Source organism: Pelosinus sp. IPA-1 (genome assembly GCF_030269905.1).
In the GTDB taxonomy this organism is placed as follows: Bacteria; Bacillota; Negativicutes; order DSM-13327; family DSM-13327; genus Pelosinus.
The window spans coordinates 749,728-798,162 of record NZ_BSVC01000001.1; the positions used below are offsets into that span (position 1 = coordinate 749,728).

A 48,435-nucleotide genomic window follows, 5' to 3' on the forward strand; every position below is an offset into this window, starting at 1 on the left:
GCTAAGATTGCAAAACAGTTGACGGATCTCATCGGTAATACACCGCTGTTGGAACTTACTAACTATAATAAGGAAAAAGCAATAGGGGCAAAAGTAATTGCTAAATTAGAATATTTTAATCCGTTGAGCAGTGTAAAAGATCGTATTGGTTATGCTATGATTGCGGAAGCGGAAAAACAAGGACTCATTAATAAAGATACTACGATTATTGAACCTACCAGTGGTAATACAGGTATCGCCTTAGCCTTTGTTGCGGCTGCAAAGGGCTACAAATTAGTTTTATGCATGCCTGATACTATGAGTATAGAAAGACGTAATCTACTGAAAGCCTTGGGCGCTGAATTAGTATTAACACCAGGTGTAGAGGGGATGAAAGGGGCTATTGGCAAGGCTGAACAATTGGTTGACGAAAATAGTAATTCGATTATCTTACAACAGTTTAATAATCCTGCTAATCCTGAAATACACAGGCAAACGACAGCTGAAGAAATCTGGAGAGATACAGACGGACAAGTAGATATCTTCGTTGCTGGTGTAGGTACTGGAGGTACCATTACGGGGGTAGCGGAAGTATTAAAAAAACGAAATCCTAATATTAAGATTGTTGCAGTAGAGCCATTTGATTCACCTGTGTTATCCGGTGGAAAGCCTGGTCCTCATAAGATTCAGGGAATCGGAGCCGGATTTGTACCTGCAGTAATTAACTTAGACGTTGTAGATGAAATTTTTGGTGTGCACAATGAAGATGCATTCACAGCAGCTCGAGAATTAGCTAAATCAGAAGGATTGCTCGTAGGTATTTCAAGCGGTGCTGCTACTTTTGCTGCGATTCAGCTTGCAAACCGGCCTGAAAATAAAGGGAAAAATATTGTCGTATTGCTACCTGATTCAGGAGAACGTTATTTGTCCACGGCTCTCTTTCAGCAAGATCTATAAGAAGTGGTACAGATCCAAGGTACTGATTTGTATAAAATAAGTGATGGAAGAAAGTGTCACGCTGAGCGCTGTGACACTTTCTTATTTTTCTAGCAAAAACAAAGATAAGAATGCAACATAAAAGATTTTGTTTTATAATAGAAAGAAGGTTCATTAAAATCAGGGGGGATACAATGCCGAAAATTACTAGTCAGGCTAAAAGGCTACGAATTTATATTGGTGAAACAGATCGCTATAAGGGAAAGCCCCTATACCAAGCGCTGGTGGAAAAAGCAAAAGAATTAGATATGGCAGGAGCTACTGTAGTTCGTGGTTTAATGGGTTATGGTGCGAACAGTCGTATACATACAGCAAAAATTCTAGATCTGTCTAGTGATTTACCTATAGTGGTAGAAATAATAGACAGCGAGGAGTATATGGATAAGTTATTGCCGTTACTTGATGAAATGGTGCAAGAGGGTTTAGTCATTATTGATGAAATTCAAGTAATTAAATATGGAAATAAGCCGCCTAAACGCTAATAACTACAATAGGTGAGGTGATAGTTTTGTTAAACGTGTTGGCGGTAGCGGTTGGGGGAAGTATTGGCGCAACTACTCGTTATTTGGTATCTATCTGGGCAGCTGGACGTTTTGGTACAGGATTTCCTTACGGCACATTGATAGTAAATGTTGTTGGCTGTTTTATCATAGGCGCTTTTATGGCAGCAACAACAGAAAAGTTTATTATAAGTCCTTATTGGCGATTGATTGTTACAGTTGGGTTTGTTGGGGGATTAACCACCTTCTCTTCCTTTAGTTATGAAACCTTTAAATTAATGGAGGACGGCAGTTTGGCGTTGGCAATGTATAATATAATATCAAATTGTATTCTAGGATTTTTTGCTACCTGGCTAGGGATTGGCACTGCGAGACTTTTTTAAATAAAAAAATTAGCACTCATTGTCAGGTTTGATTTGGAATGGTATAATTAAATTACTTAAATAAAGCTCTGCTTAAATATAGCAGAGCTTTATTTAAGTAATTTAATGACTGCGTAGTCCATAGTGCGCAGGAAAAATGTTGTAATAATTAAAAAATTTACATAGATGGTAGAAATTGCTCAAAAATAGTCTATAAAAATGATTTGGAGGCAGAAATGAAGCATTTCCGTGATACAATTGGTTCTCATGATTCGCAAAATAAACGTCAGCATATATTGCAGGCAGCTTATGTAGTTTTTTCTCGTAAAGGGTATCATCGTGCTACTGTTGATGAAATTATTGCTTTAGCTGACACGGGGAAGGGGACTGTATATAACTATTTTGTCAATAAAGAGCAGCTTTTCTATACCTTGATCAAAGAGTGCAGCGCTCCATTTCAGACTATTTTAGAAGATATCGTAAATTCTTCGGAACCTCCTTTTCAAAAAATTGAAACCATGATTAAAGCATTTTTAGAGTTCTACGTAGAAAATGCTGACTTATGGCGAGTGATGATGCATGAAGTGCGGGGGTTTGGAGTTACTGGATCGTCAAATTTTAGTCAAGAGCAACTTGATAAATACCAAACCTGTTTTTGTGAAACCATTGGAATGATCGAAAAAGTACTAGTAGAAGCAAAGGAAAAGGGGGCGATTCGCGCCAGTTGTGATGCGACAAGGGCCGCTCATTGCTTATTTAGCGTTATTGTTACCTTTGTATTTCGTTGTTTTGTTACAGAAGATATTAGCGAAACAGCTCATGCAATTACCGATCTTTTTCTTTATGGTGCAGCCTCTCAATGAAGAAATAATCGAACATGACTATATGGTTATGTTTTATATAGGGATAAATAACTAGTAACGTAAAGAATATATTATCTAGATTTGAGTTTTTCAGTTCTGTTTCTTGAATGTATAAAAAAGCTTGATCTCATTGAGATCAAGCTTTTTACTTTAAATAATATTATAGTGTTGCGGTGCCTTAGCCTTGGTGATTTGCTTCTTTATGAAAAACACAACTGCTAATAAGGGGAAGATTGTCCACAGCAGTAGGTTTCCGCTTTTAATTAAGAGGTACAATAAGCTAACAGCTATTAAGGGAACGACTATCCAGATACAGAAGATGGAAAAGACGTCACTAAGAGTTTCTCTAACCATTGCGAAAACCTCCTGCCGTAGCATTGGGCTCTTCCTGTACAATTAAAGTAATTGTACTATTAAGTGGCATTAGACACTTAAGAAGAGGTAAAAAGTATAACACTTCTTAGCCTCATTTATATGAAATTATGGACTCCATTAGAATGTTCAACGGAATCATCTCCCATATTGTACGTTGGCAAAATATCTAAATTGTTCAATGGAATCACCCCCAGTACAGGATGTGGTTTTATGCTGGAATTTAATTCCTTAACTTGTCTTAAGTATAATACGAAAAAGTACAAAATTCAACATATTTCGATGGAAGTTTTACATGTATACATAAAACATGTTGAGGAAGATTAAAAAGCAACTAGTATGTATGAATTACTAGATTGAGTGAAAAATAGGAAAGTAGAATAAACTGCATAGTAAGCAGGATTTTTTGCATTTTTGTGTAACAACTATAATACAGAAGTAGACGAAGAGGGGTTAGATAGGAGGTAACTGATGTTATTTGATAGTCACATGCATACGTGTTTTTCTACCGATTCAAAAATGAAAATGGATGAAGCTGTGGCACGGGGGCGAGAATTAGATATTGGTATAACGATTACGGAACATATGGACATCGCCTACCCGGAACCTATGTCATTTATTTTTGATGTAGAGAAATATTTTGCTGATTATAATACATTTCGTAGTGACAAAGTCCTTTTAGGCATAGAAATAGGGATGCGTTCGGATTGCTTAGAGGAAAATTGCAAATTGGTAGAAAAATATCCCTTTGATTATGTGATTGGGTCAGTGCATGTCATTGATAATATTGATATTTATGCAGCTGAATTTTATCATGAGAGAGATAAGAAGGATGTATATGAACAATATTTTAAAACAATGAAACAATGTGTAACCTGCTATGATAGTATTCATAGTTTAGGTCACATTGATTACATTGCTAGATACGCTCGTTTTAAAGATCCAGAAGTCTATTATCATGAATTTAAAGATTATATTGATGAGGTTTTACTTATTGTTGCCCAAAAGGGAAAAGCGTTGGAGATTAATACTAGACGGCTGGTCACAAAAGAAGCTGTGGAGATCATTATGCCAATCTACAAACGTTTTTATGAAGTAGGTGGACGTTTAGTAACAATTGGCTCCGATGCGCACCATGTAAAAGATATTGGCAGGGGTTTGGATGTGGGCTTTGAGATTGCAGAACGATCAAAACTTGATGTCGTATACTTTAAAGATGGTAAACCTCAGTATCAAAAATAAATGAAGTTCATCCCCTGATAAGACAAAACCCAAAAACACCAATAGCAGAAAGGTCCCCCTATTGTAGTAGTTTGTGCACTACATTAGGGGGACCTTTTTAATATATTCCGTCTATACCTACCAAGCTGGTATCAGGGTACCTTGATACCGTTCCTTCACAAAATTTTTAACTTCTTCTGAGTGATACGCTTTGATGATTTTCTCTAGATCCTTATCATATGTATCCCTAGTACGAGCCACCAACAACATAACATAGGGTGAGTTATTGTCCTCCAAGGCAAGTGCGTCCTTTACAGGTATTAAGTTTGCCATAGTAACATAGTTCACATTAATAAGAGCAAGGTCAACACTATTAATAACAGTGCTCATTTGCGCTGAATCAATTTCTAGAAAAGTAAGATGCAAAGGATTATCAACAATATCGTTTACTGTTCTTGTGTAACTTTCTATATTACGGCAGGTAATAAGACCTGTTTTTTCTAGTAGTAATAAGGCTCGACTGCCATTCGTTAAATCTTTGGGGATGGCAACTTTGCCGCCACTTGGTACATCGGACAAATTTTTTATTCTTTTTGAGTAGATGCCCATAGGGGATAATATGGTTTTTGCAATAGCAGTCAGTTCGTGATTATAATCTTCTTGTATAGAAGTAAGATAGGGCTGGTGTTGAAAACTGTTCATACGAATCTTTCCGTGATACAAAGAATCATTGAGTTTACTATAATCAGTAAACTCAATGATTTGAACATCGAGGCCATCCTTTGCAACTAGTGTTTTCACTAGGCTCATGATTTCAGATTGAGGGCCAGCTGAAACTCCCACCTTTATTGGTTTGTATACGGAATTCATATGTTGTAGACTATGCCACGACAATAATGCCGCGATTACTACTAGCAATAAGAAAGTCGTGAGGATTTTCAGCCTTTTTCCCACAAAGTTCCCTCCTGGTTTTTAAAATGCTGGTACGACAGCACCTTGGTATTTTTCATTAATAAATTTCTTTACTTCATCAGAAGTCAAAGCTTTTGTTAATTTTTGAATTTCGGGACGATTTTCATCACCTTTACGCACCGTTAGTATATTAACATAAGGTGAATCTTTTTGCTCAATAAATAGAGCATCTTTTGTTGGTACTAATTTTGCTTCTAATGCATAGTTGGTATTAATAACAGCAATCGCTACATCTTCAAGAACACGTGGAAGTTGAGGAGCCTCTAATTCGCTGATTTGAATGTTTTTGGAATTAGTTACAATATCATTTACTGTCGCACTAACACCTACACCGTCTTTTAATTTAATAATGCCTGCTTTTTCAAGAAGTGCAAGAGCACGGCCACCATTAGTGGGGTCATTAGGAATGGCAACTTTAGCGCCAGCAGCAAGTTCGTTTAGATTTTTAATTTTCTTAGAGTAAATACCCATCGGTTCGATATGCACTGCTGCAGTATAGGTTAATGCCAAATTACGTTCTGTAGAAAATTTAGTAAGGTAAGGAATGTGTTGAAAGAAGTTTGCATCTAATTCTTTTTCAGCCACAGCAATATTTGGTTTTACGTAATCAGTAAATTCAACGATTTGCAAATCAATGCCCTCTTTAGCTAAAGTTGGTTTAATTACATTTAAAATTTCTGCATGAGGTACTGCCGTAGCGCCAACTTTTAGTACAGTAGCTTTACTTGCTGGACTTGCAGGAGCCTTTTCTTGGCTGCATCCGCTCACTAATAGACCTAAACTAAGAATTCCAATAAGAACAAGAACCAGTTTTTTCATTATTTATAATCCCCCTGAAATTTTTTTATAGAAAGCACCTAAAAACTCAATTCGTGCTGCTCCTATTTTTTGTTGAGACGATTGGATAGATAATCGCCAGTGGACTGTACGATTTGTACTTGTGCAATTAAGATAATAACAGTGATTAACATGATATCAGCCCGGAAACGTTGGTAGCCATAGCGAATGGCTAAATCTCCTAAACCGCCGCCGCCAATGGCTCCAGCCATGGCCGAGTAGCCAATAAGACTAATAATTGTTAATGTTAATCCAAGTACAATTGCGGGCATAGCTTCTGGAATTAGGACCTTTGTAATGATTTCTCTAGGAGATGCGCCCATGGCTTGTGCTGCTTCAATGACACCATAATCAACTTCCTTGAGAGCTGATTCTACGATACGAGCGACAAAAGGGATGGCGGCAATGCTTAGTGGGACGATGGCCGCATTGGTGCCGATGGAAGTACCAACTAATAATCGAGTGACTGGAATAATAGCTACCATTAAAATAATGAAGGGTGTGGAGCGAGTCGCATTTACAATAGCCCCTAATATTCGATTAAGGGAAGTATTTTCAAGAATATGTCCTTTATTCGTAGTTACTAAAATAATACCTAAAGGTATACCAATGAGAGCTGAGATAAAGCTAGAAACAGCAACCATATAGGTAGTTTCCCATAAGGATTTAACCAGCAACGCGAGCATGTCTTGCGACATAACCAATCACCTCAATTCCTAATTCACGTGTTTTTAAATAACTAAGTGCTTGCTGAAGAGCTGCCTGTTCACCTGATAGTTCTACAATTAATGTACCAAAAGGAGTTGTTTGAATATGATCTATGTTCCCGTATAAAATACTGGCATCAATGTTAAAACGACGAATCATACTAGAAATAACAGGTTCTTCGGTAGAGTGACCAATAAAGGATAAACGCAAAATAAGATTGCTATCAGCAGTAGGTACTGGTGATAAGGTAATATCATTGAAGAAGTCTGGTAAGTTATGATTGATGATAGCACTAATAAATTCCTTAGTAGTATTTGCTTGGGGTTGAGTGAAAATATCAATTACATTGCCCTGCTCAATGATCCTGCCCCCCTCAATGACTGCAACCTGATTACAGATTTCTTTGATAACCTGCATTTCATGAGTAATAAGCACGATCGTGAGTTGGAATTTGCGGTTAATATCTTTTAATAATTCTAAAATAGACTTGGTTGTTTGGGGGTCAAGGGCAGAAGTGGCCTCATCGCACAAGAGTACTTTAGGGTGATTTGCTAATGCCCTTGCAATACCAACCCGTTGTTTCTGCCCGCCGCTTAGCTGAGATGGATATTGATCCTTTTTATCAGTAAGTCCAACTAATGCGAGTAAATGCATAACCTCTGTATCGATCTCTTCTTTACTACGCTTTGCCAGTTCTAAGGGGAAGGCTATATTTTGATAAACCGTCCGAGAAGATAGTAAGTTGAAGTGTTGAAAGATCATGCCTATTTTTTTACGCTGTTCTCGTAATTCTTGTTCGTTTAAAGACGTTAGTTCTTGGTCATCCACTATTACAGTACCTTTAGTAGGACGTTCTAACATATTAATGCAACGGATTAGTGTGCTTTTTCCAGCGCCACTTGTTCCGATAATCCCGAAAATCTCTCCTTGTTCAACAGTTAAATTAACTCCATTTAAAGCGTGAATTGTGCCGTTGTCGCTTTGGTATACTTTTTCTATATTTTCAAGTCTAATCAATGGAATCTTTCCCTCCTTATAATCTTTTGATGCATAAAAAAACCGCTTCACAATAATGAAGCGTGCTATCAATCTGAATTGCGCTTCATCTGCCAGGATTAGATCCTGTGGAATTGGCACCGTTTCACAAAAGTGAATGGTTGCCGCAGCTTCATAGGGCCATTCCCTCAACTGCTCTTGATGAAAAAATATTAACTTGTTGAAACATATATTATCATTTTTGAAAAATGGTGTCAAGAAAAAAATCACTTTGCAAATTAGGAATGGCAATGTTATAATTTCACTAAGTAAAGCTTAAAAGGGATAAAGGATTTATCCTACAGTAGGAGGAAAGAAATATGGCTACGAATCCCAAGTTGAAAGATGAACTGACAGATCAATTATTCCGTTCTATATTACTGCTAGAAAATGAAGAAGAATGTTATCAGTTTTTTGAAGACATTTGTACAGTAAGTGAATTGAAGTCTCTTGCCCAACGGATGGAAGTAGCACGGATGCTAAAGGCTGGTCATACCTATGATGATATTGTCGACAAAACAGGAGCAAGTACTGCAACGATTAGTCGAGTAAAGCGTTGCTTGAATTATGGTGCAGATGGATATAAGTTTATGTTAGAACGAATTGAAAGCCAAAATAAGTAGGGTCAGAAAATATTTCAACTAAGTTAGGAGTGTTTATTTTTATGGGTCAAGATGAATTCGTGCCACAAATTCCCTATGGTACAAGAGATTTTCTGCCGAAAGAAGCTAAGCAGAAACGCGCTGTAGAAGGGGCTTTAGCCCATTTATTTGCTAGTTGGGGCTATGATGAGGTTGTGACTCCGACGATGGAATATTTAGAAACAATGGCTGTAGGAGCTGGCAATGAGCTAGAACAGCATATGTTTAAATTCTTTGATAAGAACAACCGAATCTTAGCGCTTCGCTCAGATATGACGACTCCTATGGCGCGGGTTGCAGCGACTCGTTTTAAGGAAAGTCCCAGTCCAATGAAATTATTTTACTTAACAAATGTATTTCGTTATGAGCAAGCTCAGGCTGGAAGACAATGCGAATTTTATCAAGCTGGTGTGGAAATTATGGGAGTTTCTGAGCCTACCGCTGATGCAGAAGTCATCGCGTTGGCTGTAGAAGCCATGCTTACATCCGGGTTACAAAAGTTTCAAATTGGTTTGGGGCAAGTGGATTTTATTAACGGTATAATGGAACAAAGTGAGCTTTCTCTCTCTCAAAGACAACAGGTAAAACAAGCTATGGTGACAAGAAATTTAGTAGGATTAGATGAAATTCTTGTCAATAGCGGTTTACCAGAAGGAGAACAAAAGTTACTTAAGAATATACCATTACTTCATGGTACAAAAGAAATGCTTAAAGAAGCTTATAGTATGGTAACCAATGAGAAGAGTCGCAAGGCTTTAGATAATTTATCTGCTATCTATAGTTTGTTAGAAAGTTACGGCGTTGCCCAATATGTAGATTTTGATTTAGGAATTATTCGTGATTTTGAATATTACACAGGTATGGTGTTTGAATGTTACACACCAGGACTTGGTTTTCCCATATGTGGTGGCGGCCGGTATGATACTATGTTAAACTCTTTTGGTATGAACTCTGGTGCTACTGGTTTTGCCTTAGGTATAGAACGCGTATTGTTAGCACTAGAACGTCAAGGTATTATTGGTACTCCCAATTGCAAAAGTGTTTATGTTGGTTGGGGAGAAGATAAGTTGGCAGCGGCCATTGGACAAGCAGAATCATTGCGTAAATCAGGTCAATGTGTAGAACTTGCTTTGATTCCTCAGTCAAAAATAGCAGCTGAGACCAGTCAAAGAAGCAAAGGTTATGTCAGTTTGGTTTATGTAGAGTAATAGGTGGATGGATACATGTTTAACCGACTAAAACAAGTAATTGCTGCACTTACTGCAAAGATTACACAAGAAGATAGAAATTTTGTAAGCTTCTATTTAAGCTCCCCTGCCGAGGGATTATTTTGGAATATGAACGTACCTGATCAAAGGCATGCCCTTAATGTAGCCTATACAGCTCTTGACTTAGCAAAAAGCCACCCTAAAATCGACGCTATACTGTTAGTGAAATGTGCTTTACTCCATGATGTAGGGAAAATTAAGAATGATGTTAGTACATTTGATAAGATTATCACTGTAATTGGACACCGTCTGGCTCCGAGTTGGGCAAAAAAATGGGGTAGGCTAGGGCGAGGCAATAAACTAAGTAATCTTCGCCATGCATTTTATGTCTATTTTCATCATGCTGAACGCAGTGCCGCTATGCTAAGGGACATTGGTGAATGTCCTCAAATAATTGAAATTGTTAGGATACATCATAAAACTCCAGCAGAGAATGATCCGCTGGAGTTAGTGATACTTAGAAAGTCTGATAATATGCATTAGGGCTATATAGCTAATTAATAGCCCTTTTTCTTATCAATACAATTTAACATTTCTTTACTTTCAAGGAAGCGGGAGAGATTGTCAGTGAAGAGCTTAATGGCGCGGTCAAGATAATTGGGTGATAAGGCTGCTACATGTGGGGTAATAATCACATTTTCCATGTTCCATAGAGGGGAAGTATCTGGCAAAGGTTCTTCATCGAATACATCTAAGCCAGCGCCTTTTATTAGGCCCTGCTGTAGAGCAGTCGCCAGATCTGCTTGCTGAATGATACCGCCCCGAGCAATATTAATGAGGTAGGCTGACGGTTTCATAGCAGAAAATTCTTTTAGCGTAAATAAATTTCTGGTTTCGTCTACCAAAGGTAGAGCAATTACTACGAAATCGGAAAGGGAAAGTAATTCATGGAGCTTTTCGGGAGGATATAGTTCATCTACGAAGAGCTCTTTTGTCATTGTTTGTTTGCTGGCGAGAACCTGCATACCCATTCCTTTTGCTTTTTTCGCAATTTCTCTGCCAATGCTGCCAAGTCCAACGATACCGATGGTTTTATCGTGGATTTCATCAACAGGAGTACGTTTCCAAAGGCTTTTTCCTTGTTGCCTGATAAAGACGGTGAGTCCTCTTGTAAATGCCAGCATCATAGACAGAACATGCTCTGATACGGGGATGCCATGAATCCCTTTTGAATTGGTTAAGATGGTAGTGGCAAGTTTCATTTCAGGGAAAACCAAACTTTCAACCCCGGCGCTTAAGCTATGCACCCACTTTAGTTTAGGCGCAGCAAGGTAGAGGGAACGAATATCCATGGATCCCCAAGTTAATAAAATATCAGTGTCATGAATGTGATCAGCAGCTTGAGCCAAATCGCAAGTTATGACATTGCTGTTAGGTTCGACATTTTTAATCGCCTCTATATGGTGATTAGCTAAATTGTTAATGACGAGAATATTTAATTTGGGCATAATAGATGCACCCCTTTTTACTATTTTATCAACAAGGAACAGAGAGTAAGGCAAAAATCAGGAACAATCCATTAAGAATGAAAAAAAAATGTAGACTGATAGTTGAAAAAGAATATTTTTAGTTTCTTGCCAAATAATTCTACATATACACGAAAAAGTCCTACATTTTCATTGACGAATATTTTAATAAATGTTAATATATCTATATATTAACGCTTTAAATAACTAAAGGATTCAAGGAGGTTCTTCATGACATCGAGCGACATGGATTATCTTACAATAGCTTTGCCTAAAGGCAAATTATTTGCCCCTTCGGCAGATATGTTAGCAAAGGTAGGATGTACTGCAGAAGATTTGAGTGAAAACTCTCGTAAGTTGGTTATAACCAACGAAAAAGAGAAGTTACGATTTATTATAACCAAAACAGCAGATTTACCTACATATGTTGAATATGGGGCTGCTGATATCGGCATTATTGGTAAAGATGTACTGCTGGAAGAAAATAAAGATGTATACGAATTGCTAGACTTAAAGTTTGGTTTATGTCGAATGATGGTGGCTGTACCAGAAGCCTTGCAACAAGAAAAATTAAGCGATTATGCTCATATGCGGGTTGCAACGAAATTTCCAGCAATTGCAGAACGCTTTTTTCATAGCATGGGTATTCAAATGGAATTTATCAAATTAAATGGTTCTATTGAATTAGCACCAATGGTTGGCTTAGCGGAAATTATTGTAGATATTGTAGAAACAGGTCGTACCTTAAAGGCAAACAAATTAATCGAAGTTGCTACGATTCAACCGGTCACAGCACGTTTTATTGCGAATCGAGTTAGCTTTAAAATGAAGTTTGATCGGATTCATCGAATTACAGAAGGATTAAAGGCCTTGTTGGAAAGCGAGGTAGGCAAATGAGAGTTGTAGATACAAAAGATATTAGCCAAGAAGCCTTAGCAGAACTTTTGAGAAAACCTTCTTTTGATCAGGTGGTATTAGGAGAGGGAGCAAAAGCTAGTATCAAAAAAGTTTTTGGTAGCGAACTTACAGCTTCTCAAGTCGTAGATAAAATTGTTCAGGATGTGCGTCTTCAAGGAGACGAAGCAGTTCTTAAGTATACAAAAGAAATTGATGGTGTAAGATTAACGACTGAGAGCTTGGAAGTAACCGTAGGGGAATTTGAGGAAGCCTTGAAAAAGGTAGATCAAGAGGTATTAGTTGCAATACGTAAAGCCATTGCTAACGTAAAATCTTTTCACCAAGAACAACTTCCCAAGACCTGGCTTACCTATAGAGAGCATGGAGCCATGTTAGGACAAAACGTTACACCGTTAGAAAGAGTCGGAATCTACGTGCCTGGCGGCACTGCTATGTATCCTTCTTCCGTTATTATGAATGCAGTACCAGCTGTAGTTGCTGGAGTCAAGGAAATCATCATGGTAGTACCACCGGGTAAAGATGGCAGCGTCAATCCTAATGTACTTACAGCAGCCCGTGAAGCAGGTGTGACGAGAGTGTTTAAAGTTGGCGGAGCACAAGCTATTGCCGCTTTGGCTTTTGGCACGAAGCTAATTCCCCAAGTGGATAAAATTACTGGGCCAGGTAATATATTTGTTACCTTGGCTAAAAAAGCAGTGTACGGACATTGTGACATTGATATGTTAGCTGGACCTAGCGAAATTCTGATTGTTGCAGATGAAACTGCCAATCCCGCTTATATTGCTGCAGATATGTTGAGTCAGGCTGAACATGATGTATTGGCTTCTAGTATTTTGATTACCGATAGCAGTGACCTTGTTGGTAAAGTAGAGTTAGAAGTAAAACGTCAATTGTCAGAACTGCCTCGTAGAGAAATTGCACAAGAAGCATTAACAAGAAATGGTTTAATCATTGTGGCAAAGGATAGCATGCAAGCTATGGAATTGGCGAATTTATCGGCTCCAGAACACTTAGAGATACTAACTGCTGAGCCTTTTTCCATGCTTCCTCATGTACGTAATGCAGGTGCTGTATTTTTAGGACCTTATTCGCCAGAACCTTTGGGTGATTATTTTGCAGGACCCAATCATGTATTACCGACAGGGGGAACCGCACGGTTTTATTCTGTTTTAAATGTAGAGACCTTTATGAAAAAGACCAGTATTATTGCCTATACGAAAGAGGCACTTAATCAAGTTTCGGAGCAAGTAATTACATTGGCAAAAGCAGAAGGCTTACAGGCTCATGCAAATGCCATTCGAGTGAGGGGAAAATAATGATGTTTGATTATAGACCAGGATTAGATAAAATAAAACCTTATTCCGTAGAAGAAAAAGAGTGGGATAGTAAGCTAGATGCCAATGAGAGTCCTAGCAATCTGCCACCCTTAGTACATGAAAGGGTAATGAACCAGCTGGAATATATGGCATTTAACCGTTATCCTGATTTAGGAACCCGAGATTTTAGATCTCAAATCGCAGAAAATTTTAATACTACGGTGCAAAATACCCTAATTGGCAATGGTTCAAGTGAAATTCTGCTGGCTTTGTGTCAGACTTTCGGTGGGCCAGGTAGAAGTATTGTTTTTCCAGTGCCATCTTTTTCTATGTATGGTATTTACGCTCAGTTGACGGAGAGTAAGGCTATACCAGTAGAACTAAATGAAGAGTATGCTTTATCAAGAGATCAGGTAATCCAAGCAGCTCAACAGGCAGATGCTAAGTTAGTTATTTTATGTAACCCCAATAATCCTACCGGTTCTATCATTCCTAAAGGGGACATTGAGTATATTGTTAGTAATTTGAAGTGCCCAGTGGTTGTTGACGAAGCCTATTATGAATTCTATGGAGAGTCAGCCGTAGACCTAATGAGACAATATGATAATTTGATTATCGCTCGGACCTTATCAAAAGCCTACGGCCTAGCAGCTGCTCGTGTAGGGTATATGCTTGCCAATGCGGAAATCGTTTCCATGGTGGAACGAGTTATGATGCCTTATCATATGAATGCATTATCTCTTGTTACAGCAGAAGTCGTATATCAAATGCGTGATGAATTTCTGCCAATCATCGGGCAGATTATTGCAGAGCGTGAGCGTTTGATTACTTTGCTAACCGCATTACCAGATATTACAGTCTATCCATCAGAAACTAACTTTATCTTATTAAGAACAAAAAAAGCGAAAGAATTAAGCGCCTATTTATCCGATAAAAATATTGGTATCCGAGATTTTAGCTCGGCTCCTTATCTAACGAATTGTATTCGAATTACAGTGGGGACGCCGTTGGAAAACGATAACTTATCTAAGGCAATAGAAGTTTTCTTGAAAGAAGGTTCTTTATGATGCGTAGAGGAGCAGTATCAAGAGAGACAGCTGAAACGAAGATCGCAGTGGACTTAACCATTGATGGCACAGGAAAAAGCGAAATTGCTACAGGGATTGGTTTTTTTGACCATATGCTAATACTCCTAACGAAACATGGTTTTTTTGATTTACAGCTTACTACGAATGGTGATTTGCATGTAGATGGACATCATACCGTCGAAGATACAGGAATTGCTTTAGGGCAAGCTTTAACTAAGAGTTTGGGAGATAAAAGCGGCATTAAACGCTACGGTACTGCTTTTGTCCCGATGGATGAGGTTTTGGCTACGGTGTCCTTAGATATTAGTGGTCGTCCTTATCTGGTTTTTGATGCTGCAATTCCAGCACAAAAAATAGGTGATTTTGATAGCGAATTAGTAGAAGAATTTTTACGGGCTTTGTCGGTGCATGCTGGTTTAACTTTGCATGTACGTGTATTATCAGGGAAAAATTCTCACCATATTGTGGAAGCTATCTTTAAGGCATTGGGCCGAGCTTTGGATGAAGCAACATCTAAAGATGAACGAATTGTTGGAGTCATGTCTACTAAGGGGATGTTATAGGAGGGGTGACCATGATTGCCATTATTGATTATGGTATGGGTAATTTATTTAGTGTCGAAAAGGCATTCGTTAAATTAGGAGCAGAGGTTGTTGTTACAAGTAATCCAGAGGTTGTTGTAGCAGCGGATAAAGTCGTATTACCAGGTGTCGGTGCTTTTGGCGATTGTATGGAAAACCTTAGGGCTTATCAAATGATTGATGCAATTGCTGAAGTAGTTGCTAAGGGAACACCTTTTCTCTCTATTTGCCTAGGATTACAAGTTTTATTTGAAGGCAGCGAAGAAGATCCAGAGGTTAAAGGACTTGGGATTTTTCCTGGCATGGTGCGTAAGATAGAGGCTCCAAAACTTAAAATTCCTCATATGAGTTGGAATAGCTTGACCTTTTCTGGTAATAGTCCTTTGTTTGCTAATTTGCCTCAAGAATCTTTCGTATATTTTGTACATAGTTATCATGCAGTACCGGAGGACCCTAGTCTGATTACTGCAGTTACAGATTACGGTGGTCCAGTCACTGCTGCGGTTGGGCGGGGAAATGTGCAGGCAGTACAATTTCATCCGGAAAAATCTAGCAGCGTAGGTTTGGCAATGCTGGCTAATTTTAAGGAGATGAAGCTATGATTATTTTTCCTGCTATTGATATTAGAGGTGGAAAGTGTGTACGTTTGACAGAGGGACGTTTTGACCAAGAAACAATATTTGCGGACCATCCGATGGAGATGGCGCTTCGTTGGGAAAAAGAGGGCGCAGAATATCTGCATTTGGTAGATTTAGATGGTGCACTTGCTGGTAAACCAGTTAATCTGAAGGTAATTGGTGAGATTGCCAACACTGTAAAAATTCCCGTCCAATTAGGTGGTGGTATTCGGACGTTAGATACCATTGAGCAAGTGCTAAAAGCGGGAGTGCAGCGGGTAATTTTGGGATCAGTTGCCGTACGTCAGCCTGAGTTGGTAAAAGAAGCTTGTAGGCAGTATGGGGATCGAATTGTTGTAGGGATTGATGCTCGTGATGGCATTGCTGCTGTCGAAGGATGGGGCGTCGCAGGTGGTATTCGTGCAGAAGAACTGGGACAAAAGATGGCTGAGGTAGGTGTGGCTCGTATTATCTACACAGATATTTCCCGGGATGGAACTTTATCTGGAGTGAACGTTGCCGCTACAGCAGCTTTGGCGAAGGCTTCAAATATTCCCGTGATTGCTTCCGGTGGCGTTCGTGATTTGGCAGATATTAAAGCCATTAAAGAGGCAGTAAGTGAAGGTATTGAAGGTGTGATTGTCGGTAAGGCCATTTATACAGGCAGTTTATGCCTCGCCGATGCATTACAGTTGCTACAAGGAGAGTGAGACGATGTATACGAAACGGATTATTCCTTGTTTGGATGTGAAAGATGGGAGAGTTGTAAAAGGAACAAATTTTGTTGGACTTAGGGATGCTGGTGATCCAGTAGAATTAGCATCTATTTATGATAAAGAGCTTGCTGATGAGTTAATCTTTCTAGACATTACCGCTTCTTGTGAAGAAAGAAATACTATGGTGCAAATGGTAGAGCAAACCGCATCTCAGGTGTTTATTCCTTTTACCGTAGGGGGAGGAATTCGTACGGTAGATGATATTCGCAAGATGTTAAAGGCTGGGGCTGATAAAGTCTCTCTCAACACAGCGGCTATTAAAAATCCAGAATTACTTTCTGAAGGCGCAAAACGCTTTGGCTCTCAGTGTATTGTTTTGGCCGTTGATGCCAGACAGGCTGGAGAAGATAAATGGGAAGTATATATTAATGGCGGACGTACGCCGACCGGTCTTGATGTAATTGAGTGGGTGAAAAAAGCGACGGAGCTTGGCGCTGGAGAAATTTTGCTGACTAGCATGGATAAAGATGGTACCAAAGATGGTTACGACATTAAACTCACTAGAGCAGTTTCTGAAGCAGTAGGTGTTCCTGTGATTGCCTCTGGTGGTGCGGGAGAAATGGTACATTTTTATGATGTACTTACAGCAGGCAAGGCGGATGCTGTGTTAGCCGCCTCGGTATTTCATTTTGGACAATTTACCGTTGGTCAAGTCAAGCAGTATTTAAAATCGAGAGGGGTAGATGTAAGACTATGATCAATTTAGAAGGGATAAAATTTGATGAAAAGGGTTTAATTCCAGCTATTATTCAAGAAGAAGAAACAGGTAAGATTCTTATGCTGGCTTATATGAATGAAGAATCTTTAAGAAAAACAGTAGAAACTAAGATCACTTGGTTTTATAGCCGCAGTCGTCAAAGCTTATGGCAAAAGGGTGAAACATCGGGTCATGTGCAGCATGTGAGGGAGATCCGTTATGACTGTGATGGTGACACTCTTTTACTTCAAGTAAAGCAAATTGGTGTAGCTTGTCATGAAGGAACAGTATCTTGTTTTAGTCGTACCCTAGGGGATACTAACATGCAAGATGAAAAGCTGGTAGATACTAGTAAAATCTATGGGCAATCCGTAGCTACAGTACTAAATGAGTTATTCCATGTAATTAATGATCGTAAACGTAACCCAATAGCAGGATCTTATACTACTTATCTCTTTGAAAAGGGCCAGGATAAAATTCTGAAAAAAGTAGGAGAAGAAGCTGCAGAAACTATTATTGGTTCTAAAAATAATAGTAAAGAAGAACTACTTTATGAAATGGCAGATCTTTGGTACCACTGCTTAGTACTATTAGTACAGCATGATGTGAGCCTTACTGAGCTATTAGAAGAATTACAAAAAAGAAGAAAATAATAAATAGTTAATTGGAAGAAAGCAAAACAACCAATCTTTTATATGATTGGCGGTTTTGTTTTTTTTGGAGAAGAAGGGATTTTTTTGTAGAGTGGTGAAAGAATAAGAATATTATAGTATTTAGTGTATCAATTTTATAGAAGTTAGAGGTGTTACGATGTCAAAATCAATTGGTCATGAATTTATGCTGAAAACTCGGTATGAGAATATGGAACCAGCAGATCAGAATAATAAAATAGCACAACCACCTTTAGAAGCAAGTTATGATATCACAAAGACTGTGATTGATTTACCGATGCCCGAGGAAATTCCCCCCTTTATGATCGATTTTATGGCAGTGGTAGAGCTTCGAACCAGTGTACGTGATTATCAAAATATGCCGCTAAGTTTATTAGAACTCTCTTACTTACTGTGGTGTACGCAAGGAGTAAAACAAGTATTAGGCAATAAAGCAACTTTAAGGACGGTGCCTTCTGCAGGCGCGCGACATGCTCTAGAAACTTATTTACTAATTCATAATGTAGAAGGGGTAAAACCGGGGTTATATCGCTTTTTAGCCCTTGAACACAAACTAATAGAAGTAAACTTGGCAAAGGATATTTCCAAGGAGATAATCAAAGGCTGTTTAGCTCAAGGTTTTATCACCAAAAGTGGGGTGACATTTCTTTGGTCGGCAGAGGTTGAGCGCATGAAATGGCGGTATGGGGAAAGAGGGTACCGATACTTACATTTAGATGCCGGACATGTTTGTCAAAATTTATATTTAGCTGCGCAAGTAGTTGGTTGTGGTGTATGTGCCATTGCAGCGTTTGATGATGAATATATTAACTCTGTAATTGGCCTAGATGGTGAAGAAGAATTTATTATCTACGTGGCGACTGTTGGAAAAAGGTAAGAGTTAGTTAGAAATGCCTGAATAGAGAATACGTCTCGTCAGGTATTTTATTTTTATTGTCTTTTATGACTTTGGTTTCTATAATGAATATATATGTAAAGTAATATCAAGGTGGTGTGTGCTTGTTACTAACCAGAAATTTAAAACTGCAGACAAAAATAATGATTTTGGTATTTGCTGTAGTGGTTGTGGCATTATTGGTTACAAATTGGTTAACTTCTCGCAGTGTTGAGATAGAAATACAAAAGGGTACTGGAAGACAGGCAATTAGTATAGCACAGCTTGTTGCTCGTTCGCCTATTATCGTAGAGGGATTGACTGGAGAAAAGCAAATAAGTGAACTGCAAAGGTATGCGATGGAGAGTGCTGACGCAACCGATGTTCAATTTGTTGTTGTTTTGGATATGCAAGGCATTCGTAAGGCGCATCCTGATCCCGCAAAAGTAGGTGAAAAATTTGTCGGTGGTGATGAGGCAGAGGCGTTAGCTGGTAAAGAGTATATTTCCGTGGCAAAGGGAACCTTAGGAGATTCTTTGCGAGCTTTTGTCCCTGTATTTACTGCTAACGGGCAGCAGGTTGGTGTAGTCGTTGTTGGAATATTGCTTGAAGAAATTAAAATATTAGAGAAAGACACCCACAAGGCACTCCTTTTGGCTATTCTAATTGGTATGTTAATTGGGATTATCGGGGCATATTTATTATCACAGAATGTAAAAAAAACATTATTTGGACTTGAGCCGGGAGCGATTGCCAAACGACTTGAAGAAAGAAATGCTATGCTTGAATCTGTGCATGAAGGGATTATCGCAGTTGACAGACAAGGAATTATTTCTTTAGTGAATGATGAAGCTCTTAAAATGTTGGGTGTGGAGGATAGTCCAGTAGGAAAAAAATTCGAAGATTTTGTGCCAAATACAAATTTGATGGCAGTGATGGAAGCTAGAGTAGCAGAATTGGATCAAGATCAGGATTTTCAGGGAACATCTGTGATTGGAAATTGCTTACCAATGATAGTAAATGGAGAAGTTGTTGGTGCTATATCAACTTTTCGTGATAAGACGGAGGTAAAAGGGTTAGCAGAGGAATTAACAGGTGTTCGCAGCTACGTGGATGCTCTTAGAGCACAAGCTCATGAGTTTATGAATCAATTGCATGTTATACTAGGATTAGTAAAGCTTAAGAGTTATCAACAATTAGCGGTTTATATTAATCAAATCACTTCTGAACATGAAGAAGAAATAAATCTTGTTGCAAAACGAATTGAAGAACCTATACTTGCAGGTTTCGTCTTAAGTAAATTAAGTTTGGCTAGAGAAAAAAAAGTTGTTATGCATTTGGCAGAGGAAAGCTATGTACCTGCTCCTTGTGATCATGGAATTGTCCATGAAATGGTGACTATAATTGGTAATTTAGTAGAAAATGCTTTTGATGCTGTACGTTGTACCGATTATAAAGAGGTAGAACTGCATATGTATTATGATGAAGGAAGTTTATATATTATTGTAAGTGATACAGGAGAAGGGATTCTACCGGAAATAAGTAATACACTCTTTACAAAAGGTGTATCTAGTAAGGATGGTAATCGAGGTTTTGGGTTACATTTGGTTGAACGTAGTGTAAAATACTTAGCGGGAGAAATTGATTTTGAATCGCGACCAGGGGAGGGGACCGTATTTACGGTAAAAATTCCTTATAAAATAAAGGGGAATCAAAATGATTAAGGTATTAGTAGTAGAAGATGATCCTATGGTAGCAGAGTTAAATCGACGTTATATTGAAAGGATCCAAGATTTTACATTCTGCGGTATCGTTAAAAATGGTGAGGAAGCCTTAGCTGTTCTAAAAGAAAAGAATATTGATTTAGTATTGTTAGATATTTTTATGCCCAATATGAACGGGCTTGAGTTATTAGCTAAGATCCGTCAGCAGAACGTTAGTGTCGATGTCATCGTAGTATCTGCTGCACGAGAAAATCAAAGTATTCAAACGGCTCTTCGAAATGGAGCAGTAGATTATTTGATTAAACCTTTTGAGTTTGAAAGATTTCAAGCTGCTTTAATCGCTTTCAAAAAAAGATTGAAAGCGATAAGAGGGGAAACTGGCTTATCTCAAAATGATTTGGATCAGCAAATTTTTGCGAAAATACCACACAAAGACATTGAATTGCCTAAGGGGTTAGACCGAAATACGATTAAGCGAGTATGGGGGCACATTTTAGATAGGCAAGAAGAGTTTACGGCAGAAGAGATGGCTCAGTATGTAGGACTTTCTCCCGTTTCAATCCGTAAATATCTTAAGTATTTTCAAAGCATGGATTTACTACATGTAGAAATAAGTTATGGATCCGTAGGCAGGCCAGTATATCGTTATCGTTGCAACCGAGAAAAATAATAGTAGGAATAATCTCAATTTAAAAAAATAAAGTGTGATAGTGATACTTTAATAAAAGGAGATGTTTATGGCAACAGGAAAGAGAAAAGGAAAAACAAAAATTTGGTTATTTGTCATTTCGGTTATATTAATTGCTATTTTCTATGCCAAGGTTAGTCAAGACTCCAACCAACAGATTCCTCCAAAGCACACTATAGAGAAGACTGGTTCAGGAGCTGTAGTTGATTTCACAGAAACAACAAAAAAAATTCATACCGCTGTTGATGCTGCCTTGCAAAAAAGTCAATTTCCTGTAAGGGATACCAAAGAAATAACAAAAGAAATACCGCGTCAAAAAGTGGAAGGTACCATTCGTTGGCATACAAGGCAAGTGCTTGTGACTGTGCCAGCTGATGTATCTGCTGAAACAATGAAGCAACGAATGAATTCCGCAATTCAAAGTGCTGGGGGTCAAGTGCTATCTACTCAGCCTGATACGTATCAAGGATTAGCAGTGGTGCGCCTTGATATTGGCTTAAGGGATAAACTAGAGCAAGAAGATCTTACAATCATTAGTGATAGGGTATATCTTACTAAAGAAAAAGGTGCTGCCCCTGAGCCAACTAATGTGCCCGAAACAAAAGGAGAGGGAAAAGTTCGTGGAAAAATGGCACTTGTCATTGATGATTTTGGCTATAATCAAGAAACTATTAGTGCCTACGCAGCCATTAACCGTCCCCTTACCTTTGCTGTAATACCTTATCGACCTTTTAGTAATGAGGCTGCGTCTAGGGGATTAAGTTCAGGGCATCAAGTTATCTTACATTTACCTATGGAACCATTAGACCAAGGTGCTCAGTCAGAAGCACTGACGGTTACCGTCGCTATGAGTGATAAAGAGATACAGACAATGGTGCAGAAAGCGATTGATACAGTGCCTGGGCTAATTGGGGTTAATAATCACCAAGGGTCAAGGGCCACTGCAGACAAGCGGGTTATGAAAGATGTACTAAGTGTTTTAAAAGCTAATAACTTGTTTTTTGTTGATAGTCGTACCAATGGTCAATCCGTCGCTGCTGAAACTGCGAGGCAAATGGGTATACAAGCTGGGGAAAATGAATTGTTTATTGATAATACAAACGAAGTCAGTGCAGTAAAAGCAAAATTACGTACCGCACAAGAGATGGCAATAAAACATGGTTCCGTAACTGTTATCGGTCATGCTCGCATGACAACAGCTACAGCGGTAAGTGAAATGATACCCGAATTAGAGGCAGCAGGTATACAATTGGTTTTTGTTTCCCAACTTTTGAGGTGAAGAAATTAGATACTTCAGAAAATTGCGATATACAAATAGTAGGGTCTTATAATATAATAAAGAGAGCATGAAATAAAAAGACTTGAACTTTTCTTAGGCAGCAGCTTAGGGCATAGGACAAGTCTTTTTTTTAGATATAAGTATATGGTTACATTATCCAATCGGTCTAGACGTAAGGTTAGGGTAAAAAAAGGAGATGAAAATATGCCGAATGAGTTAGATTCCTCACGTATTCTAGCGATTGTTGAGGAAAAGGGGAAATCAAAGGAACATTTATTATCAATCCTTTTGGCAATTCAAAATGCATCAGGTAAAAATTATGTACAGGAAGAGTGGGCTAAAATTGTTGCTGCTGAACTAAACTTATCTCTTAGCATGGTTTATGATGTTTTAACTTTTTATTCTATGTTTTCGACAAAACCTCGAGGTAGGCATGTGATTGAGATTTGTAAGAGTACTCCTTGTTATATTAGTAAATCGGATGTAATAGCAAAAATTTTTGAGAAACATTTAGGTATCAAAGTTGGAGAAACAACGCAGGATCAACAATTTACTTTGCAGTATACTGCCTGTGTTGGGGCCTGTGATATAGGGCCAGTCGCAAAGATTGGTGAGGAAATATATGGGAATTTAACCGAAGATAAGATTAACAGCATAATTATAAAGTATCAGGGGGAATAGGTTATGGAAAAAATAGTTAAGTTAATTTCTCAAAGATGTAATAAAATAACCCCTGCATCTGTGGAGGAATATTGTAAAGCTAATGGATTTAATGGCCTTAAAAAAGCTTTTACAATGAAACCTGCTGATATTGTTGCTGAAATTAAAAAAGCGAGGCTGCTTGGGCGAGGTGGTGCAGCGTATCCTGCAGGGGCCAAATGGGAGCATTTACTGGAGATACCTGAGTTTCCTAAGTATATTGTTTGTAACGCAGATGAGGGGGAACCCGGCACATTTAAAGATAAATTATTATTAAGCCAAGATCCTTTGGGAATCATTGAAGGGATGACCATTGCTGGTTATGTTTTTAATTCTAATGATGGCTATATTTATATTCGTGGTGAATACGCAGCCATTCAACGGAATTTTCAAGAAGCCATTAATCATGCCATAGCGAGGGGATATTTAGGGAATAATATTTTAGATACAGGTTTTAGTTTTCATATTCATATTGTGACAGGAGCAGGCGCCTATGTATGCGGGGAGAATTCAGCCCTTTTAAATTCTATAGAAGGAAAGGCTGGACGGCCTAGAATCAAACCGCCTCATTTGGCAGAAGTAGGACTGTTTTCGCTGCCAACCTTAGTGAATAATGTAGAAAGTTTTGCTAACATTCCAGTGATTGTTCAATTGGGTGGTGAAAAATACCTTAGCTATGGGACAAAAGATAGTGGTGGGACAAAATTAGTATGTTTGTCAGGTCACGTAGCAAAACGAGGAGTATATGAGGTTCCTTTTGGTGTAACACTTCGTGATATTATTTATGATAAAGAAATTGGCGGTGGTACAACACAGGGGCAAAAACTCAAGTTCTTTCATTTAGGTGGGCAATCAGGTCCTTGTGGGATCCCTGATCAGTTAGATACTATATATTGCTATAAAGCGCTACGTTCTGCTGGACTAAGTGTCGGTTCTGGTGCAGTTGTTGTGATGGATGAATCGGTGTGTGTTGTTGATTATCTAAAGAAAGTTACTGAATTCTTTATTCATGAATCCTGCGGGAAATGTACGCCTTGTCGTGAAGGAAATTGGCAATTGTTTAAAATTCTATGCAAGTTTCAAGAAGGTTTGGCGGTGGAAGAAGACTTTGCAGTAATGAAACGCTTAGCGGATGCAATGACCAATGCATCATTTTGTGGGTTAGGACAATCTGCTGCAGTAGCTCTTACGAGTTGCTTGAAATATTTTAAGGATGAGTTTAAAGCCCATAGTAAGAAACAATGTCCTGCTGGCCATTGTTTTATCGATGAGAGGGGTGAATAATATGCAGCATGTAGAAAGTGGAAGAAATGAAGTGACATTGATGATTGATGGGCTTTCCGTGACAGTACCAGAGGGAACTCTAATTATTGATGCCGCTAAGAAGGTTGGAGTTCAGATTCCTGTACTTTGCTATCACCCAGACCTTGCAGTACGAGCCACTTGTCGAGTTTGCTTAGTAGAAATAAAAGGGCAAAAGAAACTAAAAACTGCTTGCAGTAATGAAGTATGGGAAGGCGCTGAAATTATTACAAACAGTAAGATAGTAAGAGATACTAGAAAAACTGTATTAGAACTTATTTTAGCATCTCATCCACAAGACTGTCTGCATTGTATTCGTAGTGGTAATTGCGAGCTGCAGCAATTAGCAACAACTTTTGGCATTGGTAAACCAGTGTTTGAGCCGGTGATTAATGGCGAAAATAAACTGCCAATTGATAAAGGAAATCCTTCAATTGTGCGTGATGCAAATAAGTGTATAAAGTGTGGCCGTTGTGTTGCTGTTTGTCAAGAGATACAAGGTGTTGGGGCAATTAATATAGCCAATCGTTCTAGAAAATACGAGATTAGTACTGCTTATGACAAAAAACTAGAGGAGAGTCCTTGTGTTTTTTGTGGACAATGCATTGCAGTATGCCCTGTTGGCGCACTTTATGAAAAGAATAATACAGATGAGGTGTGGGAAGCTCTTGATGATGAAGAAAAACATGTAATCGTACAGGTTGCACCTGCCGTAAGAGTAGCCTTAGGGGAAGAGTTTGGTATGGAACGTGGCAGTATCAGCACAGGTAAAATGGTAACTGCCCTGCGTCGTTTAGGCTTTGACAAGGTTTTTGATACCAATTTTGCTGCAGATGTTACGATTATGGAGGAAGGCAACGAACTCTTAGAACGAATACAGCATCATGGTGTTTTGCCTCTCATTACCTCTTGTAGTCCTGGATGGGTAAATTTTGTCGAAACTTTTTATCCCGAATTATTGCCTCATGTTTCCACCTGTAAATCGCCACAGCAAATTTTTGGTGCATTGGCAAAAACTTATTATGCGCAAAAAACAGGTATTTCACCGGATAAGATTTTTGTGGTTTCTATTATGCCTTGTACCGCTAAAAAATATGAGAGTTCCCGACCTGAAATGAATGGCAGTGGCTATCGTGATGTGGATATAGTAGTAACAACTCGTGAACTTGCTAGGATGATAAAAGAAGCCGGCATTGAATTTAGGGCCCTAGAGGATGAGAATTTTGATGATCCTATGGGGATTTCTACAGGTGCAGGAGCCATTTTTGGCACAACAGGGGGCGTAATGGAAGCGGCTTTGCGGACCGTATACGAAATGGTCACTGGGCAAGAATTGAAGCAACTCGATTTTAAAATGGTACGGGGCCTTACAGGAATTAAGGAAGCTGAAATTGATCTTAATGGTTTAAAAGTAAAAGTAGCAGTTGCTAACGGTTTGAAAAATGCAAGATTGCTAATGGAGAAAATTAAAACGGGTGAGTGTAACTATACCTTTATTGAAATTATGGGGTGTCTCGGTGGCTGCATTGGGGGCGGGGGCCAACCAATAACGAGTCAGACGGGGGCGAAGGGGAACCGCATGGAAGGTTTATATCAAATTGATCGTGATTCGGTGATTAGGCAGTCTCATAAAAATCCTGCAGTGATTACGTTATATGAAGATTTTTTAGGAAAGCCTCTAAGCCCTAAATCTCACTCATTACTGCATACTCATTACCTAGCAAGAAAAAAATAAAAATTTTGTTTTCTTCATAAGATCTTCATATTGTTTTGGTATTGTCTTGGGTTTTTATTTCCTAGGGATCTTTTTACAAATGGGAATCTCCGTTGTTCCACATATTGAGTGGCGAGGGATTGCGGATATCATTGCCGTAGGCTCTTATCTCAGTGGAGTAATTCCTCTGTTTGGAATCGCATTATTAGAGTTAGGGGTAATTGGTCGTGGAAAATCAGAGTCAGAAAAGATGAAACTTCATTTTATTTTATTGACAGTATTTTTGATTGTAGCCCATATTGCGATGATATTTGGTATGGTGGATCCTGCAATACTAAGCTGGAATCCAAATAATCAAGTAATGCCAATGCACCATCATAATTAATAAAAAAATCAAATCGGTGCTTGCTATTTTTATATTTCCATGTTATTATTTAGTCAAGCACCATCCTTACAAGTGACTTAAGTAACTGCCAAGAGTGTTGGAATCCAGTTTCCAGTCTTAGCAACTAGTTAGTCGGTTATAGGTAGAGTGTTTTTTGTTTTAAAATTTCCTAGTAGGTAAAAGCCTAAATCCTCTTCTCCCTATGAATGGTGAATTGAAGATTGCTCAAGTGACCATGGTGAAGTAGTTAGTTAGTTAATAAGTTTCGTCCTGAAAGGTTGATGTTGAGATTTGTCTCAGGTAAACAGAATGTAAGGATGGTTGCTTTTTGAGAGAAGGTTAAATGCCTTCTCTCTTTATTTTGTCTATAAGAGTTAAAGAGCAATAGGGTTATCATGTATACAAGGAATAAGGCAAAAACTCAAGAGAAGGGCTTGACAGTTTAGGCTAAATTCAGTTATTATATAGATAATATGATAATGAGAATTGGTATCAGGCAAGTGAAAGGAGAAATGTAGAATGGCTAAAGTACTTAGTGATTTACTCCCTGGAGAAAAAGGAGTAGTCAAAAAGGTAGCTGGCAATAGCATGATAAAGCGACGCATCATCGATATGGGTGTTGTGGCGGGTACGATAATTGAAGTTCAAAAATTTGCGCCTTTAGGTGATCCTATGGAAATAAAAGTAAAAGGCTTTAATCTCTCGTTACGGAAAAATGAAGCCGAGATGATTGAACTTGAAATGGCCTAAGGAATAGGGGGTATTGCTATGCCACTAGTATTTGCGAGAATTGGACAAAAGTGCATAATAAAAGATTTTGCCTGTTCTTGTGCGATGCGTATGCGCATGGTAAATATGGGCCTTGTTCCTGGATGCTCTGTAGAAGTTATGAATAGTGTCAACGGTACTTTATTGGTGAAGGTTGGTCAGTCTAGAATAATGTTAGAAAACTGTCTAGCACATCAAATTCATGTACATTAAAAAAAATACAACATGACTGAGAATGATAATTGGTTTCATAAAAATGTCTTGATAAAGGGGAATGATGATGGTAGGCAAAAAGGTAACAGTAGCACTGGTTGGTAACCCGAATTCCGGTAAAACCACCATTTTTAATAATTTAACAGGGGGACGTCAACATGTAGGAAATTATCCTGGCGTTACTGTTGAGAAAAAAGAAGGATATCGAAATCTAGGTGAGAATGAGTTTTCCATTATTGATTTGCCTGGTACTTATAGTTTAACAGCATACTCTCAAGAAGAAGTAGTAACTCGCAATTTTATTGTAAATGATAAACCAGATGTGGTCATTGATATTTTAGATACATCAAATTTGGAACGTAATTTATATTTAACCGTGCAATTATTAGAATTAGGTCATCCCCTAATACTAGCGTTAAACATGGTGGATGTAGCGGAAGCTGCAGGGTTAAAAATTAATGATGCAAGGTTATCACAATGTTTAAATGGTATTCCCGTTGTACGTACGATTGGTGTACGTAAAGAAGGTATGGAATCTATCTTGCATAATGCAATGCAGGCAAGTGGCAGTAAGTTAGCTAGTGGTTTTAAATTAGATTATGGTGTTCATGTCGAAGAAGCATTGCAAAAATTAGAATCTTTATTGCTGCCATTACATAAGGAAATTAACTTTTCTGAGAGATGGCTAGCATTAAAATTACTTGAGAATGACTCCAATATTATTGAATCTCTTAGAAAACTGCCGAATTCCAATGAAATTATGGCATCTTGTAGGACAATTAGAGAAGAATTGGTAAAAGAATTAGGCGAGGATATTGAAGTTTTTATTGCAGGGCAGCGTTATCAGTTCGTTGGCAAAGTTTTTCAACAAGTTGCTGATACTAGAAGTTTAACGACGATGACTACATCAGATAAAATCGATAAGGTTTTGACTAATCGAATGTTCGGTTTGCCTATATTTTTTGCATTGATGTGGTTAGTGTTTAACTTAGTATTCACAATTGGAGATATTCCTTCTGGTTGGATTGAAACGGGAATGGGCAAGTTTGGTGAATATATTGGAGATATCATGGGGGATGGCCCTCTGAAGTCTTTAATAGTTGATGGTATAATTGGCGGTGTGGGTAGCGTTCTTACCTTTGTCCCTGGAATTTTACTATTATTCTTAGCGATTGCTTTACTGGAAGACACGGGTTATATGGCTAGAGCAGCCTTTATTATGGATAGGCTGATGCGTAGATTTGGTTTACATGGTAAATCCTTTATTCCTCTCATGTTAGGGTTTGGTTGCAGTGTTTCTGCTATTATGGGAACGAGAACCCTGGAAAATCCTCGGGATCGAATTATTACTATATTGATTTCGCCACTCATGAGTTGTAGTGCGAAGCTGCCCGTATATACTGTGCTAATCGCTGCATTCTTTGATGCAGATATTGCTGGTAATGTATTATTTTCGATTTATGTTATAGGAATTATACTATCCATGATCGTAGCGAGTCTTTTCCGTAAGACTGTTTTAAAAGGCGAAAGTGAGCCTTTCGTTATGGAGTTACCTCCTTATCGTATACCTACGCTAAAAAGTGTAGTCATTCATATGTGGGAACGTGGCTCTTTATATGTAAAAAAAGCAGGTACTATCATTTTAGCAGCATCTATATTAATGTGGTTTTTAACGAATTATCCTACAAATGTAGAGTACAGTACTAATTATGAAGCTTTGATAGTTCAGGCGGAAGCGAATTACACGCAACAAGTGGAGGAAGAAGTTCTAGCTCCTTTTGCAATTGAAGATGTTGAAGCAAATGAACAACTAGCTGGTTTGATTGGTCAGATTCAAGATATTGAAAAAAACTTTGAGGAACAAACTAAGGAACTAGAAGAAGACAGTTCTGAATACGTCGCTTTAGAAGCAGACAAAACAGAGAAATTGGCACAAATTGAACTTGGAAACCCAGAAATTTACCCTAGTGCAGCAAAGTATGTTGAACTTACGAGCGGATTAGAAGAAACCAAAGAGAAGATAACGAATCAAAAAGCTGGTGAAAAGCTGGAGAAGAGTTATGCTGGACAATTTGGTAAGTTCGTTGAACCTGCGATACGACCTCTTGGTTTTGATTGGCGTGTTGGTGTGAGCTTAGTAGCTGGTGTTTCGGCGAAAGAAGTAATAATTAGTACGATGGGAACTATTTATAGCTTAGGTGCTACTGATGAAACTTCTGCTACATTGAAACATGCTTTAGCAGAAGATAAGAATTTGAATCCTTTAGTAGCCTATAGTTTAATGATTTTTGTTCTGATTTACTCCCCTTGTTTGGCAGCCCTTGCTGTTATGAAACGAGAAACTGGTTCATGGAAATGGCCTGCAATTAGCATGATATATTCAACAACTCTTGCATATATTGTTACTTTTATTGTGTACCAAGGTGGTAAATTATTAGGATTTGGTGGTTAGTTCTATTACAGTATAAGGATTTGGGGTTTGCGCTATAGTAGCGCAAACCCGCCTTGTTAAGATATAAGATGAAATAACTTTATTTCAATTCAATATATGTCTTGAAAAAGGAGGAGAGAAACATGCAGACAATAATATTATATGGAATTGGTATACTCGCAGTTGGTTATATAGCCTTGACGGTTTGGAAAAACATAAAAGGACAAGGCTCATGTTGCAGTGGCTCAGGGAAAAGTAGTGGCTGTGGTGGTTGTGGATCAACAACGAATTGTAAGTAATAGGATTAAATGAAGATAGCTCAGTGGCTACCTTTATTTTTTAACAAATCAATGAGAATGATAATCAATAACAATAAGGAGGGTTATTTATGTCTATCGTAGTAATTGGTGCGGATTATTTAGGTAGTATTGAAAAGAATTTATATTCGTTAGGGGTAACGGAATTGACGCATATAGATGGTCGGAGAGTGTCAAATCAAAATAAAATCAGTATTCCCAAAAAGACACAATTTGTATTGGTTCTAACAGATTATGTAAATCATAATACGGCTAAAATGGTGAAGGCAATTGCAAAGGCCCAAGATGTACCTTTAGTGTTTTCCAAACGATCCTGGGGTGCCGTGGAAGAAAAAATAGCAGCTGCAGGAGTTATGGAATAAGATATAAAAAAGTATTAAAGGTGGAATTGATTATCATGAGTTGGAAACAATTTTTACAAATACAAGATACTAAAAACAATACGGATTTTTTCTCAAAATGGTTAGTGGTAGAATTAGCACCGACTATTTACGGTGAAAAACCAAGTACTTTACTCAATTTAATGGATTCACCCCAATTTTTAATGAAAACATTATGGCTTACATATGGACAGGGATTGTTAGCTAACAGTAATATGGAGTGGATAGTACTAAAAGAGGACGCAGCAAGTATGAAAGTACTTTTCTATCGAGTAGATTTATTAAATGCCTATGTAAATGATGATAATAACCGCCGTTTCTTAGCAGGGTTTGGTTATCATGCAGCTATGAACTTAGAGGAGTTGCTGGAACATTTTAAAGAACGCTTTCAAGGAGTTTGTCCTCATGAAATGGGTATTTTATTAGGAATTCCTCTTAAAGATGTCATGGGATTTATGGGACTCGGAGGAGAATGCCATACTTGCCATGGTATGTGGAAGGTTTATGGTGATCCAGCATCTTCACTTTCTATGATGCAACGGATGGAGGAAGCAAAAAGTAGGGTGGCAGATTGGATGATGAAAGGATATGCAGTGAAAGAGGTTTTATATGGATCCTGTACTATGACTGCTTAAGAAGTATAATGAATGTTTTACTACTATTTCAAGCGCTGTTTAGCCGTAGTATTTTACACTGAGATACGATTACAATCATTATTATTTGTGACTTTTGGGATATGCTATATCCTCATCTAAAATAATTGGTGAAAAAGCAGCTTTTTTGCATGAAAATCTGCTTTTTTTCTTTACATTATATAAAGAATGCAGTTATAATTTGAGAGTAGAAAAAATAGCCATATTCTTTGTAATAAATGAGGTTTATATTTAATAATGATAATGATATGTGAAAAAAAATCAGCGATGAAGGCTGGTTTTTTATTGGTTTCTCTTTTATTTGTGTTACTGCTAGTACATTTTGTGGGAGTTAGTCGCCTGACGCCTGAATCCATTCGGAACATAGTGTTATCTTTCGGGTGGTGGGGCCCTGTTGTCTATGTGGTCATGTATACAATTAGGCCTTTACTTCTGTTTCCTGCGATTCTTCTTACCTTAGCAGGTGGTTTGGCCTTTGGCCCTTGGTGGGGAACGTTCTATGTTGTCTTAGGCGGCGTAATGGGCGCGTGTTTGTGTTTTACTATAGCCCGTTTATTAGGACGTGATAAAATGCAAAAATACATAGGGAAATTTTCGCAACTTCAATTATTTGAAAGTCAGATTGCACAAAATGGCTTTCGTACTATGTTAATCATGCGAATTGTACCTATTTTTCCTTATGATCCCGTAAGCTATTTAGCCGGATTATCTAAGATTCGCTTTTGGGATTATACAGCGGCAACTGCCCTTGGAATGATTCCCGGAGCATTTGCGTATAATGTATTAGGTTATTCCCTAACAGATGTTTTTTCTTCGACCTTTTTATTAGCTCTATTATTTGTCGTAGTTGTTATGTGCACGCCGCTATTATATCATTTTGTAAAACAGAGAAGAGTTTAGTCATATAATAAATAGACCTTGCCTTTTTAAGGCAAGGTCTTATTTTACGGAACCAAGCAAGTGTAACACTTTCTTGGTTCCAAGTAAGAACGACTAAGGCTTCTGCCTGCGTCCGGGGACTTGGCACAAGCCAAGTCTTTTCTTATTTGCTCTTATTCCAAAATTGAAGATGTTTGACGCGAAGTTCTTCTCTTGTTAACTCTGCAGGCCATAATTCAGAAGTTGGGCTTTGCCGCATAGCTGCAGCCAGATGAGGATAGATTTCGGGGTTTGACTTCTCCAAGGATGCAATCATATCCTTTGCCTCTTGCCTTTTTGTAAGGCCGTTTAAAGGACATGGACTTGGAATAGGAGTAAAGCCGTGAATTTTAGGAGTCTCTTTTAGCTCATGCTCACGAAAATACAGTAAGGGGCGAATGACCGTAAGGTTTTTCCGATCTAAATAAGTGGTAGGCATAAAGGTTTTAATCTGTCCAGAGTAAAGTAACCCCATTAAGAAGGTCTCTACGGCATCATCATGATGGTGAGCATAGGCTATTTTGTTAAAACCATGTTCAACTGCAAAGTTATTTATAGTACCACGACGAAAAAAAGCACAGGTAAAGCAAGGATCTTTACCATCATTGTTTTTTATAATTCCAGCAATATCCGTCTTTTGTGTATAGAAGGGGACTTCAAGATCAGCGCAAAAATCTGAGATAGGTTTCGGATCAAAATCATCGGTAAACAAAGGGTCAATGGTTAATGCTGCGATTTCAAAAGGCTTTGCTGAACGCTGGCGAAGTATGGAAAGAGCATAGGTTAGAAATGTACTGTCTTTACCACCCGATAAACCAATTAATATTTTATCACCTGCTGCTATCATATCAAATTCCGTAATAGCGCGACAAAGCCGAGCAAAGTACTGTTCCGGCAAATGTTTCTTCATTTAGCATCTCCTATTATCCACAAAAATTTTAAATAAGAATAAGTAAATCCTTTGTAATAATAATAGATTTTTATAATATAGTCTAGTCTTTCAATAAGAGAATTGTAAAGGGAGAGGAGGCTACCCTAGGAAGAAGAGGAATTGTGACAGATTAATAAACTTTTACCACAATGCTGAGGTAGAAAAATGTACCTATTAAACCATTGTAAAGCAATATAAAAAGACTATAATTTAATTAAAAGATACTTGAATTATAAATAAAATATAAAACTAAGTTACCACATTCATTGTGGCAATGGGGTGATTAATTAATGGAACGCGTTTTAGCAATCATTCGTATATTGTTAAATAGAAACCAGCCGATTACCGTAGATCAAATTGCGGGCATGCTTACTGTGTCGAATAAGACAATTCGAAATGATTTAAGTAAAGTGGAAGAACAAATTCGAAATACAGGTTTACACTTAGTAAGAAAGACTGGTTTGGGTATTCTGTTACAAGGTCCTGAAGAACAAAGGGTAAGTCTAAGCAGTAAAATTGAAAATAGTAAAGGTACGGATCAGCCATTTTCTCCAAAGGCTAGAAAGTATTCCATATTAAAACGGTTATTAATGGCAGATAATCAAATTCGTATGCAGGATTTAGCAGATGAACTCTATGTTAGTAAGGTTACAATTCATAAAGATTTGGTTGATGTAGAAGAGTGGTTGAATAGTTTTAAATTGAACTTATTAAGTAAAACAAATTATGGTATAGAAGTAATTGGTGAAGAAGAAAATTGGCGTAAGGCAGTAGTTAGCCTAATTGCCTACAACCGAGAACAAGATGAACTCAAAGAAATGTTATATGAGCATTACGGAGGCAGAATTGATTATAAAACATTACGAAAGTTAAAAGATTTGATCAATATCGATTTTCGTCAGCTAGAAAGAATCTTAACACAGGCGGAAGAAAAATTAGCATTTCACTTCTCCGATGAAGCTTATGTTAGCCTGGTTATTCACGTAGCCATTGCCATAAAAAGATTAGAGCATAAAAAAGATATTTGTTTGGCGAATCCTACTTTATTGCATTTACAGTCAAAAGAAGAATACCAAGTCGCTAAAGATATAGGAGAAAGTATTGAAGCATCTTTTCATGTTACCTTACCAGAACCTGAAATAGGCTATATCTTACTACATATTCTTGGGGCGAAAATGCAACAAAATCCTATAGAAGAGGTTCATCTGAAATTAGATGAAGATAATAATCTAGCTCTTGTTATCGCTAGGGAAATTATTACTATCGCCCAAGGTGTTTTAAGTGTAGATTTTACCAATGATAAACAATTATTGACTGGTTTGCTGCTGCATTTACGCCCGACAATTAATCGTTTGAAATATGGGCTGACTTTGAAAAATCCCATACTACATGAAATAAAAGAAAATTACCCAGAGGTATATGGTGCTGCCTGGATGACAAGTATTGTATTTGAAAAATATGTTGGTTGTCGGGTGAACGAAGAAGAAATTGGTTATATAGCACTACATATTGGGGCGGCAATGGAAAGAAGTAAAAAAGCTTTCAAAGCATTAGTTGTCTGCACAAGTGGTATTGGAACCTCTCAACTATTAGCTGCCCGTTTAGGGCGATGTTTTCGGGATATTGAAATCAAGAATATACTTTCCGTAGCAGACCTTCAAGAAGATATAACACATGACGTAGATTTTATTATTTCTACTGTGCCCCTTTCCAGAGGAACAGTCAATCGCCCTGTTATTCATATAAGCCCTTTATTGGTACAGAAAGATATAAAAAAGCTAGAAACCTTTATTAATGAGTTTAATACACGAGAAATAAACTATAATGGAGGGATTTTAATGTTGATTAACGAGAATCTGATCACTTTGGATATTGAGGCGACAGATAAAGCAGATGTTATTCGCCAGATGGCATTATTAGCTGAAAAGGCTGGAAAAATCAGCTCTTTAGATGAGTTTATTCAGGATGTATTGGAAAGAGAAAACAACTTTTCAACGGGGGTGGGAAACGGGATAGCAATACCTCATGGAAAATCAAAAGCGGTGAAGGAGGCGATGTTTGTTTTCGGTAAAATTAGGCAGGGTATCGATTGGGGATCACATGATGGTAGCTTAGTTAATTTAATTTTTTTACTAGGTGTGCCTGCTGAAAATCTTAATAATGTCCATTTGAGGATATTGTCACAATTGTCAATGAAACTCATGGACGAGGACTTTATAGAAATTTTAAATAATGCAGACACCAAGCAAGGAATATTAGAAGCGCTAAGTATTATCCAGGTAGAGTAAAGGGGAAAAAACGAATAGGGGGAGAATGTAATGAGTGAAGAACTGAAAAACATAAGACAGTATCTTATGACAGGCGTATCTTATATGATTCCTATTGTTGTAATCGGTGGCGTGCTTATCGCCTTATCGATTGCTCTAAGTGGTGTGGAAGCTGGTAAAGGTGCAGTTGTTACCAATCCTGTATTTAAGAACATGCTTGATATTGGCGTTGCGGCTTTTTCTATGATGGTACCTGTACTAGCTGGTTTCATTGCTTACGGTATTGCTGATCGCCCTGGGATTGCCCCAGGACTTGTTGGTGGCGTATTAGCAGCCAATTTGAAGGCTGGTTTCCTTGGTGGTATTGTGGCAGGTTTTATTGCAGGTTATGTTGCTAGATGGATAAAAAGTTGGCAAGTTCCTTTAAGTTTAAAACCCATTATGCCTATATTCGTAATTCCTTTATTGTCTGCTTTAGTCGTGGGTGGATTAATGATTTATGTGGTTGGTACTCCCATTGCAGGATTAATGGAAGCAATGACATCTGGTCTTAAAGCTATGGGGCAAGGGAATGCGGTATTACTATCTTTAGTTATGGGAGCTATGATTGCTTTTGATATGGGAGGTCCCGTAAACAAGGTAGCCTTCTTATTTGGTGCAGCCATGATTGGTGAAGGCATTTATACTGTAATGGGACCTGTAGCAGTAGCGATTTGTATTCCACCTCTGGGAATGGGGGTTGCTACCTTACTGGCACCTAAGAAATATAGTGAAATGGAAAGAGAGGCTGGGTATGGCGCTCTAGCTATGGGGATGATAGGAATTACAGAAGGGGCTATTCCTTTTGCAGCTGGGGATCCAATTCGGGTAATACCTTCTATCGTTGTTGGTTCGGCAATTGGTGCAGCAGTTGCTGCTATGTTTGGTGTAGGTGATCATGCACCCCATGGTGGGCCAATTGTATTGCCAGTTGTGGATAATCCTATCATGTTTATTGTGGCCATTCTAATAGGCGTAGGGGTTACAGCATTTATGGTAAATATGCTGAAGAAGCCAGTTTCTGAAGAATTAGATTCAGATAGTACAGGAATAAATGCATAATTTCTATATAAAATAGGTAAATGAGGTGGCATTATGAAAATTGTTGCAGTAACTGCATGCCCAGTAGGAATTGCTCATACCTATATGGCAGCAGCCGCATTACAAAAAGCGGCAGTTAATCTCGGGCATGCCATGAAAGTGGAAACACAAGGATCCATTGGAATTGAAAATAAAATTACACAAAAAGAAGTAGACGAAGCTGATTTGGTAATACTAGCAGCTGATGTTGCCATAAAAGAGGAAACGCGTTTCAAAAATAAATTTATATACAAAACGGAATCACAAAAGGCCATCAAAAATCCTAAAGGACTGATAACAGAGGCATTGGTCCAATTTAATGAAAAGTGATAAGTTAATTTAAAGCTGACTAGATGCAGAGAGAGTTTTTTTACTTAATCTGTATCTAGTCTTTTCGATACCATGGAAACAGGCTGGTTTGCAGATGCAACTGGTTTGTTTTTTTCTTTTAATAGAAATTTTTTTAAATACTATTCAGATACAAATAAATAGGGTAGAATATAAGATGAAAATTTTGCAGATTTATAAGTAATAGCGACGGAGGACTTTATATGACAGAAACTTCTAAACCTACTTATGTTATCGGACATCGCAACCCCGATACGGATTCCATATGTTCAGCAATTGGTTATGCTCATTTTCAACAAGTTCGAGGGGAAAATGCGATAGCTGCTAGGGCTGGAAAACTAAATAGTGAAACTAAGTTTGTTCTGGAAACCTTAGGATTTGATAAGCCTCAACTTGTCACAGATTTGTATCCAAGGGTTAAAGATATTATGCAAACAGAAGTAATAACAGCTGGCCCTGCAGATACATTACGTGATTTGGGCCGCATTATGAGACAATATAATGTGAAATCTGTACCTGTTGTGGATGAAAAGCGGATTATGGCGGGTGTTGTAACAGTAGGTGACTTGGCTAATCTTTATTTTGATGAATTGCAGATGCAGGATTTGAGCCAAGCAGGTGTAGATTTTGTCGGAGTAGTAAAAGCACTTGAAGGTGTCTTAGTTTACGGAGAAAACTTGGAGCGTAAAGTGGCAGGTCGAGTACATATTGCCGCAGGGAGCCATAAGCTTATACAAAAGTTTGTCAGTGAAAATGATATCGTATTAGTTGGGGATCGTAAGAATGCCCAACTGACATCTCTAGATTGTGGTATCTCTTGTTTGATTGTTACAGGGAATGTGGAAGTGGACAAAGAAGTGATAGAGAAGGCAATGGAACGGGGGATTATCGTCATCACGTGTCCTCATGATACCTATACATCTGCTCGTCTAATTAATCAGAGCATCCCATTGAGTATGGTTATGCGCAAGCAAGTCATTAGTTTTAAGCCTACGGATTTAGTTACTGACATAAAAAGAATTGTTGCGGATACGAATTATCGGGTGTATCCAGTAGTGGAAAATGGGAAGTTAGTGGGGGCCATTCATCGTGATAAACTTATTGTGCAAGAACGTACCAAAATCATTCTTGTTGATCACAATGAAAGAGGTCAAGCGGTAGAGGGAATTGAGGAAGCACAAATTATCGAAATTATTGACCATCATCGTTTGGGCGGTTTGCAGACCAGTGAGCCCATTTTTATCCGCCATGAACCTGTAGGTTGTACGGCTACTATTGTTTCAAATATGTATTGGCACCGTAACATAACGATACCTAAAGATATTGCAGGATTGTTATTGGCCGCCATTTTATCAGATACTGTACTATTCAAATCGCCTACTTGTACAGAGAAAGACCGTAGGACTGCGGCACGGCTTGCTGAAATTGCTGAGCTAGATCTTCAAGAATTTGGCATGAGTATTTTAAAAGCTGGGGCTAGTATAAAAGGAATGACTACAGCTGATATTATTGCCAATGATATAAAAGAATTTCAAATTGGTGATTATCGTATGACAGTAGGACAAATCTCCGTAATGGATGCGGGCGAGGTGCTGTCAATTAAAGAGAAATTGCAGCAAGATATGGAAATAATACGGCAAAAAGAAAATTACGATATGGTTTTATTAATGGTTACTGATATTTTAGAGGAAGGTACCCACTTAGTTTATGTTGGTCAACCTGCTAGTTTATTAACCGAAGCTTTTGGTAATGATGGTTCGGATGGTGTTCTTCATCTTCCAGGGGTAATGTCTCGTAAAAAACAAATCATTCCTCCTATGTCAGAGGCTGCAAGGGTTTAGTAAAAAGTCAGTGGATTAATAGATTATAATGCGGCCAATTATCGCATTATAATCTATTTTTTTATGAGATCTGACAGGAAATAGAGTATTTTTAGCGAATAAAATAAGGTTATTAAAAGTTCAACGTTAATGTTAGTACGGAGGGTTATATGCAGAATATTATAGACGGATTGAATCCTATGCAAAGAGAAGCAGTTGCTCATATGAATGGACCATTGCTCATTATGGCTGGTGCAGGTTCAGGAAAAACAAAAGTATTAACTTGTCGCATTGCTTATCTTTTGGAGCAAGGAGTGGCACCTTATAATATTTTAGCCATTACCTTTACCAATAAAGCAGCAGCAGAAATGAAAGAGCGGGTGCATGCCATTGTTGGGGAACAGTCTAAAGATATTTGGCTTAGTACCTTTCATGCCTTTTGTGCTAAATTGCTTCGTATGGAAATTAGTGGTATGGCCGGTTATAAAAGTAATTTTGTAATTTATGATACATCTGATACCCAGTCTTTGATTAAAAGTTGTTTAAAGCAGTTAAACTTAGATGACAAACAATTTCAGCCAAGTAGCGTTTTGTCGACGATTTCCAATGCCAAAAATGCCCTGCAGGATGAGAGAGAATTTACTACGGCGGCTAGTAATTTTCATGAACAAAAAATAGCGGAGATTTATCAGTTATATCAACAAAAATTGCGTACAAATAATGCTCTGGATTTTGATGATCTACTTATGTTATCAGTACGACTGTTACAGAATAACGAAGAAGTGTTAGCCAAATATCAACGTAAATTTCATTATATTATGATTGATGAATACCAAGATACCAACAGAGCTCAATATCTTTTAGCACGTATGCTAGCAGGTAAACATCGCAATCTCTGTGTCGTAGGTGATGCGGATCAGAGTATCTATGGTTGGCGGGGAGCTGACATTCGGAATATTTTAGATTTTGAAAAAGATTATCCTGAAACCAAAATTATTAAATTGGAACAAAACTATCGTTCGACTCAAGTAATTCTTGATGCAGCCAATGCTGTAATTGAACATAATAGTGCGCGCCGCCCCAAGGAATTATGGACGCAAAACCCAGAAGGCGACCTTATTACTCATTATTTGGCGCATCATGAACGAGATGAAGCCCAATTCATTGCGGATACGATTACTAAACTCAATACAGTACACCGTACATCTTACGGAGATATTGCTGTATTATATCGTACCAATACTCAGTCTCGTGCCATTGAAGAAGCTTTCATGCAGAGTGGGATCCCCTATGTAATTGTGGGCGGATTAAAGTTCTATGACCGAAAAGAAATCAAAGATATCTTAGCCTACTTGCGTGTTATTTTTAACCCAGCGGATAGTGTAAGCTTACTGAGAATTATTAACGTGCCTCGCCGTGGCCTTGGTGATACTACCATTGGCCGCTTGGTAGCTTATGCGGCAGAACATAATATGACCTTGTTTGATGTAGTTAGCAATCCGGATTTGGTTCCTGGTCTTACTGCTAGATCCAAAGGACCTCTAGAATTTTTGGCAGAACTGCTTTTTAACTTAATGTCACAGGTGCAAACTTTGTCTGTTGTTGAACTAGTAAATAAAGTTATGCATGATTCTGGTTATGTTGAAGAATTACAGAAAAGCACGGATCCTCAAGATGAAAATCGCTTAGATAACTTAAAAGAATTTTTAAGTGTCGCTAAGGACTTTGCTAAAGGGGATGGAGAAGAAACCTTAGAAAAGTTTTTAGAGCAGGTAGCTCTAGTTGCTGATATTGATAATGCAGAAATAACAGAAGCACGCCTTACCTTGATGACCTTACACTCAGCAAAAGGGTTGGAATTTCCCGTTGTCTTTATGGCAGGTATGGAAGAAGGATTATTCCCTCATTCACGTACCCTAATGAATGAGGAAGAAATAGAAGAGGAACGACGTATTTGCTATGTAGGAATCACTAGAGCTCGCCGTAAGCTATATATGACTAATGCACGTATGCGAACTATTTATGGCAGGACACAAATGTTTCCACTATCTAGATTTATGAGTGAAATTCCTACCACTATGATAGAAAAATATTCTGGAAGGCAAAATCAATATGGTCTTGCCAATAGCAGTAACCGAGCAACTATGACTCCAGCAACTTCGTCTGTTGTCCAGAGCCCTCTCAGGGGCCCGATGCCAACAATGGTTTTACAGAAAAGGCAGGCGCAAGGTGGCGGGTGGAAAGTAGCTGATAAGGCTCAGCACACCAAATGGGGCATTGGTACTGTTATTGACGTGAAAGAAAGTGGCGACAGTCAAGAACTTAAAATTGCTTTTCCAGGACTCGGTATCAAAGTCGTCGTAGCTAACATGGCTCCGATAACAAAGGTATAATACCAAGAGGATATGATTCATAAAAGGTTGCTTTTTATGACAATATAAGAAAGCTGCAGTGTATTGCTGCAGCTTTCCTGATTCTAATTAAGGAGTGTACAGGTTATGGAAAACCAAAAAGAAGATATACAGCAAATAAAAGATAAAATTGCTACACTACGTAAACAACTACAATACCATACCTACCGTTACTATGTTCTTGATAATCCTGAAATAGAGGATAGACAATTTGATGTATTAATGCGCCAACTCATCGATCTCGAGACAGCCTACCCAAGCTTAATTACCGCTGACTCACCTACCCAGCGCGTTGGTGGTATCGTTGCTGGCGGTTTTCAAAGCGTAACTCATTTGACGCCTATGCGTAGTTTGGGGAATGCTTTTTCTCGAGAAGAATTAATAGCTTTTCACAATAGAGTGCAAAGTGGTCTCGGGGTCGAAGAAAAAGTAGAATATATCGTAGAACTTAAGATGGATGGGCTAGCAATTAATTTAACCTATGAACAGGGGCAGTTAATAAGCGGCGTCACTAGGGGAAATGGCGTTCAAGGGGAAGATGTAACGAGTAATATTCGTACTATAAAATCTGTGCCCTTAGTTTTACATGATGATAATAGTGCTATTCCACCTCTGCTTGAAGTGCGTGGCGAAGTGTATATGCCTAAAAAAGAATTTGAACGATTGAACAGGGAAAGGGAAGAAGCTGGTGAAGCATTATTGGCAAATCCTCGTAATGCAGCAGCAGGTTCCTTGCGGCAGCTAGACCCTAAAATAACAGCAGATCGGGCTTTAGATATTTTTGTATATGGTATTGGTGTATATACTGGTGTGGAATTAACTACACATGGCCAAATGTTAGAGTATCTAAAGAAGCTAGGGCTAAAAATCAATTCTCAATACAAAATATTCGAAACGATAGAAGATGTCATTGACTACTGTATTAATTTTGCCGAAAAACGTTATGAACTTCCTTATGATATTGATGGCATGGTAATCAAAGTCAATAATTTAGCAAACCAGCAAGTATTAGGTTATACTGCCAAAGATCCAAGATGGGCCATTGCCTATAAATTTCCTGCGGAGCAGGCCATTACAGTCGTGGAGGATATTTTTGTGGGGCTTGGTCGTACGGGCGTTCTTACCCCGACGGCAATCTTGAAACCTGTCAGAGTAGCTGGTTCTACCATTAGTCGTGCGACCCTACATAACTTAGACTATATAGAAGAAAAAGATATTCGTATTGGAGATACCGTTATCATTCATAAGGCAGGTGAGGTTATTCCCAAGGTTCTCTCCGTAGTGCTCGAAAAACGTACAGGTAATGAAGTTCCCTTTGTCATGCCAGAAACATGTCCTGAATGCGGGGGGCAAGTAGTACGCCAAGAAGGAGAAGCGGCCCATAAATGCATCAATGCACATTGTCCGGCTCTTTTTCGAGAAGGTTTAGTTCATTTTGTCTCTCGTGATGCCATGAACATTGATGGTTTAGGCCCTGCAGTGTTAAATGCTTTAGTAGATACAGACTTAGTTAAAGATGTAGCAGACTTGTATCAGCTTAAGATAGAACAAGTATTGACAGTGCCGCGCATGGCACAAAAATCAGCAGAAAACTTATTAACTGCCATTGAAGTCAGTAAACAAGCTGGATTAGCAAGATTGTTGTTTGCCTTAGGCATTCGTCATGTAGGCGTAAAAGCTGCTGGTATTGTTGCCCGATACTTTGGAGATATCGAGGACGTGAAAAAAGCGTCTGTTGAAGAGCTGCTTCAGCTTGATGAGATCGGTGCCAAAATTGCAGAAAGCATTGTAGCTTATTTTGCCGAGGAAGACAACTTAGAACTTATTGAAAGGCTCCGCTCTGCAGGAGTGAAAACCACAGAAGAAAAACAAATCATTGAAGAAAATCAGCTATTTGCTGGTAAAACTTTTGTTCTCACAGGCACTCTAGAAAAAATGAGTCGTAACCAGGCCGCTGATATAATTCAAAAACTCGGTGGTAAAGTATCAGGCTCCGTTAGTAAAAAGACCAACTATGTAGTAGCCGGCGCAGAAGCAGGTAGCAAACTAGAGAAGGCCCAACAATTAGGTGTCGAAGTTCTTGATGAAGAACAGTTTATAAAAATGGCGGAGAAATAAAAGAGGAAGTGCTAAGAACAACTTGCTGCGTTCTTGCACTTCCTTATTTTTAGAGGGGAATCAAGGAAATCGGCATAAAGGACCATAGCAAATGGATTCACTAAAGGAGATTATGACCTTATTAAGAATTGATTTTAATAGATTTGTATGGAAGGTGTATAATGAAAATATTTGTATGGCGGCACAATAGGAAATTTCATAGTTGGAGTATGATTAACGAACCCAATGTGCATCAAGACTTCTATACGGATGCAATAGCAGTTGTAGTTGCAGCCACAGTGGATGAGGCTCTGGCTTTACTAGCTCAGGAACGAGGATGGCTTCCTGAAGAATTAAAACGAATTGAGCCACAGGTATATGAATTGGGAAAACCTAAAGTGTTGTTGCAAATGGTGCAGGGGAGTTGATCTCAATTAGAATAACAATAATAAACTGCATGTATTCATGTTACAAGCAGTATCAATGAATTTGTCTCTTTGACACTAGTAAACTTGCTAATTATCTTCGAGGGATAATTGGCAAGTTTTTATTTTTATAAAATTTGTTCATATCTACCAATTTAACTCATTTGAAGAAAACCCTAGTCAGACTTGTAAATATTCGATTGAAAAGAAATATTTTAACATAACCTTAACAAGCAATTAACATTTAATGCCAAATTTAGTGTAATAATGAATGCAAGGGGATTAGCCTGTCTAGAACAAAATATTTTGGAGGTGTAACTTTTGTATAATCCTAAAATGTCTGCTTTATGCCTATCTCGGTTTTCTCGCTTGTTGGTGGCGCTAGTTGTAGTAGCATCCCTGATGTCTAGTATGACAATATCATATGCTGCTTACAGCGGACCAGAAGTGTCAAACATCAACATTATGCCTATTGACCGGGCGAAATTTATTGTTGGTCAAAAGTTCGATTTCGAAATTGAAGTTAAAAACGATACTCCCGCTAGCGCCATTGAAGTTGTGGTAAATGGTTTAGCAGCCGAAGTTTTCTTTGGTAAACAAGCAGTTATAAAGTTCGATAAAATGAGTACATACCGAATTAATGAAGTTGCTTTTCCCCAAGCTGGTAAAGTAGCTGTGACGGTAACTGTAAAAACTGAAAAAGGTATGGAGAAACGTACGATAAACTATGAAGTTTCCGGTGAGAAGATAAAAAAACCTGCAAAAAATGTGATCCTGATTATCGGAGATGGAATGAGCCTGCAGGCAAGGCAAATGGCTCGCATTCTTTCCAAAGGTATTACTGAAGGTAAATATAACGATCTTCTTGAAATGGATAAGATGTCAAATTTGGCTATAATAACTACTTCTGGTAATGACTCCCTGGTAACCGACTCAGCCAATAGTGCTTCAGCCTATGCTACTGGCCAAAAAGGTGCCGTAAATGCTATGGGGGTATATGCCGACAGTACCAAAGACCCTTTTGATGATCCAAAAGTAGAAAATATTATTGAATTAGCAAAACGCACACGTGGTATGGCGACTGGTATTGTATCTACAGCCAATATAACTGACGCAACCCCGGCAGCTATGTTAGCACATACCCGTAAACGAAGCGAACAAAACTTTATTGCACAAGAAATGCTTAATCCTCTTCATCGCCCTGATGTGATTTTAGGCGGCGGATCGCGGCACTTTTTGCCTAAGAGTGTTCCAGGATCCAAACGTACTGATGATCGCAATCTGGTAGAAGAGTTTAAAAAGCAAGGGTATCCTATTGTAACTACCAAGACTGAACTGAAACAAGCTGGTACACCAGATAAACTGCTTGGTCTTTTCCAGCTTGATAATATGGACGTATATATTGACCGAGAGGTAACAAAAAATCCAGATGTTCTCGGCAAATTCACCGATCAGCCTACCCTTATGGATATGACTAAAACGGCCATCGATGTATTAAGTAAGAATAAAAACGGTTTTTTCCTGATGGTAGAAGGGGCCTGCATTGATAAACAACTTCATACTATGGACTGGCAGCGGGCTACCTATGATACGATTGAAATGGATAAAGCGGTAGGCATTGCAAAAGAATTTGCTAAAAAGAACGATGATACCCTGGTTATTGTCGTAGCTGACCACGCCCATGGGGCCAGTATTACTGGCACTTATCATGAACTCGACGGTAAAACTGGTCGGGAAGGTGTTCGCACTTATGCTGACGCTGGATGGCCTACTTTTGTCGATGTTGATGGTGATGGTTTTCCTGACGATCCCAATCCAAGTGTAACATTAGCGGTTCAATTTGCTAATCATCCGGATTATTATGAAAACTATAAATTCCAGGAAGTACCTACCTCACCAGCTATTATGGCTGATGGCAAGGCGATTGCTAATCCAAAACGAGCTCCCCAGGGTGGGGATTTGAAAGTAGGTAATACTCCTGCATCTGACCCATCTGAAGTCCATTCTGCCGATGATGTACCCCTAACCGCTGAAGGTCCTGGTGCCGATTACTTTAAAGGTGTTATGGATAACACGGAAGTGTTCCACGGTATTGTGCGGGCATTAGGCCTAGATGGTCGTAAAAACGAAAAGTAACAAAAAATGAATATATAACCCGGAGGCAAGATATGGTGAGATTAACCAGAAGCATAAGCAAAACAATTTTTCTTGCTATGATGCTCGCCTGGTTGCCGCTAAGCTGGACGGGGCAAGACGGGACGATTCCTTATGATGGATCGTCCCTGTTCTTCACCCGTGCCCAGGCGGCTCCGACGTGGCTACCATGGCTGGGTGAACAGGCTACACACCTTGAATTTAATGAATTTTATAGTGGTGCTTCGGCGCTAGGTCTAGAACTATCAGCAAAATTGGAAAGTCTGAAAGGGAAAAAGGTGCAAATAAGCGGTTTTATGGCACCGCCCCTTAAGCCAACACTAAGTTTTTTTGTTTTAACCAGAGTGCCTATGTCCATTTGTCCTTTCTGTTCAACGGATGCGGACTGGCCGAATGATATTGTGTTGATAAAACTTTCAAAGCCAGTCACTGCATTGCCTTTTGATCGACCAATTACTGTGACAGGCGATTTAGAAGTGGGGTATCAGATGGATGAAGAAACTGGTTTTATCAGTTTGGTACGTATCGTTGCCGATACTGTCGAAGAGGCTAATTAATTAGTGGAGATGATAGGATGTTAGAAGTAAACCAAGTCAGGAAAGAGTACCGTGATGTTTTGCAGACAGTAACGGCTGTTGCTGTTGATAGCCTAATCATCGAGGATGGTGAGCAGGTTGCATTAGTTGGTCCAAGCGGTTCCGGAAAAACCACTTTATTACATCTCATCTCAGGATTATTAACCCCGACCACTGGTGGGATAAAATTTGACGATATTACTATTTCAGACATGGCGGAAACTTGGCGTGATATTTGGCGAGCTAAGGCTATTGGTTACGTTTTTCAGCGATTAAATCTTCTTGCCAGTTTGAACATTTTGGATAATTTGTTAGTCGCCATGAGTTTTGCAAATACCATTCCGAAAAAAGAGCGGCGACAATGGGCCAGTCAGCTATTAGCGCAGGTGAATTTATCTGATAAGCTAGGTAAATTTCCACATCAACTCAGTATGGGTGAGCAACAGCGGGTAGCTGTCGCTAGAGCGATAATTAATAAGCCCAGGCTTATTCTGGCTGATGAGCCAACTGCCAGTTTAGATCAAGAGAATGGTTTACTGGTACTTACTATGTTGCGTCAGTTCGCAAAAGAATCAAATAGTATCTTACTGTTATCCACTCATGATCGGCAAATCATGAGTCAGTTTGAACGAATTTGTATCTTAAGAAAACCAGAAAAGGAGCTGATGGGGCGTGCGACTTGTGATAGCTTGGCGTAATTTGCTGGAAAAGCCGGTTCAAAGCGGTTTGACTATGCTTATCGTAGCCGTTACCATCGCCATGCTGGCATTGGTGACCTTATTATCCGCTGGTACTCATAACGGTTTGGTTAGAGCCACAGAACCTTTCGACCTAATAGTCGGGGCCAAAGGCAGTCCCAATCAACTGGTTTTAAACACCGTTTTTCTACAAGACGCACCGATCGGTAATGTGAGTCATGAGATATATGAAGAACTAGCAGCTAATCCACTGGTAGCTTCGGCGATTCCACTGGCCTTTGGCGATAACTACAAAGGATATACTATAGTTGGTAGCGGGAGTGGAATATTTGAGCACCAACCTAAAGTCGGTCAGGAAGAATGGTTGCAACTCACAGAAGGTCGTCCATTTACCCAGCCCTTTGAGGCTGTTGTAGGAGCTAAAGCTGCTCAAAAATTAGGGTTAAGGCTGGGTGACGAATTTAAGTCGGCTCATGGTTTTATACCGGGAGGTCATGTGCATGACAACTCCTATCATGTTGTGGGGATATTACAGGCGGTGAATGGTCCTTATGATCAGGCTATTTTAGTTCCTATAGAAAGTATCTGGTTAGCCCATGAAAAACATGAGCATGAGGCAGAGTTAGAAGTGACTGAAGAAAGCCATGAACATGATGTTACTGCCATTCTGGTAAAGCCCAAAGGATATAGCGAAGCTATGCGCCTGTATCAGCAGTTTCAAGGGAATCAAAGAGCGCAGATTGTATTCCCCTCCCAAGTCATTGTTCAGTTGTTTGCGATATTAGGGCAAGGTGAGCACATGCTTAAGAATGTGGCATATATCATCATTGTGATGGGATTAATGATTATGGCACTGTCTGTGTATTGGTCGGCTTTAAGCCGAGTTCGCGACCGGGCCATCTTGCGTGCATTAGGAGCTAGTGCTCGCGATATTTTTACTATTATTGTGACGGAGAGCGCCTTCCTTACGCTCCTGGGCGTCACCATTGGTATCTTAACTGGCCATGGAATCTATTCATTACTGGTAAGAGCCATGGAAAGTAAAACAGCTATTGTGCTAACAACCGCTTTTACCTTTGATGAAGTATGTATTATAATTGGCGGTACTCTGTTTGGAATGCTGGCGGGAATAATTCCAGCAGTGCTCACATACCGTACAGAAGTTGCTAAATTTTTGTGATATGTACTGGAGTGCAGTTGTTTATAATATTAGCCTATTTTGTACAAAATTAAAAAGCTAACGGATAACTCCGTTAGCTTTAAAAAGAGCCCGTAATGATCTACGCTACAGCCAATAACGATCATTACATACCTATACGCAATCTTTCGACTACCCACAAGCATTACACAACCGATACTGA

The 48,435-nt window shown here is 38.6% G+C and carries 49 protein-coding genes and 1 riboswitch (1 of these 50 only partly in view); of the genes, 42 read left to right on the forward strand and 7 right to left on the reverse strand.

The window, feature by feature from the left end:
* The 4 genes from cysK to QSJ81_RS03450 all read left to right on the forward strand — a co-directional run.
* On the forward strand, positions 1–936 hold the 3' portion of the coding sequence (cysK, locus tag QSJ81_RS03435; protein ID WP_285716005.1) for a cysteine synthase A. Its footprint begins 3 nt before the window's first position; only the last 936 of its 939 coding nucleotides appear in the window; the start codon falls outside the window, past its left edge; its stop codon occupies positions 934–936.
* Positions 937–1,109: 173 nt separating this feature from the next.
* A complete protein-coding gene (locus tag QSJ81_RS03440) occupies positions 1,110–1,457 on the forward strand; it encodes a DUF190 domain-containing protein (RefSeq protein ID WP_285716006.1) in 348 nt (115 codons plus the stop codon).
* A gap of 35 nt (positions 1,458–1,492) precedes the next feature.
* Positions 1,493–1,858 carry a fluoride efflux transporter CrcB gene (gene crcB, locus QSJ81_RS03445; protein ID WP_285716063.1) on the forward strand — a complete coding sequence of 122 codons (366 nt, stop codon included), beginning with the start codon at positions 1,493–1,495 and terminating at the stop codon, positions 1,856–1,858.
* 215 nt (positions 1,859–2,073) lie between these two features.
* Entirely contained in the window at positions 2,074–2,700 is a 627-nt protein-coding gene (locus tag QSJ81_RS03450) for a TetR/AcrR family transcriptional regulator (RefSeq protein WP_285716007.1), read from the forward strand.
* A 150-nt stretch (positions 2,701–2,850) separates the two neighbouring features.
* Here QSJ81_RS03450 and QSJ81_RS03455 read toward each other — a convergent pair whose 3' ends face one another.
* Entirely contained in the window at positions 2,851–3,054 is a 204-nt protein-coding gene (locus tag QSJ81_RS03455; protein WP_285716008.1) for a hypothetical protein, read from the reverse strand.
* Positions 3,055–3,543: 489 nt separating this feature from the next.
* Here QSJ81_RS03455 and QSJ81_RS03460 point away from each other — a divergent pair, with 489 nt between their 5' ends.
* Positions 3,544–4,314 carry a histidinol phosphate phosphatase gene (locus tag QSJ81_RS03460; RefSeq protein WP_285716009.1) on the forward strand — a complete coding sequence of 257 codons (771 nt, stop codon included), beginning with the start codon at positions 3,544–3,546 and terminating at the stop codon, positions 4,312–4,314.
* 117 nt (positions 4,315–4,431) lie between these two features.
* Here QSJ81_RS03460 and QSJ81_RS03465 read toward each other — a convergent pair whose 3' ends face one another.
* The 4 genes from QSJ81_RS03465 to QSJ81_RS03480 all read right to left on the reverse strand — a co-directional run bounded on the left by QSJ81_RS03465 (position 4,432) and on the right by QSJ81_RS03480 (position 7,827).
* Positions 4,432–5,247, reverse strand: a complete 816-nt coding sequence (locus QSJ81_RS03465; protein WP_285716010.1) for a MetQ/NlpA family ABC transporter substrate-binding protein — start codon at positions 5,245–5,247, stop codon at positions 4,432–4,434.
* An 18-nt stretch (positions 5,248–5,265) separates the two neighbouring features.
* The gene (locus QSJ81_RS03470) at positions 5,266–6,084 is read right to left on the reverse strand and encodes a MetQ/NlpA family ABC transporter substrate-binding protein (protein WP_285716011.1); all 819 of its coding nucleotides are present in this window, start codon (positions 6,082–6,084) and stop codon (positions 5,266–5,268) included.
* A 62-nt stretch (positions 6,085–6,146) separates the two neighbouring features.
* Entirely contained in the window at positions 6,147–6,800 is a 654-nt protein-coding gene (locus tag QSJ81_RS03475; RefSeq protein WP_038669521.1) for a methionine ABC transporter permease, read from the reverse strand.
* A complete protein-coding gene (locus tag QSJ81_RS03480) occupies positions 6,769–7,827 on the reverse strand; it encodes a methionine ABC transporter ATP-binding protein (RefSeq protein WP_285716012.1) in 1,059 nt (352 codons plus the stop codon). The genes QSJ81_RS03475 and QSJ81_RS03480 overlap by 32 nt, the downstream gene beginning before the upstream one ends.
* Positions 7,828–7,909: 82 nt before the next feature.
* Positions 7,910–8,014: riboswitch (SAM riboswitch) on the reverse strand.
* A gap of 151 nt (positions 8,015–8,165) precedes the next feature.
* Between QSJ81_RS03480 and QSJ81_RS03485 the strand changes: the two genes are divergently transcribed.
* From QSJ81_RS03485 to QSJ81_RS03495, 3 genes are read left to right on the forward strand one after another with little or no spacing between them, the layout of a single operon-like run.
* Positions 8,166–8,468, forward strand: a complete 303-nt coding sequence (locus QSJ81_RS03485; RefSeq protein WP_285716013.1) for a YerC/YecD family TrpR-related protein — start codon at positions 8,166–8,168, stop codon at positions 8,466–8,468.
* Between the two features lie 41 nt (positions 8,469–8,509).
* Entirely contained in the window at positions 8,510–9,694 is a 1,185-nt protein-coding gene (hisZ, locus tag QSJ81_RS03490) for an ATP phosphoribosyltransferase regulatory subunit (protein WP_502929632.1), read from the forward strand.
* A 15-nt stretch (positions 9,695–9,709) separates the two neighbouring features.
* The gene (locus QSJ81_RS03495; protein ID WP_285716015.1) at positions 9,710–10,237 is read left to right on the forward strand and encodes an HD domain-containing protein; all 528 of its coding nucleotides are present in this window, start codon (positions 9,710–9,712) and stop codon (positions 10,235–10,237) included.
* A 14-nt stretch (positions 10,238–10,251) separates the two neighbouring features.
* On the opposite strand, the gene QSJ81_RS03500 is transcribed toward QSJ81_RS03495, so the two are convergent.
* Positions 10,252–11,202: a D-2-hydroxyacid dehydrogenase gene (locus QSJ81_RS03500; RefSeq protein WP_285716016.1), complete on the reverse strand. Its 951-nt coding sequence runs from the start codon at positions 11,200–11,202 to the stop codon at positions 10,252–10,254.
* Between the two features lie 249 nt (positions 11,203–11,451).
* On the opposite strand from QSJ81_RS03500, the gene hisG reads away from it, so the two are divergent.
* The 23 genes from hisG (at position 11,452) to QSJ81_RS03615 (ending at position 32,211) form a co-directional block, all read left to right on the forward strand.
* Positions 11,452–12,117: an ATP phosphoribosyltransferase gene (hisG, locus tag QSJ81_RS03505; protein ID WP_285716017.1), complete on the forward strand. Its 666-nt coding sequence runs from the start codon at positions 11,452–11,454 to the stop codon at positions 12,115–12,117.
* Positions 12,114–13,454, forward strand: coding sequence for a histidinol dehydrogenase (hisD, locus tag QSJ81_RS03510; protein ID WP_285716018.1), 1,341 nt, complete (start codon positions 12,114–12,116; stop codon positions 13,452–13,454). Before hisG ends, hisD begins: the two co-directional genes overlap by 4 nt.
* Positions 13,454–14,521 (forward strand): histidinol-phosphate transaminase, encoded by a 1,068-nt coding sequence (gene hisC, locus QSJ81_RS03515; protein WP_285716019.1) that lies wholly within the window; start codon positions 13,454–13,456, stop codon positions 14,519–14,521. The genes hisD and hisC overlap by 1 nt, the downstream gene beginning before the upstream one ends.
* Positions 14,521–15,105, forward strand: a complete 585-nt coding sequence (gene hisB, locus QSJ81_RS03520) for an imidazoleglycerol-phosphate dehydratase HisB (protein WP_502929634.1) — start codon at positions 14,521–14,523, stop codon at positions 15,103–15,105. Before hisC ends, hisB begins: the two co-directional genes overlap by 1 nt.
* Positions 15,106–15,116: 11 nt before the next feature.
* Positions 15,117–15,725, forward strand: coding sequence for an imidazole glycerol phosphate synthase subunit HisH (gene hisH, locus QSJ81_RS03525; protein WP_285716021.1), 609 nt, complete (start codon positions 15,117–15,119; stop codon positions 15,723–15,725).
* Entirely contained in the window at positions 15,722–16,450 is a 729-nt protein-coding gene (gene hisA, locus QSJ81_RS03530; protein ID WP_285716022.1) for a 1-(5-phosphoribosyl)-5-[(5-phosphoribosylamino)methylideneamino]imidazole-4-carboxamide isomerase, read from the forward strand. The genes hisH and hisA overlap by 4 nt, the downstream gene beginning before the upstream one ends.
* 4 nt (positions 16,451–16,454) lie before the next feature.
* Complete coding sequence (gene hisF / locus QSJ81_RS03535) at positions 16,455–17,213, forward strand: imidazole glycerol phosphate synthase subunit HisF (protein ID WP_038669559.1); 759 nt, start codon at positions 16,455–16,457, stop codon at positions 17,211–17,213.
* A complete protein-coding gene (gene hisIE, locus QSJ81_RS03540; RefSeq protein ID WP_285716023.1) occupies positions 17,210–17,866 on the forward strand; it encodes a bifunctional phosphoribosyl-AMP cyclohydrolase/phosphoribosyl-ATP diphosphatase HisIE in 657 nt (218 codons plus the stop codon). Before hisF ends, hisIE begins: the two co-directional genes overlap by 4 nt.
* 157 nt (positions 17,867–18,023) lie before the next feature.
* On the forward strand, positions 18,024–18,761 hold the full coding sequence (locus tag QSJ81_RS03545) for a SagB/ThcOx family dehydrogenase (RefSeq protein ID WP_285716024.1): 738 nt from the start codon (positions 18,024–18,026) through the stop codon (positions 18,759–18,761).
* Positions 18,762–18,883: 122 nt separating this feature from the next.
* The gene (gene dcuS, locus QSJ81_RS03550) at positions 18,884–20,482 is read left to right on the forward strand and encodes a DcuS/MalK family sensor histidine kinase (RefSeq protein ID WP_502929633.1); all 1,599 of its coding nucleotides are present in this window, start codon (positions 18,884–18,886) and stop codon (positions 20,480–20,482) included.
* Positions 20,475–21,152: a response regulator gene (locus QSJ81_RS03555; protein ID WP_285716026.1), complete on the forward strand. Its 678-nt coding sequence runs from the start codon at positions 20,475–20,477 to the stop codon at positions 21,150–21,152. Before dcuS ends, QSJ81_RS03555 begins: the two co-directional genes overlap by 8 nt.
* Before the next feature lie 67 nt (positions 21,153–21,219).
* Positions 21,220–22,449 carry a divergent polysaccharide deacetylase family protein gene (locus tag QSJ81_RS03560; RefSeq protein WP_285716027.1) on the forward strand — a complete coding sequence of 410 codons (1,230 nt, stop codon included), beginning with the start codon at positions 21,220–21,222 and terminating at the stop codon, positions 22,447–22,449.
* A 204-nt stretch (positions 22,450–22,653) separates the two neighbouring features.
* Entirely contained in the window at positions 22,654–23,130 is a 477-nt protein-coding gene (locus QSJ81_RS03565) for an NADH-quinone oxidoreductase subunit NuoE family protein (protein ID WP_285716028.1), read from the forward strand.
* Between the two features lie 3 nt (positions 23,131–23,133).
* Entirely contained in the window at positions 23,134–24,432 is a 1,299-nt protein-coding gene (locus tag QSJ81_RS03570) for a complex I 51 kDa subunit family protein (protein WP_285716029.1), read from the forward strand.
* A gap of 1 nt (position 24,433) precedes the next feature.
* The gene (locus tag QSJ81_RS03575; protein WP_285716030.1) at positions 24,434–26,185 is read left to right on the forward strand and encodes an NADH-dependent [FeFe] hydrogenase, group A6; all 1,752 of its coding nucleotides are present in this window, start codon (positions 24,434–24,436) and stop codon (positions 26,183–26,185) included.
* Between the two features lie 40 nt (positions 26,186–26,225).
* Positions 26,226–26,549, forward strand: coding sequence for a DUF6803 family protein (locus tag QSJ81_RS03580; protein WP_352230861.1), 324 nt, complete (start codon positions 26,226–26,228; stop codon positions 26,547–26,549).
* Between the two features lie 519 nt (positions 26,550–27,068).
* Complete coding sequence (locus QSJ81_RS03585; protein ID WP_285716032.1) at positions 27,069–27,299, forward strand: FeoA family protein; 231 nt, start codon at positions 27,069–27,071, stop codon at positions 27,297–27,299.
* 18 nt (positions 27,300–27,317) lie between these two features.
* Positions 27,318–27,530, forward strand: coding sequence for a FeoA family protein (locus tag QSJ81_RS03590; RefSeq protein WP_285716033.1), 213 nt, complete (start codon positions 27,318–27,320; stop codon positions 27,528–27,530).
* A 61-nt stretch (positions 27,531–27,591) separates the two neighbouring features.
* Positions 27,592–29,982, forward strand: a complete 2,391-nt coding sequence (gene feoB, locus QSJ81_RS03595; protein ID WP_285716034.1) for a ferrous iron transport protein B — start codon at positions 27,592–27,594, stop codon at positions 29,980–29,982.
* Positions 29,983–30,104: 122 nt separating this feature from the next.
* Entirely contained in the window at positions 30,105–30,260 is a 156-nt protein-coding gene (locus tag QSJ81_RS03600; RefSeq protein ID WP_173406211.1) for a hypothetical protein, read from the forward strand.
* A gap of 89 nt (positions 30,261–30,349) precedes the next feature.
* Positions 30,350–30,640, forward strand: coding sequence for a DUF2325 domain-containing protein (locus QSJ81_RS03605; RefSeq protein ID WP_038669596.1), 291 nt, complete (start codon positions 30,350–30,352; stop codon positions 30,638–30,640).
* A 35-nt stretch (positions 30,641–30,675) separates the two neighbouring features.
* On the forward strand, positions 30,676–31,293 hold the full coding sequence (locus QSJ81_RS03610) for a DUF3793 family protein (RefSeq protein WP_285716035.1): 618 nt from the start codon (positions 30,676–30,678) through the stop codon (positions 31,291–31,293).
* A gap of 255 nt (positions 31,294–31,548) precedes the next feature.
* Entirely contained in the window at positions 31,549–32,211 is a 663-nt protein-coding gene (locus tag QSJ81_RS03615) for a TVP38/TMEM64 family protein (RefSeq protein ID WP_285716036.1), read from the forward strand.
* Between the two features lie 142 nt (positions 32,212–32,353).
* On the opposite strand, the gene QSJ81_RS03620 is transcribed toward QSJ81_RS03615, so the two are convergent.
* The gene (locus QSJ81_RS03620) at positions 32,354–33,139 is read right to left on the reverse strand and encodes a tRNA 2-thiocytidine biosynthesis TtcA family protein (protein WP_285716037.1); all 786 of its coding nucleotides are present in this window, start codon (positions 33,137–33,139) and stop codon (positions 32,354–32,356) included.
* Positions 33,140–33,450: 311 nt separating this feature from the next.
* Here QSJ81_RS03620 and QSJ81_RS03625 point away from each other — a divergent pair, with 311 nt between their 5' ends.
* From QSJ81_RS03625 to QSJ81_RS03675, 11 genes are all read left to right on the forward strand, one after another.
* A complete protein-coding gene (locus QSJ81_RS03625) occupies positions 33,451–35,448 on the forward strand; it encodes a BglG family transcription antiterminator (protein ID WP_285716038.1) in 1,998 nt (665 codons plus the stop codon).
* A gap of 30 nt (positions 35,449–35,478) precedes the next feature.
* Complete coding sequence (locus QSJ81_RS03630; protein WP_285716039.1) at positions 35,479–36,528, forward strand: PTS fructose transporter subunit IIC; 1,050 nt, start codon at positions 35,479–35,481, stop codon at positions 36,526–36,528.
* A gap of 33 nt (positions 36,529–36,561) precedes the next feature.
* Complete coding sequence (locus QSJ81_RS03635) at positions 36,562–36,876, forward strand: PTS fructose transporter subunit IIB (RefSeq protein WP_285716040.1); 315 nt, start codon at positions 36,562–36,564, stop codon at positions 36,874–36,876.
* Between the two features lie 221 nt (positions 36,877–37,097).
* Positions 37,098–38,735, forward strand: a complete 1,638-nt coding sequence (locus QSJ81_RS03640) for a putative manganese-dependent inorganic diphosphatase (RefSeq protein WP_285716041.1) — start codon at positions 37,098–37,100, stop codon at positions 38,733–38,735.
* Between the two features lie 149 nt (positions 38,736–38,884).
* Positions 38,885–41,107, forward strand: a complete 2,223-nt coding sequence (gene pcrA, locus QSJ81_RS03645; protein ID WP_285716042.1) for a DNA helicase PcrA — start codon at positions 38,885–38,887, stop codon at positions 41,105–41,107.
* Positions 41,108–41,212: 105 nt separating this feature from the next.
* The gene (ligA, locus tag QSJ81_RS03650) at positions 41,213–43,243 is read left to right on the forward strand and encodes an NAD-dependent DNA ligase LigA (RefSeq protein ID WP_285716043.1); all 2,031 of its coding nucleotides are present in this window, start codon (positions 41,213–41,215) and stop codon (positions 43,241–43,243) included.
* Positions 43,244–43,404: 161 nt separating this feature from the next.
* A complete protein-coding gene (locus QSJ81_RS03655; RefSeq protein WP_285716044.1) occupies positions 43,405–43,650 on the forward strand; it encodes a hypothetical protein in 246 nt (81 codons plus the stop codon).
* A gap of 318 nt (positions 43,651–43,968) precedes the next feature.
* A complete protein-coding gene (locus tag QSJ81_RS03660; protein ID WP_285716045.1) occupies positions 43,969–45,783 on the forward strand; it encodes an alkaline phosphatase in 1,815 nt (604 codons plus the stop codon).
* A gap of 32 nt (positions 45,784–45,815) precedes the next feature.
* Complete coding sequence (locus tag QSJ81_RS03665) at positions 45,816–46,358, forward strand: hypothetical protein (protein ID WP_285716046.1); 543 nt, start codon at positions 45,816–45,818, stop codon at positions 46,356–46,358.
* Between the two features lie 17 nt (positions 46,359–46,375).
* Complete coding sequence (locus tag QSJ81_RS03670; RefSeq protein WP_285716047.1) at positions 46,376–47,074, forward strand: ABC transporter ATP-binding protein; 699 nt, start codon at positions 46,376–46,378, stop codon at positions 47,072–47,074.
* Positions 47,049–48,254 (forward strand): ABC transporter permease, encoded by a 1,206-nt coding sequence (locus QSJ81_RS03675; RefSeq protein ID WP_285716048.1) that lies wholly within the window; start codon positions 47,049–47,051, stop codon positions 48,252–48,254. The genes QSJ81_RS03670 and QSJ81_RS03675 overlap by 26 nt, the downstream gene beginning before the upstream one ends.
* Positions 48,255–48,435: the final 181 nt, after the last annotated feature.

What these genes read in the sequence shown, in the direction of transcription:
- QSJ81_RS03495 (WP_285716015.1), top strand. Translation starts at nt 9,710, where the DNA reads ATGTTTAACCGACTAAAACAAGTAATTGCTGCACTTACTGCAAAGATT.
- QSJ81_RS03630 (WP_285716039.1), top strand. Translation starts at nt 35,479, where the DNA reads ATGAGTGAAGAACTGAAAAACATAAGACAGTATCTTATGACAGGCGTA.
- QSJ81_RS03450 (WP_285716007.1), top strand. Translation starts at nt 2,074, where the DNA reads ATGAAGCATTTCCGTGATACAATTGGTTCTCATGATTCGCAAAATAAA.
- QSJ81_RS03600 (WP_173406211.1), top strand. Translation starts at nt 30,105, where the DNA reads ATGCAGACAATAATATTATATGGAATTGGTATACTCGCAGTTGGTTAT.
- QSJ81_RS03575 (WP_285716030.1), top strand. Translation starts at nt 24,434, where the DNA reads ATGCAGCATGTAGAAAGTGGAAGAAATGAAGTGACATTGATGATTGAT.
- hisZ (WP_502929632.1), top strand. Translation starts at nt 8,510, where the DNA reads ATGGGTCAAGATGAATTCGTGCCACAAATTCCCTATGGTACAAGAGAT.
- QSJ81_RS03570 (WP_285716029.1), top strand. Translation starts at nt 23,134, where the DNA reads ATGGAAAAAATAGTTAAGTTAATTTCTCAAAGATGTAATAAAATAACC.
- QSJ81_RS03610 (WP_285716035.1), top strand. Translation starts at nt 30,676, where the DNA reads ATGAGTTGGAAACAATTTTTACAAATACAAGATACTAAAAACAATACG.
- QSJ81_RS03590 (WP_285716033.1), top strand. Translation starts at nt 27,318, where the DNA reads ATGCCACTAGTATTTGCGAGAATTGGACAAAAGTGCATAATAAAAGAT.
- hisC (WP_285716019.1), top strand. Translation starts at nt 13,454, where the DNA reads ATGATGTTTGATTATAGACCAGGATTAGATAAAATAAAACCTTATTCC.
- QSJ81_RS03635 (WP_285716040.1), top strand. Translation starts at nt 36,562, where the DNA reads ATGAAAATTGTTGCAGTAACTGCATGCCCAGTAGGAATTGCTCATACC.
- QSJ81_RS03475 (WP_038669521.1), bottom strand. Translation starts at nt 6,800, where the DNA reads ATGTCGCAAGACATGCTCGCGTTGCTGGTTAAATCCTTATGGGAAACT.
- hisA (WP_285716022.1), top strand. Translation starts at nt 15,722, where the DNA reads ATGATTATTTTTCCTGCTATTGATATTAGAGGTGGAAAGTGTGTACGT.
- hisG (WP_285716017.1), top strand. Translation starts at nt 11,452, where the DNA reads ATGACATCGAGCGACATGGATTATCTTACAATAGCTTTGCCTAAAGGC.
- ligA (WP_285716043.1), top strand. Translation starts at nt 41,213, where the DNA reads ATGGAAAACCAAAAAGAAGATATACAGCAAATAAAAGATAAAATTGCT.
- QSJ81_RS03440 (WP_285716006.1), top strand. Translation starts at nt 1,110, where the DNA reads ATGCCGAAAATTACTAGTCAGGCTAAAAGGCTACGAATTTATATTGGT.
- hisD (WP_285716018.1), top strand. Translation starts at nt 12,114, where the DNA reads ATGAGAGTTGTAGATACAAAAGATATTAGCCAAGAAGCCTTAGCAGAA.
- hisIE (WP_285716023.1), top strand. Translation starts at nt 17,210, where the DNA reads ATGATCAATTTAGAAGGGATAAAATTTGATGAAAAGGGTTTAATTCCA.
- QSJ81_RS03565 (WP_285716028.1), top strand. Translation starts at nt 22,654, where the DNA reads ATGCCGAATGAGTTAGATTCCTCACGTATTCTAGCGATTGTTGAGGAA.
- QSJ81_RS03665 (WP_285716046.1), top strand. Translation starts at nt 45,816, where the DNA reads ATGGTGAGATTAACCAGAAGCATAAGCAAAACAATTTTTCTTGCTATG.
- hisB (WP_502929634.1), top strand. Translation starts at nt 14,521, where the DNA reads ATGCGTAGAGGAGCAGTATCAAGAGAGACAGCTGAAACGAAGATCGCA.
- QSJ81_RS03605 (WP_038669596.1), top strand. Translation starts at nt 30,350, where the DNA reads ATGTCTATCGTAGTAATTGGTGCGGATTATTTAGGTAGTATTGAAAAG.
- QSJ81_RS03620 (WP_285716037.1), bottom strand. Translation starts at nt 33,139, where the DNA reads ATGAAGAAACATTTGCCGGAACAGTACTTTGCTCGGCTTTGTCGCGCT.
- QSJ81_RS03485 (WP_285716013.1), top strand. Translation starts at nt 8,166, where the DNA reads ATGGCTACGAATCCCAAGTTGAAAGATGAACTGACAGATCAATTATTC.
- QSJ81_RS03655 (WP_285716044.1), top strand. Translation starts at nt 43,405, where the DNA reads ATGAAAATATTTGTATGGCGGCACAATAGGAAATTTCATAGTTGGAGT.
- pcrA (WP_285716042.1), top strand. Translation starts at nt 38,885, where the DNA reads ATGCAGAATATTATAGACGGATTGAATCCTATGCAAAGAGAAGCAGTT.
- QSJ81_RS03555 (WP_285716026.1), top strand. Translation starts at nt 20,475, where the DNA reads ATGATTAAGGTATTAGTAGTAGAAGATGATCCTATGGTAGCAGAGTTA.
- QSJ81_RS03460 (WP_285716009.1), top strand. Translation starts at nt 3,544, where the DNA reads ATGTTATTTGATAGTCACATGCATACGTGTTTTTCTACCGATTCAAAA.
- hisH (WP_285716021.1), top strand. Translation starts at nt 15,117, where the DNA reads ATGATTGCCATTATTGATTATGGTATGGGTAATTTATTTAGTGTCGAA.
- QSJ81_RS03545 (WP_285716024.1), top strand. Translation starts at nt 18,024, where the DNA reads ATGTCAAAATCAATTGGTCATGAATTTATGCTGAAAACTCGGTATGAG.
- QSJ81_RS03470 (WP_285716011.1), bottom strand. Translation starts at nt 6,084, where the DNA reads ATGAAAAAACTGGTTCTTGTTCTTATTGGAATTCTTAGTTTAGGTCTA.
- QSJ81_RS03500 (WP_285716016.1), bottom strand. Translation starts at nt 11,202, where the DNA reads ATGCCCAAATTAAATATTCTCGTCATTAACAATTTAGCTAATCACCAT.
- QSJ81_RS03615 (WP_285716036.1), top strand. Translation starts at nt 31,549, where the DNA reads ATGATAATGATATGTGAAAAAAAATCAGCGATGAAGGCTGGTTTTTTA.
- QSJ81_RS03670 (WP_285716047.1), top strand. Translation starts at nt 46,376, where the DNA reads ATGTTAGAAGTAAACCAAGTCAGGAAAGAGTACCGTGATGTTTTGCAG.
- QSJ81_RS03640 (WP_285716041.1), top strand. Translation starts at nt 37,098, where the DNA reads ATGACAGAAACTTCTAAACCTACTTATGTTATCGGACATCGCAACCCC.
- QSJ81_RS03560 (WP_285716027.1), top strand. Translation starts at nt 21,220, where the DNA reads ATGGCAACAGGAAAGAGAAAAGGAAAAACAAAAATTTGGTTATTTGTC.
- QSJ81_RS03455 (WP_285716008.1), bottom strand. Translation starts at nt 3,054, where the DNA reads ATGGTTAGAGAAACTCTTAGTGACGTCTTTTCCATCTTCTGTATCTGG.
- hisF (WP_038669559.1), top strand. Translation starts at nt 16,455, where the DNA reads ATGTATACGAAACGGATTATTCCTTGTTTGGATGTGAAAGATGGGAGA.
- QSJ81_RS03625 (WP_285716038.1), top strand. Translation starts at nt 33,451, where the DNA reads ATGGAACGCGTTTTAGCAATCATTCGTATATTGTTAAATAGAAACCAG.
- feoB (WP_285716034.1), top strand. Translation starts at nt 27,592, where the DNA reads ATGATGATGGTAGGCAAAAAGGTAACAGTAGCACTGGTTGGTAACCCG.
- QSJ81_RS03585 (WP_285716032.1), top strand. Translation starts at nt 27,069, where the DNA reads ATGGCTAAAGTACTTAGTGATTTACTCCCTGGAGAAAAAGGAGTAGTC.